At 41.4% G+C, this 48,099-nt stretch carries 44 protein-coding genes, 4 tRNA genes and 1 other RNA gene; 24 read left to right on the forward strand and 25 right to left on the reverse strand.

Annotated features, from left to right (window positions below; genetic code table 11):
• The coding region (locus ACEO2X_RS05950; RefSeq protein WP_180006011.1) for a transposase at window positions 1-116 on the forward strand (116 nt) is incomplete at its 5' end.
• A gap of 67 nt (window positions 117-183) precedes the next feature.
• On the opposite strand, the gene ACEO2X_RS05955 is transcribed toward ACEO2X_RS05950, so the two are convergent.
• The gene (locus ACEO2X_RS05955) at window positions 184-1,443 is read right to left on the reverse strand and encodes a GGDEF domain-containing protein (RefSeq protein ID WP_096902183.1); all 1,260 of its coding nucleotides are present in this window, start codon (window positions 1,441-1,443) and stop codon (window positions 184-186) included.
• A 197-nt stretch (window positions 1,444-1,640) separates the two neighbouring features.
• Between ACEO2X_RS05955 and pyrC the strand changes: the two genes are divergently transcribed.
• The 8 genes from pyrC (at window position 1,641) to ACEO2X_RS05995 (ending at window position 6,046) form a co-directional block, all read left to right on the forward strand.
• Window positions 1,641-2,675, forward strand: coding sequence for a dihydroorotase (gene pyrC / locus ACEO2X_RS05960; protein WP_004972678.1), 1,035 nt, complete (start codon window positions 1,641-1,643; stop codon window positions 2,673-2,675).
• Complete coding sequence (gene rnt / locus ACEO2X_RS05965; protein ID WP_096902181.1) at window positions 2,660-3,322, forward strand: ribonuclease T; 663 nt, start codon at window positions 2,660-2,662, stop codon at window positions 3,320-3,322. The genes pyrC and rnt overlap by 16 nt, the downstream gene beginning before the upstream one ends.
• 215 nt (window positions 3,323-3,537) lie before the next feature.
• Window positions 3,538-3,696: a hypothetical protein gene (locus ACEO2X_RS05970; RefSeq protein ID WP_004972674.1), complete on the forward strand. Its 159-nt coding sequence runs from the start codon at window positions 3,538-3,540 to the stop codon at window positions 3,694-3,696.
• A gap of 149 nt (window positions 3,697-3,845) precedes the next feature.
• Window positions 3,846-3,921: transfer RNA gene (locus tag ACEO2X_RS05975), tRNA-Glu, on the forward strand.
• Between the two features lie 110 nt (window positions 3,922-4,031).
• Entirely contained in the window at window positions 4,032-5,450 is a 1,419-nt protein-coding gene (locus ACEO2X_RS05980; protein WP_371971224.1) for an amino acid permease, read from the forward strand.
• Between the two features lie 288 nt (window positions 5,451-5,738).
• A tRNA-Glu gene (locus tag ACEO2X_RS05985) sits at window positions 5,739-5,814 on the forward strand.
• A gap of 25 nt (window positions 5,815-5,839) precedes the next feature.
• A tRNA-Glu gene (locus ACEO2X_RS05990) sits at window positions 5,840-5,915 on the forward strand.
• A gap of 55 nt (window positions 5,916-5,970) precedes the next feature.
• A tRNA-Glu gene (locus ACEO2X_RS05995) sits at window positions 5,971-6,046 on the forward strand.
• Window positions 6,047-6,202: 156 nt separating this feature from the next.
• Here the strand turns inward: ACEO2X_RS05995 and ACEO2X_RS06000 are convergent.
• From ACEO2X_RS06000 to ACEO2X_RS06025, 6 genes are all read right to left on the reverse strand, one after another.
• A complete protein-coding gene (locus tag ACEO2X_RS06000; protein WP_004972669.1) occupies window positions 6,203-7,447 on the reverse strand; it encodes an NADH:flavin oxidoreductase/NADH oxidase family protein in 1,245 nt (414 codons plus the stop codon).
• A 142-nt stretch (window positions 7,448-7,589) separates the two neighbouring features.
• Window positions 7,590-9,188 carry an ABC transporter ATP-binding protein gene (locus tag ACEO2X_RS06005; protein ID WP_371971247.1) on the reverse strand — a complete coding sequence of 533 codons (1,599 nt, stop codon included), beginning with the start codon at window positions 9,186-9,188 and terminating at the stop codon, window positions 7,590-7,592.
• A complete protein-coding gene (locus tag ACEO2X_RS06010; RefSeq protein WP_178319206.1) occupies window positions 9,166-10,176 on the reverse strand; it encodes an ABC transporter permease in 1,011 nt (336 codons plus the stop codon). Before ACEO2X_RS06010 ends, ACEO2X_RS06005 begins: the two co-directional genes overlap by 23 nt.
• Window positions 10,176-11,246 (reverse strand): microcin C ABC transporter permease YejB, encoded by a 1,071-nt coding sequence (locus tag ACEO2X_RS06015; protein ID WP_371971226.1) that lies wholly within the window; start codon window positions 11,244-11,246, stop codon window positions 10,176-10,178. The genes ACEO2X_RS06010 and ACEO2X_RS06015 overlap by 1 nt, the downstream gene beginning before the upstream one ends.
• 64 nt (window positions 11,247-11,310) lie before the next feature.
• On the reverse strand, window positions 11,311-13,158 hold the full coding sequence (locus ACEO2X_RS06020) for an extracellular solute-binding protein (RefSeq protein ID WP_004972660.1): 1,848 nt from the start codon (window positions 13,156-13,158) through the stop codon (window positions 11,311-11,313).
• 66 nt (window positions 13,159-13,224) lie between these two features.
• Window positions 13,225-16,494: a LysM peptidoglycan-binding domain-containing protein gene (locus ACEO2X_RS06025; protein ID WP_371971228.1), complete on the reverse strand. Its 3,270-nt coding sequence runs from the start codon at window positions 16,492-16,494 to the stop codon at window positions 13,225-13,227.
• A 212-nt stretch (window positions 16,495-16,706) separates the two neighbouring features.
• On the opposite strand from ACEO2X_RS06025, the gene dnaQ reads away from it, so the two are divergent.
• The 3 genes from dnaQ to nudC all read left to right on the forward strand — a co-directional run bounded on the left by dnaQ (window position 16,707) and on the right by nudC (window position 20,796).
• Window positions 16,707-18,251 carry a DNA polymerase III subunit epsilon gene (dnaQ, locus tag ACEO2X_RS06030; protein ID WP_371971229.1) on the forward strand — a complete coding sequence of 515 codons (1,545 nt, stop codon included), beginning with the start codon at window positions 16,707-16,709 and terminating at the stop codon, window positions 18,249-18,251.
• A gap of 128 nt (window positions 18,252-18,379) precedes the next feature.
• A complete protein-coding gene (locus ACEO2X_RS06035; protein ID WP_096902171.1) occupies window positions 18,380-20,023 on the forward strand; it encodes a chemotaxis protein in 1,644 nt (547 codons plus the stop codon).
• Window positions 20,023-20,796 (forward strand): NAD(+) diphosphatase, encoded by a 774-nt coding sequence (gene nudC, locus ACEO2X_RS06040; protein ID WP_096902169.1) that lies wholly within the window; start codon window positions 20,023-20,025, stop codon window positions 20,794-20,796. The genes ACEO2X_RS06035 and nudC overlap by 1 nt, the downstream gene beginning before the upstream one ends.
• Window positions 20,797-20,890: 94 nt before the next feature.
• Here the strand turns inward: nudC and ACEO2X_RS06045 are convergent, their stop codons facing one another.
• From ACEO2X_RS06045 to ACEO2X_RS06055, 3 genes are all read right to left on the reverse strand, one after another.
• Window positions 20,891-21,778, reverse strand: coding sequence for an alpha/beta hydrolase (locus ACEO2X_RS06045; RefSeq protein ID WP_180112749.1), 888 nt, complete (start codon window positions 21,776-21,778; stop codon window positions 20,891-20,893).
• Entirely contained in the window at window positions 21,768-22,445 is a 678-nt protein-coding gene (locus tag ACEO2X_RS06050; protein WP_136143977.1) for a BON domain-containing protein, read from the reverse strand. The genes ACEO2X_RS06045 and ACEO2X_RS06050 overlap by 11 nt, the downstream gene beginning before the upstream one ends.
• Before the next feature lie 110 nt (window positions 22,446-22,555).
• A complete protein-coding gene (locus ACEO2X_RS06055; protein WP_004972647.1) occupies window positions 22,556-22,984 on the reverse strand; it encodes a YraN family protein in 429 nt (142 codons plus the stop codon).
• 203 nt (window positions 22,985-23,187) lie between these two features.
• Between ACEO2X_RS06055 and rsmI the strand changes: the two genes are divergently transcribed.
• Window positions 23,188-24,030, forward strand: a complete 843-nt coding sequence (rsmI, locus tag ACEO2X_RS06060) for a 16S rRNA (cytidine(1402)-2'-O)-methyltransferase (RefSeq protein ID WP_131261744.1) — start codon at window positions 23,188-23,190, stop codon at window positions 24,028-24,030.
• Window positions 24,031-24,221: 191 nt separating this feature from the next.
• Here rsmI and ACEO2X_RS06065 read toward each other — a convergent pair whose 3' ends face one another.
• The 3 genes from ACEO2X_RS06065 to ubiH all read right to left on the reverse strand — a co-directional run bounded on the left by ACEO2X_RS06065 (window position 24,222) and on the right by ubiH (window position 27,102).
• A complete protein-coding gene (locus tag ACEO2X_RS06065) occupies window positions 24,222-24,470 on the reverse strand; it encodes a hypothetical protein (RefSeq protein ID WP_004972644.1) in 249 nt (82 codons plus the stop codon).
• A 176-nt stretch (window positions 24,471-24,646) separates the two neighbouring features.
• Window positions 24,647-25,897, reverse strand: a complete 1,251-nt coding sequence (locus ACEO2X_RS06070; protein WP_154320491.1) for an FAD-dependent monooxygenase — start codon at window positions 25,895-25,897, stop codon at window positions 24,647-24,649.
• Entirely contained in the window at window positions 25,894-27,102 is a 1,209-nt protein-coding gene (gene ubiH, locus ACEO2X_RS06075; protein ID WP_179989404.1) for a 2-octaprenyl-6-methoxyphenyl hydroxylase, read from the reverse strand. Before ubiH ends, ACEO2X_RS06070 begins: the two co-directional genes overlap by 4 nt.
• A 372-nt stretch (window positions 27,103-27,474) precedes the next feature.
• Between ubiH and ACEO2X_RS06080 the strand changes: the two genes are divergently transcribed.
• Together ACEO2X_RS06080 and ACEO2X_RS06085 are read left to right on the forward strand one after the other, a co-directional pair.
• Window positions 27,475-27,720 (forward strand): type II toxin-antitoxin system RelB/DinJ family antitoxin, encoded by a 246-nt coding sequence (locus ACEO2X_RS06080; RefSeq protein ID WP_167846138.1) that lies wholly within the window; start codon window positions 27,475-27,477, stop codon window positions 27,718-27,720.
• Complete coding sequence (locus tag ACEO2X_RS06085) at window positions 27,710-28,003, forward strand: type II toxin-antitoxin system RelE/ParE family toxin (RefSeq protein WP_004970510.1); 294 nt, start codon at window positions 27,710-27,712, stop codon at window positions 28,001-28,003. The genes ACEO2X_RS06080 and ACEO2X_RS06085 overlap by 11 nt, the downstream gene beginning before the upstream one ends.
• 79 nt (window positions 28,004-28,082) lie before the next feature.
• Here ACEO2X_RS06085 and pepP read toward each other — a convergent pair whose 3' ends face one another.
• Both pepP and ACEO2X_RS06095 read right to left on the reverse strand, forming a co-directional pair.
• Window positions 28,083-29,417: a Xaa-Pro aminopeptidase gene (gene pepP / locus ACEO2X_RS06090; RefSeq protein WP_154320488.1), complete on the reverse strand. Its 1,335-nt coding sequence runs from the start codon at window positions 29,415-29,417 to the stop codon at window positions 28,083-28,085.
• Window positions 29,418-29,510: 93 nt separating this feature from the next.
• Complete coding sequence (locus ACEO2X_RS06095) at window positions 29,511-30,149, reverse strand: UPF0149 family protein (RefSeq protein WP_004970514.1); 639 nt, start codon at window positions 30,147-30,149, stop codon at window positions 29,511-29,513.
• 64 nt (window positions 30,150-30,213) lie between these two features.
• On the opposite strand from ACEO2X_RS06095, the gene ACEO2X_RS06100 reads away from it, so the two are divergent.
• From ACEO2X_RS06100 to ssrS, 3 genes are all read left to right on the forward strand, one after another.
• The gene (locus tag ACEO2X_RS06100; protein WP_154320487.1) at window positions 30,214-30,765 is read left to right on the forward strand and encodes a hypothetical protein; all 552 of its coding nucleotides are present in this window, start codon (window positions 30,214-30,216) and stop codon (window positions 30,763-30,765) included.
• Between the two features lies 1 nt (window position 30,766).
• The gene (locus tag ACEO2X_RS06105; protein WP_004970518.1) at window positions 30,767-31,051 is read left to right on the forward strand and encodes a cell division protein ZapA; all 285 of its coding nucleotides are present in this window, start codon (window positions 30,767-30,769) and stop codon (window positions 31,049-31,051) included.
• Window positions 31,052-31,161: 110 nt separating this feature from the next.
• Window positions 31,162-31,344: non-coding RNA, 6S RNA (gene ssrS, locus ACEO2X_RS06110), on the forward strand.
• A gap of 47 nt (window positions 31,345-31,391) precedes the next feature.
• Here the strand turns inward: ssrS and ACEO2X_RS06115 are convergent.
• The 6 genes from ACEO2X_RS06115 to ACEO2X_RS06140 all read right to left on the reverse strand — a co-directional run bounded on the left by ACEO2X_RS06115 (window position 31,392) and on the right by ACEO2X_RS06140 (window position 35,528).
• Entirely contained in the window at window positions 31,392-31,793 is a 402-nt protein-coding gene (locus ACEO2X_RS06115; protein ID WP_004970519.1) for a type II toxin-antitoxin system HigA family antitoxin, read from the reverse strand.
• A gap of 1 nt (window position 31,794) precedes the next feature.
• On the reverse strand, window positions 31,795-32,085 hold the full coding sequence (locus tag ACEO2X_RS06120; RefSeq protein WP_019836372.1) for a type II toxin-antitoxin system HigB family toxin: 291 nt from the start codon (window positions 32,083-32,085) through the stop codon (window positions 31,795-31,797).
• A gap of 71 nt (window positions 32,086-32,156) precedes the next feature.
• Entirely contained in the window at window positions 32,157-32,651 is a 495-nt protein-coding gene (locus ACEO2X_RS06125; protein WP_004970523.1) for a flavin reductase, read from the reverse strand.
• A gap of 122 nt (window positions 32,652-32,773) precedes the next feature.
• Window positions 32,774-33,802, reverse strand: coding sequence for a methionine synthase (locus ACEO2X_RS06130; protein ID WP_179988915.1), 1,029 nt, complete (start codon window positions 33,800-33,802; stop codon window positions 32,774-32,776).
• A 26-nt stretch (window positions 33,803-33,828) separates the two neighbouring features.
• Window positions 33,829-34,830 (reverse strand): putative oxygenase MesX, encoded by a 1,002-nt coding sequence (locus tag ACEO2X_RS06135; RefSeq protein WP_371971231.1) that lies wholly within the window; start codon window positions 34,828-34,830, stop codon window positions 33,829-33,831.
• A 503-nt stretch (window positions 34,831-35,333) separates the two neighbouring features.
• Entirely contained in the window at window positions 35,334-35,528 is a 195-nt protein-coding gene (locus ACEO2X_RS06140; RefSeq protein ID WP_004970528.1) for a heavy-metal-associated domain-containing protein, read from the reverse strand.
• Between the two features lie 149 nt (window positions 35,529-35,677).
• Here ACEO2X_RS06140 and ACEO2X_RS06145 point away from each other — a divergent pair, with 149 nt between their 5' ends.
• From ACEO2X_RS06145 to ACEO2X_RS06170, 6 genes are all read left to right on the forward strand, one after another.
• Entirely contained in the window at window positions 35,678-38,149 is a 2,472-nt protein-coding gene (locus tag ACEO2X_RS06145; RefSeq protein ID WP_371971233.1) for a heavy metal translocating P-type ATPase, read from the forward strand.
• Window positions 38,150-38,208: 59 nt separating this feature from the next.
• The gene (cueR, locus tag ACEO2X_RS06150) at window positions 38,209-38,601 is read left to right on the forward strand and encodes a Cu(I)-responsive transcriptional regulator (protein WP_004970532.1); all 393 of its coding nucleotides are present in this window, start codon (window positions 38,209-38,211) and stop codon (window positions 38,599-38,601) included.
• 858 nt (window positions 38,602-39,459) lie between these two features.
• Window positions 39,460-40,161, forward strand: a complete 702-nt coding sequence (locus tag ACEO2X_RS06155) for a VIT family protein (RefSeq protein ID WP_371971236.1) — start codon at window positions 39,460-39,462, stop codon at window positions 40,159-40,161.
• Window positions 40,162-40,401: 240 nt separating this feature from the next.
• Window positions 40,402-42,123 carry a phosphoethanolamine transferase gene (locus tag ACEO2X_RS06160; protein ID WP_371971238.1) on the forward strand — a complete coding sequence of 574 codons (1,722 nt, stop codon included), beginning with the start codon at window positions 40,402-40,404 and terminating at the stop codon, window positions 42,121-42,123.
• Entirely contained in the window at window positions 42,116-42,793 is a 678-nt protein-coding gene (locus ACEO2X_RS06165; protein ID WP_371971240.1) for a response regulator transcription factor, read from the forward strand. Before ACEO2X_RS06160 ends, ACEO2X_RS06165 begins: the two co-directional genes overlap by 8 nt.
• A complete protein-coding gene (locus tag ACEO2X_RS06170; protein WP_104852308.1) occupies window positions 42,793-44,103 on the forward strand; it encodes an ATP-binding protein in 1,311 nt (436 codons plus the stop codon). The genes ACEO2X_RS06165 and ACEO2X_RS06170 overlap by 1 nt, the downstream gene beginning before the upstream one ends.
• A gap of 9 nt (window positions 44,104-44,112) precedes the next feature.
• On the opposite strand, the gene ACEO2X_RS06175 is transcribed toward ACEO2X_RS06170, so the two are convergent.
• From ACEO2X_RS06175 to ACEO2X_RS06190, 4 genes are all read right to left on the reverse strand, one after another.
• Window positions 44,113-44,796, reverse strand: coding sequence for a phosphatase PAP2 family protein (locus tag ACEO2X_RS06175; RefSeq protein WP_179994041.1), 684 nt, complete (start codon window positions 44,794-44,796; stop codon window positions 44,113-44,115).
• Window positions 44,797-44,855: 59 nt separating this feature from the next.
• Window positions 44,856-45,233 carry a diacylglycerol kinase gene (locus ACEO2X_RS06180; RefSeq protein ID WP_179988910.1) on the reverse strand — a complete coding sequence of 126 codons (378 nt, stop codon included), beginning with the start codon at window positions 45,231-45,233 and terminating at the stop codon, window positions 44,856-44,858.
• 179 nt (window positions 45,234-45,412) lie between these two features.
• Window positions 45,413-46,543 carry a TIGR00341 family protein gene (locus tag ACEO2X_RS06185; protein ID WP_371971243.1) on the reverse strand — a complete coding sequence of 377 codons (1,131 nt, stop codon included), beginning with the start codon at window positions 46,541-46,543 and terminating at the stop codon, window positions 45,413-45,415.
• Between the two features lie 42 nt (window positions 46,544-46,585).
• Window positions 46,586-47,944, reverse strand: coding sequence for a diguanylate cyclase (locus ACEO2X_RS06190; protein WP_371971245.1), 1,359 nt, complete (start codon window positions 47,942-47,944; stop codon window positions 46,586-46,588).
• Window positions 47,945-48,099 lie beyond the last annotated feature (155 nt).

Raw genomic sequence — 48,099 nt, forward strand, 5'->3', positions numbered from 1 at the left:
ACTTGAGAGGGAATTATACAAAACCTGTTTTATGGTCAAGATCATATTTTGCAGGGTCTTGTGGTGGTGCGCCTTTGGAAATAATCAAACAATATATTCAGAATCAACAAGGTTGAAATTTGTGAAACTCACCTCCACCCTGACTGACGGGTGGAGTCCTCTTTCACTTGGAGATAGAAAAATTTACAGCACTTCTTCCACCTGCAAAGTGTGGTAATAAATTTGATTACGTCCCAACTGTTTCGCACGGTACAAGGCTTGGTCTGCACGTTGTAAGAAATCGCTTTTAAAAATGTCCGCCTCACCTTTATAGACGGTAAAGCCCAAACTGATGGTGACATTACTGTCAACCAAAGATTGACTATGTGGAATCGCTAAACGCTCAACCGCTTTAAAAATATTGGAAGCCACAGCATACGCACCATGCGCATCGGTTTCTGGCAATAACACCACAAATTCTTCACCACCATAACGCGCAACAAAATCCATGTGACGAATTGAGTCTTTAATGGATTTGGCAATCGCTGAAATGACTTCATCTCCCTTTTGATGCCCATAATGATCGTTATATTTTTTAAAAAAATCGACATCGATAAAGAGTAAAGACAATGGCACTTCATCATGCCGTGCCTGTTCGAAATAGCTGTCCAGCATTTCATCAAAAGTACGTCTGTTGGATACTTTAGTCAGCGCGTCATGCTGACTTAAATGCAACAATTCTTCAGCATGAATACGGTTAATTTTTTCACTAAGTCGGGCTTGGTGCATGACCAAAAAAATCATCCGCTCACGGGTACACAGCATTTTACTGATTAAAAAACCCACTACCGTACTGCCAACCAACACCCGCCCCATCACCATCACATCAATTGGAATATACAAGGTTAATAGCATAATCATGGCAACCACAGCCGCCATTAACCCAGTCAGCAGCATGTGAAACGGCTTCACCCCCGTCAGTACAAAACCCATAATATAAATCATGCTGATGATCATCATGGCTTGGTGTCTAAACACTTCGGTATGCACCGTCATGGTCAGCCAGGTCATCGACACAATGGCCCAAAAAATCATAGCCATGGCGGCATAGGCATAATACGGGCGCAAAATTTTATAATGGGCAAAAAAGAACAGGGTCAGTAAGCAAAACGCGCCATTGACCAAGCCTAGTAAAGAGTGGATAAAATCGTGTTTAAAAAAATTACGATCAATAATCCAATAATCCCCAGTAATCATCAGCACGGTGATAATAAAGTAGATGAGTACGCCCGACCAAAAATATTGGTTAATGTTGTGCCGAGCTTGTTCAAGATGCTGTTGCCAAAACTCAACTTCCAGTTGTTTCGGAAAAACCTGCCCCGCACGTTTACGTTGACGTTTAATCAACTCTTCATTTTTTTCTTTGTCGTACTGTAGCTTGGCTAACTTATATTTGTATTCCATGGATGCTTTAAATTCCATTTAATCACGATTGTTGCACAGCAAAACTGTAACAACCTGAATATAATTTTTTTAGTGGTTTAAAAATAACACAATGTCGAAACAATTAATTCAGGCATTTCTATTTTTTATGGCTTTCGACGTTACCATTTTAACATTTATAGATTATCATCTGTTTTATTTTTCAGACTGGCAGCGCCTTGAATACGATTACTCTTATCCAGCCAGATGACTGGCATGCTCATTTACGTGATGGTTTAGCACTACAACGTACTGTTCCCGATCTTGCCAAGCAATTTTCACGCGCAATTTGTATGCCTAACCTTGTTCCACCAGTAAAAACGGTAGAAGAAGCGGAAGCGTATCGTGAACGCATCATGGCACACGTCCCTGAAGGTGTAAATTTTGATCCGCGTATGGTGTTGTATTTTACCGATCAAACCTCTCCCGAAGAAGTCAAGAAAATTAAAGCCTCTGCGCATGTGAATGCCATTAAACTTTACCCTGCTGGCGCGACCACCAATTCAGACAATGGGGTGAGCGACATTCGTAAAGTATATGCGGTGATTGAGCAACTTGAAGAACAACAAGTGCCATTATTACTGCACGGCGAAGTCACGCACAATCATGTCGATATTTTTGACCGTGAAAAACGTTTCTTAGATGAAGTGCTTTCACCATTATTACAACAATTTCCAAACTTAAAATTGGTGCTTGAACACATTACGACCTCTGAAGCAGCGCAATTTGTTTTAGAACAAGGCCGTAATGTCGCAGCAACCATTACCCCACAACATTTATTATTTAACCGTAATGATATGTTAGTAGGTGGCGTAAAACCGCATTTCTATTGTTTGCCTATTTTAAAGCGTCAAACCCATCAACAAACCTTATTAGAAGTCGCAACTAGCGGAAATCCTAAATTTTTCTTAGGGACAGATAGCGCACCGCACTCAAAAAATGCCAAAGAAAATGCATGTGGCTGTGCAGGCTGCTATAGTGCGCCTACGGCAATTGAGCTTTATGCACAAGCTTTTGATCAAGTTGGACGTATTGACCGCTTAGAAGGCTTTGCAAGCTTCTTTGGTGCAGATTTTTATGGTTTGCCGCGTAATACCAACACCATTACTTTGGTGAAAGAAGAGCAAATCATTCCAACCAGTTTAGACTACTTGGATGGTGAACAAATTATTCCGTTATATGCGGGTAAAACCATTCAATGGAGAAAAGTGTGACAGATACAACTTTGCCCGTGATGGGGCAACGTTTTCGTGGTTTTTTGCCTGTGGTGGTCGATGTGGAAACCGCAGGCTTTAATGCCCAAACCGATGCTTTGTTGGAAATTGCTGCCATTCCAATTATTTATGATGCGGATGGCAAATTTGTACCAGGTGAAGCGTATCATGCGCATATCAACCCGTTTGAAGGGGCAAATTTAGACCGTCGTTCGTTGGACTTTATTGGGATTGATCCTTTCAACCCTATGCGTATGGCTATGGCTGAAGATGAAAAAACCGCATTAAAACGGATTTTCAAATCAGTCAATGAAGTGCGTCGCCAACAGAATTGTACCCATGCCATTTTGGTCGGTCACAATGCGCATTTCGATTTAGGCTTTGTACAAGCAGCCATTGCCCGCACAGGCACGAAAAACCAAAACCCATTCCACAGCTTTTCAGTGTTTGATACAGTGACTTTAAGTGCGGTGATGTTTGGTCAAACGGTGCTGGCAAAATCATGCATTCAGGCAGGTATTGAGTTTGATGGCAAAGAAGCTCATTCAGCTTTATACGATACGCAAAAAACTGCAGAGCTGTTTTGTTTTATTCTAAATAAACTTGCGCCGCACATGGTAGAGAACTTACTCAACACAGATCAATAATACGATTTGTACTCGAACATTGAGATGTTTACAGGATGACAGACTGCGTTTGTCGTCCTGTTTTCTTTTTAGTGTTGTGGTTTTGATTCGTGCTTTTCAACCACAAGACTGAGCATCAAAATGATTTTTACTGCGAATCAGCTTTTATGCATGCAGTCTTTTGAGCTGGCTTTGGTTATAATGGCAATATTCCAATTTGTGTTATTGATTCTGCCATGTTGAAAAAAATTGTCTTGGTTTTGGTCATTCTCGCGCCTTCTGCGTTGTATCTTTATATTGTGAATCGTGAGCCTGCTCAACCTAAACCAAGCACTCAACCCGCAGCCACACAAACAACAACCACTGAAAAGCAATATCAAACCCCTGATCATTAAAATGATGCACCGTATTCAAATTTACATGCACTGATTTATTTTTAAAGATGTATTATTTTTTAAGCAAATAACAAATAGTGCGGCAGTTTTTTTAGATTCAGGTTTGACACTGTCGCTAAAAATTCATAATATACGCATCACCTCGCAACGTCCCTATCGTCTAGAGGCCTAGGACATCGCCCTTTCACGGCGGTAACCGGGGTTCGAATCCCCGTAGGGACGCCATTTATCGTGCTATACGATCATTTCTAATCCAAATTTATTATTTCAAGATTGCAGATTTGTAGTTTTTCTCTACAATACTTCGCTTCATTTCATTTTTTCTCCTATCACTTATGCCGTCATCGAATCATCAAAATGATGCTGTGCATCAAGGCAATACTATGCCTTTAAAACGTGCGATGAGCACTCGACATTTGGTTATGATTTCACTGGGCGGTGCTATTGGCACAGGTCTATTTTTAGGCTCAGGTGAAGTCATTGCACAAACAGGCCCCGTTGGCGCCATCATCGCTTATATTTTTGGTGGTTTAATTGCCTATATGGTGATGCTGTGTTTGGGCGAGCTTGCCGTACACATGCCTGTTTCAGGTTCATTTGGGGCATACGCCAAACAATATATTGGACCTGGCACGGGCTATACCATCACTTGGTTATATTGGCTCACGTGGTCGGTCACTTTAGGCACAGAATTTACCGCCGCTGCGTTGCTAATGCAGGAATGGTTCCCGCATATTTCCATGTGGATTTGGACACTGATTTTTGGTGGCGTTGTATTTGGTTTGAATATGATTTCCACGCGCTTGTTTGCAGAATCTGAGTTTTGGCTATCTTTGGTCAAAGTCGTGACTGTCATTGCCTTTATCGTTTTGGGTTTAATGGCAATTTTAGGTGCTGTGTCTTATCAAGGTTATACCTCTGCACCTTTATTTAGCAATTTAACCGCACAAGGTTGGTTTCCTGAAGGGCTATTCCCTATTTTTGCCACCATGTTAATTGTTAATTTCGCCTTTTCAGGTACAGAGTTGATTGGTGTTGCCGCAGGTGAAACCAAAGACCCTGCCAAAAACGTGCCTAAAGCAATCAATACCGCAATTTTCCGTCTGTTGATTTTCTTTGTAGGTACCATTGTGGTGATTAGTGCCTTGCTACCACATCAGGCTGCAGGTTTGGCTGCAGAAGGTGTAAGCAGCAGTCCTTTTGTAACGGTGTTTAATCAGATTGGTATTCCTTATGCGGAAGATATTATTCGTTTTGTGATTATCACAGCGTTACTCTCTGCAGCGAACTCAGGTTTATTTGCAGCTTCACGAATGATGTGGTCGCTCTCACACCAAAAGCAATTACCACAGATTTTTTCTAAGGTGAATGCGCGTGGTATTCCTTATATTGCAGTCATGGTCACCATGCTCGGTGCAATGCCAGGTTTATTGTCTGAACAATTTGCGCCTGAAACCATCTTTAAAAACCTCTTGGGTGTGGCTGCATTTACCATGGTCGTGGTCTGGATGAGCATTTGTTTAAGCCAGTTTAACTTCCGTCGCCAATGGTATAAACAAGGTAAAACCGTGCAGGACTTAGGTTTTGCTGCACCGCTATTTCCAATAGTGCCTATTTTAGGTTTTGTGTTCTGTTTTATTACTTGCTTAAGTATGGTGTTTGACCCTGAAATGCTGGCAGGTTTTATTGGCTGTATGATTTTTATTGTGTTGTGCTATCTCTGTTATTACATGATTTATCACAAAAAATCATAATGCTTTTTTAGCGATGATGTAAAATAATAGGGGCGATCTTCGGATTGCCTTGTTTTTTGAGTTGTGTTGATTAGCAATGAATACTGCAAAATACAAAGAAAATCATGCTGCTCTAATAAATGTGTCCATTTAAAAATAACTTGAAAAGCATGATTTTTACCGCTTCAAACGTATCACGACAGCAGAATAGTTTTAATTTTATTCAGTTGAACATTTTTTTCAGAATTATTGCAGAAAAGCGTTTGACACCCCCCCTTATACGCCCTATTATACGCCCACCTCTGAAACGTCCCTATCGTCTAGAGGCCTAGGACATCGCCCTTTCACGGCGGTAACCGGGGTTCGAATCCCCGTAGGGACGCCAATTTCAGAAGTAGATATTTTTTTAAGTCCCTATCGTCTAGAGGCCTAGGACATCGCCCTTTCACGGCGGTAACCGGGGTTCGAATCCCCGTAGGGACGCCATATTCTCAACAACTGCATTGGTTGTTACATGGTTTAAAAATATAAACTTCTATTTGTCCCTATCGTCTAGAGGCCTAGGACATCGCCCTTTCACGGCGGTAACCGGGGTTCGAATCCCCGTAGGGACGCCATATTCAAGATGTTTACATCTCCACAAAAAGCCCAATCAATATGACTTGGGCTTTTTGCTATCTAACGCATTAGTTTTATATTTCAATCTGTGCGGACTGATTCAAAAACCATAGTTTAAGCTTTGAATCCGTCCACTGAGGTTTGAAAAATACGAATCAAGCTGATTTACGTGAGTTGACCTGTCCTTTAATCACCGCAGTTAAATTGCCTTTTAAATATTTGAAAAAGACTTTTAAAGGCGAGAGTTTCGGGTTTGGACGCTTGCCTTGTGCAATTGCTTTGAACTGCGCGGCATACCAAATAATTTCCATAATTGCCATTTTATCAATCATCGGGATACCAGTTTTAATTTTATCGACCCCGTAACGTACATCTTGACCCGCCAACAAACGGTTGGCTAAATCGGTTTCTACCGCAAATGGTCGGGCGATCCCAATAAAGTCACATGCACCACTGTCCAAAGCAGCATTCATGGCAACTACCGTTCTAAAACCACCTGTCACCATTAAGTGGCATTTCACCTGACTGCGAATCAATTCCGCAAAAGATAAAAAATAGGCTTCACGGGCAATGGTACTTGGTTTACGTTTATCAGCTTTAGAGCCTGCCATCGCGGGTGCTTCATAAGTACCACCTGAAATTTCAATCATATCTATACCTGCTTCATCCATGGCTTTAAACACGCTAATCACTTCTTCTTCAGTGATGCCGCCACGTTGAAAATCTGCAGAGTTTAGTTTGACTGATACAATAAAATTGTCTGAGGTCGCTGCACGTACCGCTTGATAAATTTGCATCAAAAAGCGCATACGGTTTTCAATATTGCCGCCCCATTGGTCTTGGCGTTTATTGGTCAGTGGCGATAAAAACTGGCTGATCAAATAGCCATGCGCACCATGCAGTTGAATCCCTTCAAAGCCCGCTTGCTCACAAATCTGTGCAGCTTTGGCAAAACGCTGAATAATATCGAGGATTTCATCTTCATGTAGTTCACGTGGTGTACCAAAACTCAAAGCTAAACTTGGACTAAAAGGCACAGCCGAAGGTGCAACCGTTTCTTTATTCAAACCTTTCGGACATTGCCGCCCAGGATGTGACAACTGTACCAATTGCACCATGCCATAACGTTTACCAACTTCTGCCCACTGTTTGAGCTTTTCTATATCTCGGTCTGATTCAATTCCCACAACACCCGGTTCATTTTTGGCACGTAAATCGACCATTACGTTGCCAGTGATGGCACAGCCCAAACCACCTTTTGCCCATGCTTCATATAGACCTAAATGCAGGCTATTCGGCTGCCCTGCCGTGTTGGCAAGCGCCTCACTCATCGCGCCTTTAATGATGCGATTTTTAAACATGGTATTACGAATCTGAATTGTTTCGGCAAGATGGCTCATACACTGTTCCGTATTGTGTTTTATTGGTCTTTTTTACTCTAAAGATTTTTCGGAACAGGTCAATGCCATTTTGACAAATCTTATTGTCAAAATGGTAAAACAAGTCAGCCAGCCGAAATAGCTGTTTAAAAATATTGAAGGTTTAATACTCACTGGCAGCAATCAATTGACGGGTATATTCTGTTTGCGGATGGCTAAATAACTGTACAGTATCTTGAAATTCCATGACTTTCGCTTGATGCAGCACCAACACTTTTTGACACAGTGCTTTCACCACTTGCAAATCGTGGCTAATAAACAAATAGCTCATCTGTTCTTGCTGCTGCAAACGGCGTAACAGCTGCACGACAGCACGTTGCGTGGTACGGTCTAAGGCAGAAGTCGGCTCATCCATAATTAACAGTTTAGGACGCAGCACCAACGCGCGTGCTAATGCAATCCGTTGACGTTGCCCACCCGACAATTCATGCGGATAGCGTTGTTTAAAACTCACAGGCAATTCCACTTTGCTTAAAGCTTCATCAATGCGCTGGATGATTTCAGGCTTGGACAATTGTTGCAATGCCAAACCCTCACCAATGGTTTGCTCCACATTTAAACGTGGATTTAAGCTGCTAAACGGGTCTTGAAATACAATTTGAAACTGCTGACGTAAGGGACGCAATTGGCGTTCATTCAGTTGATTCAGATCTTGCCCAAGTAGTTCAATTTTTCCCTCACTTTCAATCAATCGTGCAATTGCAAGTGCCAATGAACTTTTACCCGAACCACTTTCACCGACAATACCAATAGATTGACCTTGCGGAAGTTGCAAGCTTAACGGCTCAACCGCAACCACATAATCTTTAACCCGATTCAGCAAGCCTTGTTTAATCGGGAATTTCACAGCAACCTGCTCCAACTCCAAAATGGTCGGCAACTCATCAACCTGCAAAGCTTCACCAAAATCATGATTCAACAAGTTTTGAGTATAGGCTTGCTGCGGTCTATTAAAAATATCTGCCACACTGCCCTGTTCTTCGACCCGCCCCTGATTCATTACAATTACCCGATCTGCATAGTGTTTGACTAAATTCAAATCGTGGCTGATCAAAATCATGGCCATATTACGACGCACTTGCAGGCTTTTTAATAAATCCAAAATCTGCGCCTGCAAAGTCACATCTAAAGCCGTAGTTGGTTCATCAGCAATTAAAATGTCGGGATCGAGTGCCAACGCCATTGCGATCATCACTCGCTGACGTTGCCCCCCAGATAATTCATGTGGATAACGCTTTAGTTTTTCTTCAGGCTGTGGAATGCCGACATCTGCAAGTAATTGCAGCACCCGGGCACGCGTTTTTTCTTTGCTCCAACCTTGGAGTAATAAACTTTCACCAATAATTTTTTCCACTCGATGCAACGGATTTAAAGCCGTCATTGGTTCCTGAAAAATCATGGCAATTTTTTGACCACGAACTTGTCGCAATTGTTGCGGTTTAAGGCGAAGTAAATCTTGTTCTGCAAAGACTGCCTGACCTTGCACCTGTAAATGTTCGGGCAATAAACCCAGCAATGCCAAACTACTAATAGATTTTCCAGAACCACTTTCACCAACCAAAGCAATGGTTTCGCCTGCATGCAGCTCAAAGTTTAAATCGTGCAATAAAACCTGTTGCTGCTGAATACGCAGATGACTGACTGTTAGCAATACTGCAGGCTGTGACGCATTTGAAGGTTTAACGTCTTGGATCGAATGCATCACGGGTCGCTTCTCCAATATAAATCAACAAGGACAGCACAATCGCTAAGGTAAAAAAGCCTGACAACGCTAACCACGGTGCATTTAAATTATTTTTGCCTTGTAACAGCAACTCACCTAAAGATGCTGCATCGGGCGGTAAGCCATAACCTAAAAAATCCAGTGCAGTTAAAGCTGTAATATTGGCGGTTAGCATAAATGGCAACTGCGACAAACTCGAACTCATGGCATTGGGTAAAATATGCCGAAACATAATGGTACGATCGGTTACGCCTAAACTTCGCGCTGCACGGACATAGTCAAAATTTCGGGCGCGTAAAAATTCTGCTCGAACCAAGCCGACCAGTGTCGTCCAGCCAAATAACAGCATAATCACAAATAGCCAATACACACTTGGGGTAAACATGCTGACCAAAATCATCACCATGAACAGCATCGGTAAACCGCCCCACACCTCTAAAACGCGCTGACCAATTAAATCGACCCAGCCGCCATAGTAGCCCTGAATTGCCCCGACCAAAATGCCCAAAGCTGCCGATGCAAAAGTCAATGCAAAGCCAAATAACAGCGATACACGCAAGCCATATAAAATTCGCGCCAACACATCGCGCCCTTGGTCATCTGTACCTAGCCAATTTTGTGCAGTTGGTGCAGAAGGTACAGGAACGGCCAAATCTAAATTCGGGGTCTGGTAAGAAAACTCAATGAGCGGCCAAACTGCCCATCCTCGGTCTGCAATCAGTTGTTGCACCACTGGGTCTTTATAATCTGCTTCGGTTTCAAATACACCGCCAAAGGTCGTTTCAGGATAAGCCTTGAACACTGGCAGATATAAAGATTGCTCATATTTGACCAATAACGGTTTATCATTGGCAATCAGTTCTGCCGCCAAAGACAACACAAAAATAATGATAAAGACAATGAAACAACCAAAACCCAATTTATTCTGTTTAAAACGCTGCACACGCGCCTGCATGATCGGTGACATTATTTTGCCCCTCGCGATTCAAAACTAATACGTGGGTCAATCACCTGATATAACACATCGCTGATTAAGCGTAGAATTAAGCCCAATAAGGTAAAAATAAACAAAGTACCAAAAATTACAGGATAATCACGCTGTACAATCGCCTCAAAACCAAGCAGGCCTAATCCATCTAAATTAAAAATAATTTCGATGAATAAATTCCCAACAAAGAAAATACTCACCAACGCTTCGGGTAAACCTGCAATCACAATCAGCATGGCATTACGAAACACATGCCCATATAACACACGCGATTCAGTAAGACCTTTAGAACGTGCCGCCAACACATATTGTTTGTTTAATTCTTCCATAAATGAATATTTGGTCAGATAGGTCAGCCCTGCAAAACCACCAATCACCATCGCCAATAAAGGCAAAGTCATGTGCCAAAAATAATCGGTGATTTTTCCCCACAGACTCAATTGAGCAAAGTTTTCAGACACCAAACCCTGTAAAGGAAACCACTGAAAATATGAACCGCCTGCAAAAAATACAATCAGTAAAATAGCAAAGGCAAACGCAGGAATGGCATAACCGACTGCCAACAAAATAGAAGTGGCTTTATCAAACAACAAGCCATGCTGACGGGCTTTTTTAATGCCTAAAGGAATAGAAATTAAATAAATCAGCAAGGTGCTCCATAAACCTAAAGATAGCGATACAGGTAATTTTTCCCATAACAATTGGGTCACAGGTTTATCTTTAAAAAAGCTGGTGCCAAAATCGAACTGCACATAGCTGGTGAGCATTTGCCAAAAGCGTTCATGTGCAGGTTTATCGAATCCATATTGCGCTTCGATTTTTGCGACCATTTCATCACTTAAACCTTTAGCACCTTGATAATTGCTGCTATTGGAGGTTGCAGCAGTTTCACCGCCTGTCGCCCCCATGCCCTGAAAGGCTTCGGCTTGCTGAATCGCCTGTTCGACTGGACCGCCCGGTGCAATTTGAATCACCACAAAGTTAATCAATAAAATGAAAAACAAGGTTGGAATAATCAGGAGCAATCTTTTGAGTATGTATGTGCCCATGTACTTACCTTTTGGCAATGTTCTGGTTTATCGCAAACACTGTCATGCTTGAGTTTTAAAATCGTTATTGTTGACGTAAATAATGTGCAACTTTCTTGGCTTGGGCAGCATCACTCCACCAATAATCAATTCCTGCCGATAGTTTAGGTTTGATGGCGGGCTGACGATACATATTCCAATAGGCATACCAGTTTTCACCTTTGCCATAGGTTGGAATTTGATAATACCCCGCACGCAATAAACGATCCAAAACTTTGGTACGCACAATCAATTGTTCACGATTAGGCGCACGAATCAACTGTTGTACCACTTCATCAATTACTGGGTTTTTAATGCCTGCGTAATTATAGTTTCCTGGTTGATCTGCGGCAGCACTACTCCAAAGCTGTGCTTGCTCATTGCCTGGACTTAAAGATTGCGGCATGACACTGGTGGTCATATCAAAATCGGCACGGCGCATGCGTTCAATATATTGCGGCACATCGACATGCCGAATATTTACCGTAACGCCCAGACGTTTCATATTGCGCACAAAAGGCACTAATGTGCGTTGCAAACCATCCTGATGAATTAAAAATTCAATTTGAATGGCTTTGCCTTTGGCATCGACCAATTTACCTTGCTGAAAACGATAACCCGCTTTCAAAAGCAATTCACGGGCTTTAAGCAAGCCGTTACGGTTAAAGCCACTGGCATCAGTCACAGGATACTGCCAATTTTGCAATACGCCTTGGCGTTGAATAGGATGCAGCTTGGCCAAATAGGGTTTTAAAACAGACAATTCTGCGGCTGAAGGTGTGCCTTTGGCTTCTAATTCACTGTTAGAAAAATAACTTTGCAAACGGCGATATTGCCCATAAAACAAGGCTTTGTTTTGCCATTCAAAATCATAAGCGTAGGTTAAAGCCTGCCTAAAACGAATATCCTGAAACGCATGTCTGCGGGTATTAAAAACAAAACTTTGGGTCGGAATTGGGTTTTGGTGCTGAAATTTATGCTTGACCACCATGCCCGCATTCACAGCAGGAAAACGATATTCAGTGACCCATTTTCGTGCGGTATATTCTTCATGCAACGTGTATTGCCCCGACTTAAACCCTTCGAAGGCAATATCCAGATTGCGATAATAAACATACTTCAGGCGGTCAAAATTATAGCGCCCTTTATTTACGGGTAAATCTTTGCCCCAATAATTTGGATTACGCTTATAAGTAATGCTGCGCCCTGCATCAATCCGCTCAATAAGATACGGCCCTGAACCTAAAATCGGTTCTAGTGTGATGCGGGTAAAGTCACGCTTTTGCCAGTCTTTTTTAGAATAGATTGGCATTTGCGACAAAATCAGCGGCATTTCTGCATTGTTAGTGGATTTAAAACTGACTTTAACCTGATGCTTAGACAAGACCGTGGTTTTATCTAAATCGGATAAATACATTTGCAAACCTGGATTAGACTTGGTCTGAAAAGCATCAAAACTGAATTTCACATCATCTGCTGTAACTGGGCTGCCATCACTAAATTTAGCTTTAGGATTTAAATGAAAAATGACAAATGCAGTTTGCTTGGGGTCATAGCTGACTTTTTCTGCCAATAAGGGATACATCACCCCCGGCTCATCTAAAGAACTGCTCATGAGTGAATCGAATATAAAACTCACCCCATCGGTTGAGCTGCCCTTGCCATTCATGTCATTTAAATTATCAAAAGTGCCATTACTGGCACGAATTAAATCGCCACCTTTGGGCGCTTGCGGGTTGGCATAAGGCATAGCCGAGCGCCCCACATACTGAGGCTGGCTATGTACGGCAATATAGGGCGTGGTTTGTAACGCAGCCCATCCAAACTGCGGCAAGACCACACAACCTAAAATACAGCCCAGATATTGGTGTGTCTTTTTTATGGCAAATGACATGCACACAGCTCCTTGTGCAGTATTCCTGAGGATGCCGTCAAAACATGACATCCTCAGGATTAAACTTTACAGATTCGGGACTTTAATCACATCGCCAATACGCAATTGAGTATTTGGCTGCATATCATTTAAATCTGCCAATGCTTTGGTGTCGATGCCATAACGACTGGATAAGCCAATCAGCGTATCCCCACGTTTCACTTTATATTCAGTTACGGTTTTGGGAACTTGAATATTTTGTCCAATGCGTAAACCTGAACGTGGCGTTAAGTTATTTAAACTCGCCAATTCTGCAACCGACACACCCACACGGCTGGCAATCGAATTTAAAGACTCACCACTTTTAACGGTATAAGTTTCGGTGGCTTTACTACTGCTGCTTTTCGCAGCACTTACGACCTCTGTTTTTACTTCATTTTTTGCAGCGCTGGCATCGACTTTTAAGCGTTGTCCAATGCGGACATTGGCAGTACGTGAAAGATCATTCAGCTCTGCCAAATAATTCAATTGCAATTTATATTGGCGCGCAATACTGCTTAAAGTTTCCCCTGCTTTGACCACGTGAATATCATTGGTGGTTTCAGCCACCGCTTCAACTTGGGCTTTTTTCTCAGGAACATCCCCCGTGAGTTTAAGAATTTGTCCTGCTCTTAAACCACTGTTACGGCTTAGATTGTTTAAGTCTGCAATATAGTCTTGGCTGAGATTATATTTTGTCGAAATCGCCGATAAGGTATCGCCACGTTGTACCGTATAACGCTCAGGCACATTGACACCTGCAGGCACTTTGAGGATTTGACCAATGCGCACACCGCTTTGCGTGCTTATATTATTTAAACTGGCGAGCTCTGCCAAAGAAATTTTGGCTTGGTTGGCAATGCTCGATAAAGTATCACCACGCTGTACTTGGTAGTTTTCAGTCGGATAGTTTGGCTCTGCTGCTTTTGTTTCTGACTTACTGGCTTCAGCTTTGCTCGCTTCCGTTTTTTGTGCAGTCACTTCATTTACAGGCACATTAATGCGTTGCCCAACCAATAAGCTACTGTTCGCGTTTAAACCTGGAGTTAAATCAGCCAATTCCTGATTTGACAAGGCATAACGGTCTGCAATCAGTTTTAAGTATTCGCCACGCTTCACTACGTAAGTTTTGGTTGCGATTTTTGCAGCCTGTTCTGCGGCTTTTTTGTCGGCTTCTGCTTTGGCTTTAGATGCAGCCGTTTCTTTTAAACTTAGACGCTGCCCTACAAATAAGCCACTGGTGGTGCTTAAGTTATTAAAATCTGCCAATTGTTTTACAGTTAAACCAAACTGACTGGCGACACCTGTTAAGGTATCATTGGCTTGCACCACGTATTGCTCAGGCATGGTTTTTGGCTTAGCAGGCTCTGCCTGTACTTGTGGCTTGGCGTCGTATAAATAAATACTGGTGCCCACATACAAAGTTGCATCTGGAGCAATTTGGTTCCACTTGGCAATATCACGCCAGTTCAAGCCATTTTTCATAGCAATACTGGCCAAGGTGTCCCCCGCTAACACGGTGTACGTGGTACGTTTGCCTTTTGGTGGTACGACCACCACTTCAGACTCCGTACGCACATAATTCTTACCTTGGTTACGCTTTGCTTCTTCTGAATCTAGGCGCGTATTTTCTGCCACACTTTTCGGGTAAGCAAAACCTTTGGTTAATTCTTTACCTTGCTGCTCTGCAACAGACAGACTGGTCTGAATAGCGGTCAGCTTAATTTTGCCATCGTATGGATCAACAATTTCAGTGCCTTGAGGCGCAATTTGTTTTAACTCAGCCACAAGTTGTTCTTGTTCTGCTTTAGAAGCCACAGGCTGCAACACTTCTTCTACAGTTTTATTGCTACCTTCTGCCTGCACTGCTGCAAGAATTTGCTCACGCTCAGTATTGGAAATTGGTGGTTCAATCCGCACAGGCTGAATATTGGCAGCAGGTGTAACAGCAACAGGAATACGCGGCGCACTTGGAATATCGCTACCCGCAGCAAATGCTGCCAAAGCGTCCGAACCTTGTGGGGTACGTGACAAACGTGTAGGCGTAGTCGTTGCTGGTTTTGAAACACTGGCTGTAGTCGATGCCGTGCTTGGTGTAGTGGTAGTTGTGACTGCCGTAGAGGCAGCAGGCTTGCCTGTAGTCGTTCTGGTTGTTGTACTAGTCGTTAACGCAGGTGGCTCAGATTTAGATGGTGTAATGGTCACACCAGAAGATGAAAACGATGGTGTGTTGCTGCTATTGCTTGCCCATAAACCGCCACCACCTTGTAGTTTTTTCAATCGTGCATCGACTGTTGGGCTTAAATCTGCAGGAATCAAAATACGCATTGGACTTTGGGTGTCAATCCGATCCCCACGATGTCCAGGGTTAAGCGAATACAGTTCGGCACGGCTGAGACCGGTAATATTGGCCACATCATTTAAATTCACCGCGCCCACATTAATTTCACGGAAGTGTGGACGGTTGGCAATTGGGGGTAAAGACACGCCATAAGCATGCGGGCTTTTAATAATTTGTGCTACCGCCAAGAAACGCGGCACATAGTTCATGGTTTCTTGCGGCAGTTTTAAAGACCAATAATCGGTTGGTAAACCTGCAGCTTTATTGCGGTTAATGGCTTGTTGAATACGACCCGGGCCTGCGTTATAAGCCGCCAATGCCAATTCCCAAGAACCAAACTGATTATACAAACTGCCCAAAAACTCATAGGCAGCACGAGTCGACTCCACGACATCTCGGCGACCGTCGTACATCGAAGTTTGTTTTAAGCCGTAAATACGCCCTGTACTTGGAATGAACTGCCATAAACCTGCGGCAGCTGCGCTACTGGTTGCTGCAGGGTCATAGGAACTTTCAATCACAGGTAACAACGCCAATTCAGTTGGCATACCACGACGTTCAGCTTCTTTAACCGTGTGATACAAATAACGTGACGCACGCGCACTTAAACGATCCAAATACGGTTGACGTGAAATAAACCAGCCTCGCTGCGCTTCAATACGTGGGTTCCAATGGTTTAAATCCATTTTGAAACCAACGGTCATACGCTTCCAGACATCACCGTGTTTTAAAATTAATAAACGGTCACCTTCTACCGCGCGCATATCGGTTGCAGAGAGTAAATCTTCCAGACCATCTAAAGTACTGGCATCTAAATAACCCGAACCGACCTGACTTGAAGTGAGTGGCTTGCTCGCACCCTGCGTCGAGCTACAGCCCGTCATCAAGCCAAGGGCAGCCAATGCTGAACCTAAAACTGTAATTTTTAAAAATGAAGGTAAAGTCGGCTGCCACATGCGCGTGGTTGGTTTATACATAAAAAAATCCAAACAACTCGTATATAAATTATTTTTTAGACTTGCCATTGTAGTAGAGCTAGACAACGACACAAGGCATTAATTTAGCGCGTTTCGTCTATAAATGTTACAAGAAATTAAAAAATAGACAGGATTTACACGTCTAAACCGAATTTGCGATATACAATAGCTTTTCATTTTGATTTATTTTGCACAACCTGCGGATCTGATTTATGTCTCAAACAATCACTTTATATGTTGATGGTGCTTGTCGTGGTAATCCTGGCTTGGGTGGCTGGGGTGCGTATATTGTTACTGAACAAGAAGAACATAAATTATATGGTGGCGAAGCTCAAACCACCAATAACCGTATGGAATTGACTGCAGCGATTGAAGGCATTTTATTTTGCCCAATGGATGCCAAGCTGATTATTTGGACTGACTCCAATTACGTCAAACAAGGCATTACCGAGTGGATTCACGGTTGGAAAAAGAAAAACTGGAAAGATGTCAAAAACCCTGACCTTTGGCAAAAATTAGATGCGGTCTGTCAAGGTCGTGAAATTGAATGGCACTGGATTAAAGGTCACGCAGGACATGCAGGTAATGAAATGGCAGATCAACTCGCCAATGTGGGTGCAGATCAAGTCAGCAAAATGTTAAAAACCGCAGACTCAAACCCAACCCTCAATGCAACCTTAATCACATCGGCAGTAGACATAGCAGAACATGATAAAAAAAAAGCGGAATCTGACTGGTTGCTCGATGACCCGTTTGGTTTTGACTTGATCGAAGAAGATGTAGAAATTGAAACAAGTACGCTGCATCGTCCTGTAGAAATCGACGTACACAACAATCATCAGGTCAAGGTCGATCTTGAAATAATGCAGACGCCAACCACACGCCTAGCCACAGAAACAGAAACAGAAACAGAAACAGAAACAGAAACAGAAACAGAAACAGAAACAGAAACAGAAACAACAATTGAAACTGCAATCAATGCCGTTGAAGCCGATACAGCAGCAGTAAATGATCTTTCCAATCATCCACACATTGTGATTACCCCTGCCACGCTAAGCTTACATGGTCCACGCCAATTGATTCTAGATACTGAAACCACAGGTTTTTACTATCAAGATGGTGACCGAATTATTGAAGTCGGTGCGCTGGAAATGATTAACCGTAAACTCACGGGCAGTTCCATCCACATTTATATTCAGCCTGAAAAACTGGTCGGTGAATCAGAAAACATTCACGGTATTTCAGATGAGTTCTTAAAAGACAAACCCAAGTTTGCCGAAATTGCCGATGTGCTGTATCAATATCTTAAAGGTGCAGAAATTATTGCGCATAACGCCACCTTCGATATGAACTTCTTAGATATGGAGTTCAGTCGTGCGGGGTTGGGCAATTTGTCCGAAGTATGCGAAGTGACCGACTCACTGCTCATGGCAAAAAGTAAGCATCCTGGGCAAAAAAACTCACTCGATGCGCTCGTCAGACGCTATGAAATTCCTGCGCGTGACCGTACGTTCCACGGCGCATTACTAGATGCTGAAATTCTAGCCGATGTTTACTTGGCAATGACTGGCGGACAAGTCGCCTTTGATATGGATGCTCTGTCTGCAAGCGAAGAACAGCAACGTCAAAGTGATCGTTTAAGCATTGATATTGATCTTGCTGTGATTCTGCCATCAGAAGAAGAATTGGCTGCACATGAGAATTGGGTCAAACAATTTGAAGAAAAACACGGTAAACCTTGCTTTTTTGCCAAATAAAATCTACGAGTTTTGTAATTTTATGTATTTAAAGATTTGCCAGTTCAGTTATAGTTAAAGCAAATAGGACTTTGTGTATTTTGCAAAGAACCAACAAACAGATAAAACACTAGGAAAGGTGCAGATCCATGTCTTACCAAACCTCTATACATTTTGATCCAACTGCCTTACTGATAATAAAAAATGAGGTTGATAATTCTATCAAACTGGTTGAATCCGCAGTAAGCACCTTAGCAGAAGATCAAACTTTGCCTTTTGGGATTGATGATGCACTGAATCAGTTTGAACAGTGTGCTCAGGTTTTAGCCTTAATTGATATGGAAAGCTTGGCAAAAATTGCGCAATACTCAGCAGAGCTGATGCGTAAAATTATGGGGAATCCAAGCAATATCAACACGCTGGAAGTCATTGCACTTAGCGAAGGCACCACCATGCTCAAGCGTTATATTGAGTTTATTTGCCTACGTGAAGTTAAAATTCCACAATTCCTACTCGACACTTTAAACCGTTTAGAATTGGCATTGGGTAAACCATTGACTCAGGAAGGTCAGCATATTGAAACTTTATTGGACTGCATCACTCCAAGTTTCCAATTGCCGCAAGTGCCTTCTTTAGAAAAGTCGGCTTATGTGCATCGCTTATATAAACTGTCATTACATAAGCTGCTCAAGCAAGAAGAATCTGCCATGGATCTTCAAGCGATTAAACTGGTAGGAACGTATTTGGCAGGTTTGGCAGAACAACATCCGAGTCAGCAATATTGGGGCTTAGTACACGTTGCCTTTAACCATATTGATAACTTGTTGTTGAATGAGCCACGTTTGCGTACTTTTATTAGTATTGAGCACAATATGCGTCAATACTTTGCTACGCCAGAAAGCTTTACCGCCAGCTTGTCTGATCTTGCGAATGTGTTGAGCCTGTGTATTAGTCAAGAAGATGAAATTTCTCAACATATTCGCAGTCAAATGAATATTGGTGAAGACTTACTCACCGACATGCAGCTCCAAGTATTCAGCCGTCATTTATATGGTCCAGATTTTGACACCATGCATACCATTAGCGATTTGGTCACCACAGAAATGACACAAATTCGCAATGATATTGAATACAACTATCAAAACATGAGTCCTGAAAAAACGCTGGAATTACAAGGCAAATTAACAGAGTTAGCAAACTTGTTTAAAGTCTTGAACTTAAATGAAGCGCATTTGGACTTACAACGCCAAGCTGAATCATTAAGCCGTCCTGAATTACTCAAAGATGAAAACTTTGCCCAGCAATTAATGAACGTGATTTTATCGGCCATGAACTCAATCGGTGTGCTTGAACGTCACCACACCTCTAGCCGTTTGCAGTTACGTGTAAATAACATGAACATTTCGCTAGATCGTTTAGATGAAGCACACGAAGCCTTGCTGACTGAAACCAAGTTACTGATTGACTTAATCACGCAAACACTGACACAGCACCTACAAACTCAAAGTGTTGCAGATTTAGAGCATACTTCAGCGCAAATTCGTGAAGTTGCAGGGGCAATGTTGTTCTTGAATGCTGAAAGTGGTCAAAAAGCACTGAAAGTATCTGCAGATTTTGTGCATGCACAAGTCGAAGCAGGACAAAACTTAACTGCTGAACAAGTCAACAATATCTTAGATACGCTTGCCAGTGCAGACATGCTGATTGACAATTTAAAGAACAAACAACCTGTTCTACAAAGCATGTTTAAGGTAGCATTGGACAGTAGTGAAAAATTGAAAACTGTAGCCTAATGACTGAACTCTCACTTGCATATATTTTTCAGCAACAACAACTTTTGGTCGATGAAAACTTCCAATTACCACGTGTGGAAAAGTTGGCAAGTGATTTAAGTTTTAGCTCGGGTGATCAAGTGATTGCCCGAGATCTGCTTGAAGATGAATCCATTCCTGAAGGCTTTCAACTGGTGCCTATCCGACAACTTTTACAAGTCTGGAACACCCAACAGTTTGAACAAGCCAGCCGTGCTATTCAGTTACTCGAATGGCGTCGCAACCACAAATTCTGCAGCCATTGCGGTCATAAAACCGAAGTCCATGCGACTCAATATGCCATGGTCTGCCCAGCTTGTGGCTATCACCAATATCCGCGCGTAAATCCATGTGTCATTACCGTGATTACTCGTGGTGAAGATGAAGTCTTATTGGCGCGTAATGCACGCAATAAACTGCCCATTTACGGTTTAATCGCAGGCTTTGTTGAAGTGGGTGAAACACTCGAAGAAGCAGTACGTCGTGAAACTTTTGAAGAAGTTGGCGTACAACTTAAAAATATTCAGTATCTTGCCAGCCAGCCGTGGCCTTTTCCAAGTAACTTAATGATCGCCTTTAAAGCTGAATATGCAGGCGGTGAAATTCAGTTACAGGAAGAAGAAATTCGTGATGCACAGTTCTTTAAGTTTGATCAACTGCCTGATATTCCATTTAAAGGCAGTATCGCCCATGCCATGATTATGCATGTGACCCAAGGCACGCCTGTGGCAGATGACACCAAAGCTTGGCTATAAGTCTAATTCGCAATCTTGCATTTAAAAAACCGTTGCACCCCATAAGCTGCAACGGTTTTTTTAATTACCATTTTCCACAGAAGATCAATCAACATCACGCATCTTTAAGTGCCTGATCTAAAGCACGCATAATTTGGCGTTTGGTCGCAAAGAAACGACTAAACAAACTCGACACCGATGCCATAACACTGACATGCCCTGTTTTTGGAATGACAATAATTTCACTATGATTGCCATATTTCTTTAATACGTGGTCGAAGTCTGTGGCATTACTTGCCCCCACAATTTGATCTTTTTCTGCCACCAATAAATAGTGTTTGACTGAATTCGGCTCCACAAAATAATACGGCATCACATCCTGATACGGCACCTCTTGATCAAAGGCATCGGCACATAGCGGATCATCCTTATAATCAAAATGATAAGGCCCTGCCAAACCAATAATCGCACGAATGTGATCTTTACAGCTTAAAGCATAGGGCTGGGGATGGTACAACAAGGACATCACATTAAATGCCCCAGCCGAATGTCCCATCAATACCACCTGTGCCGTAGAAATACCCAGTTTGTGTTGCTGCTGAGTCAAGTAATTCAGTGCAAGAGTTAAATCATCAATATAGGTGGGAAAAATATGCTGTGGCGCGAGTTGATAGTTCATCACCGCAACATCAAAGCCTTCTTTTGCAAAAGCTTCGCCCACAAAACGATAATCCTGCTTATCGCCACGTGACCATGCCCCACCATGCACAAACACCATGAGTGGACACTGCGGGCGTGGTGTTATGGTGCGGTACAAATCCAAACGATGCCGTGCGCGTAAACCATAAGCAATATTGCTTTGAACGGTATAACCCTGACGTGGCGTTAAACGGTTCAGCGCATAGCTGCCCAAATCATACAGGCGAAATTCTTCATAAATACGTTTCGCCTGTTCTAAAGTTTTATTCAGTTGTTTAAACCAGTGTTCCACATTATTGAACATGTGTCGGTTCAACCTGATCTGGGTCAATCGCGACTGGCGTTTGTGTTTCTGGAGCAACCATTGGGCTGACAAAGTTCGCATTGTTGCTCGGTTGTAGCTCAATATTATCAATCAGGGTAATAATTTTAGTGACATTGCCCACTTGTTGTAGCACTTGGTTTAAATCCTGCAATTCTGCATTGTTTAAACGTCCCATCACATACAACACACCATCTTCGGTATGAACACGCACTTTGCTGTCTGACACCACAGGTGCTTTCATAATCAAACCACGGGTATTTGCAGTAACCGTGGTGTCCTGCATAATGGTGCTATAGCTGATTTGATTACCCACTGTAATATAATTGTGGATGGTTTTTACATCACTCATGGCACGCACATTGTCTTCTGCCAACTGTTTTAAATGCGCGTCAGGCACTTGCCCTGTCAACAACACATTGCCATGAAAACTTTCTATATTGACACGTGATTGTTTAAAACGTGAATCCAGTTTATATAAATTAATTTTTGCAGTACGTTCAATAGAGTTATCTATAAACACTTGCCCAAGTGAGCGTGCACCACTTTCTGTACCCACTGGCGCAGTGCCTGTGCCACTTGAAATAAAACTTGCACAACCCGATAAACTTGCTACACACAGCAAGGTCACTGCAATACGCTTGAACACTCAGCAAGACTCCTATTATTTTCTTTCAATTCTGGCTTGTGCTGTGCATTTCATCCTTAGATTTGCACGATCAACAATACACCGACTGATGCTTTTGCTTTAAATTTCACTCAAAGATTAATCAAGTCTGCATCAAAAGTAAAAGCATTTTCAATCCATTGCAAATCATACGGGAATTTGGAAAAGTCTTGCTGTACTGTTTTTGCAAATTGCTGAGAAAAATCAAAGCAAATCACATCAAAACGACAATAATATTCTGAATAGTGTGGATATTCTGTTAAAAACTGCATGGCGGTTTTCATAATTTTACGCTGCTTAGATGCAGACACCACTTCGTAGGCTTTGCCATAGCCAGTTTGCGAACGCGCTTTAACTTCTACAAAAATCAGTTGTTCTGCTTGAATAAAAATACCATCTATTTCACCAAAAACACTGTGATAATTCTGCTCCAGCATACGCCAACCGTGTTGATGTAAATATTGCCAAGCCGTCTGCTCTGCCCATGTGCCGATACTTTGCTGCAGTGTTTTTTGATTCATGCTATATCCAATTTTTTATTTTGTTATGGTGCGCAATCGTAGTATTCGCTGAAGTGCGATGACGCGAGTTTCACACGTCAGACTGCAATTCAGGTAGAATAAGCGCTTGGTCTGTAACTTGTATCAAACGCAAGCCAATACTGCTGTTGTTTCGTGTTCCATCATTTTTATTTTAGTTTGCTATTTCCCACGGAGAAAACTCAATGAGTGCCCAGTTATTTGTTGTTGCTACCCCAATTGGTCACTTAGATGATATGAGCTACCGTGCAATTGATGTGCTCAAATCGGTCAGCCTAATTGCCGCTGAAGATACCCGCACCTCTGCACAATTAATGAAACATTTTAATATTTCAACTCCGCTTACAGCCTGCCATGAACACAACGAAAGCAACAAGATTGATATTTTAGTCCAAAAATTACTCAATGGCGAAGACATAGCGCTCATTAGCGATGCAGGTACACCACTGATTAGCGACCCAGGTTTTAAACTGGTTCGTGCAGCACAAGCCAATGGTATTCGTGTGATTCCTGTGCCGGGTGCATGTGCAGCCATTGCAGCGCTCAGTGCGGTTGGCTTACCAAGTGATCGCTTTAGTTTTCAGGGATTTCTCGCTTCTAAACAGTCACAGCGATTACAACAACTTGAAAAGCTAAAAGATGAAACCCAAACCCTGATTTTTTATGAAGCACCACATCGAATTTTAGATTCAGTCAAAGATATGGCTGCCGTGTTTGGTGCAGATCGCCCTGTTGGCTTTGCCCGTGAAATCACCAAAACCTTTGAAACCATTAAAAAAATGACTTTAGGTGAATTGGCTGAATTTATCGCAGCAGATCATCATCAACAAAAAGGTGAAATTGTATTGGTGGTGGGGGGAGCGAGCGAAGAAAAAGACATGGAACAAGAAAAATTAGATCAATTATTGCAGCGTTTGTTGCAAGATTTATCGGTAAAAGCAGCATCACAATTGGCGGCTGATCTAACAGGGATTAAAAAGAAAATTGCCTATCAACGTGCGTTGGAATTAAGCCAAGCAGCTGAATAAGCCGATTGAGCAATAACAGTGATGACGATCATCGCGCATAAAAAAAGCATCACCCTTTATACAAGGTGATGCTTTTTTATCTTGAAGTGATAAACATTAGAGCAGCCTGCATAGTAAGCATCCCGCCCTAACTCACTCAACAGTTCAATGAATAAATTCAATCAACAAGTTCAGCAAGCACGTTCAACAGATTAGTCGCGCGCAGACTCATCTGGTGGCACTTCGGTAATTTTTCCGCCACGCGCCAAGAATGCAGCCACTTCATCTTCCAATGCCTGACGCTGTTTTAGTTTGGCAGTTACAGTGAGAGTTTCTGCTTCTGCAAGATCACCATCTACAGCACCTTCTTCTGATTCTGCTGCACCTTTTTCAGCCGCTTTCGCTTCATCTTCGTCTACAGTTGAATCTTCTACATCATCGTAATCGTTCATGTCCGTCATCTTAATCTCCCCACAAATGACTTCAATTTAGTCCAAGTGAAAACTGGTTATGAATTACGATGAAATTTAGCAATCTCTTGGCCTTTCGCATAGAGTCTAGATTAAAAAAAACGTATCTTTTTTAACCAAATTCGTAATCAGGTATGTATGACCGTACAAAAAACGACTGTTTTGCTTTAAACCGCGTAGCGTGTGTCTTTAAGCAGGCTTAATCCACTGGCTTGTGACATAAAGGCATCTTTTAACGCAGGCAGCTGCTCCACCTGTTTTAAACCAAAGTTACGTGCCCACACCACAGGGAATAAAGTGGTGGTTTCCATCCAGCCAATCGCAGACATACTATGCATCATGGCATCATTTTGTCCTTTACGACGATGCTCGTAACGCTTTAAAGTTTGCTCATGCGCCCAAACACCACGTTTGAAATCATGCAACAACACATCGCACAGTACGGCTGCATCCAGACAACCAATATTCACGCCCTGCCCTGCAAGCGGATGAATTACATGCGCGGCATCACCAATAAGTGCCAAACCATCTTGCACATAACGCTGCGCTGCACGTGCTTTCAGTGGGAAAATAGCACGTGGGGTTGCCTCTAAGACTTCCCCAAGCATGTGATGACTTTCACGAGTCAAAAGTTGGGTAAAGTCGTCATCATTCAGTTTGGCATATTCTTCGGCATAGTCATCAGGCAAAGTCCAAACAATCGACTGCCAATGCCCTTCCTGCTCGGCGTGTAAACTTGCCATCGGTAAATAGGCCAAAGGACCAGTTTCTAAGAAAATTTGACGTGCAACATGCTGATGCGGCTGCGCAGTACGAATTGCACAGGTTAGACCTGCCTGACGATAATCCAACACATCAAAATCAATAAAGGCTTGTTCGCGCACAAAGGAGTTAGCACCATCTGCGCCAATGACTAGCTTAGTCTGTAATTGTGTACCATCGGCCAAATAAATGTGCCAAACGCCAACACCACGCTCTAAACGGGTCACTTTGACTTGCGTTCGATAATCTTGCACTTGTTGCAACATTTGCTGCTGAATCGCTAGATTTAAAATGCTTGGCTCGACCATTGAACCCAGAGCCTGCTCAATAGCGGGTGTACGTTCGTTACTTGCCCCAAAGTTAATTTCGCCATAGCCATTTTTATTCCAAACCTGCATGCCGCTATACGGCATATGTCGCGCCAGTTTAGACCAGACATTGACTGTTTTTAACAGGTGGATGGTGGCCTGACTTAAAGCCAATACACGCGGATTGGCAACTGCAAGGGTTTTCTCTGCATCTAAAATAGGTGCGGCATCTAAAACTGTAGCCTGCACACCCCCTTGTGCCAATAAAAGTGCAGTTAAGCCTCCCACCAAGCCGCCACCAATAATGACGACATCTAACACTTGCGTTTGTTGATTTGCTGTGATCATGCTTTTAACCCCATGGCATAATTGGCGACCAAAGGTTTAATGCCTGGAATGGTATCAAACGCGACTAAGCCTGTATTACGCATAAATTTCAGGATTGGGTTTTGATTGCTAAATCCACGTACCACGCTGTCACAGAATTTAATGACTCGCTGTTGATCTTTCAAACGCGATTGTTCATAGTCACGCAGCATTGCAGCATCGCCTAAATCTGCTGACTGTGCCGCCTGTTCGGTGAGATAACGCAATAATACGTAAGCATCTCGCATACACAAGTTAAAGCCCTGCCCTGCGACTGGGTGAATGGTATGCGCTGCATTACCCATCAGTACAACGCGACCAACCGCCTGTTTTTCTGCCAGAACTTGTGACAATGGAAAACTAAAACGACGTCCTGTTTTTTCAAACTTCCCTGCACGATCACCATAGGCTTGTTGCAAGGCATTTAAAAAGTGTTGATCATTTTCATCGCCAATCCATTCATGTTCTGTACCTTTTGGCACAGGCCACACCACAGAACGGCGATATTCACCTGGCAGGGGCAGCAACGCCAAAGGCCCTAAATGACTAAAACGCTCAAAACCCACATGCGCATGCGGCTTGGAGGTTTGCACTGTGGTCACAATCGCTACTTGGTCATAATCATGTTCCGATGCACCAATGCCCAAGGCTTTACGGCAGAAAGAATCACGACCATCGGCAGCAATCAGTAGTTTGGCAGCAAGCTGTAATTGTTCCTGACCACGTACCGCTTCAATATAGGCAAAATCTGCATCTTGTTTAAGACTGGTGACCTGCACACCATCAATCAATTCAATCAAAGGTTGTTTACGTACTTCGGTCAACAACACTCGACCTAACCATGCATTTTCAATCACCTGACCAAAGCTTTCGACTTTTTCTTGTTCGGCCAATAAACGTGCCTTGCCAAAACTACCTTGTTCGGTAATTTGAACTTCTAAAATAGGCGTAGCATGTTCTTGCAAGGCATCCCATAAACCTAGCTCTTGGTAAATTTGTACGCTGCGACGCGACAAGGCACTGTTACGTGCATCAAAACTGGAATGATACGGCGCAAGGCTGGCATCGTCATAATTGGGGTATTGAATCGCTTCTAGCAACTTCACTGCAATGTTTGACTTAGCCAACATCAAGGCTAAGCTTAGCCCGACCATACCACCGCCTACAATGATCACTTCTTGTTGCATGCCTTGATCCTTTTTATGAGGTATTCGACTTCAAAAGATTCAATCGAAATACGTATAATCTGTAATGGATTTTATCTTACCGCAAAGTCATTTATTTTTATAATGAATTAGTGTTGAAGCTATGGAAGATGATTAGACTTCTTGCAAATGTCCGATTCAAACTATAATTATTAATCCCCCATCTTCTTGCTCCGAGCCATGCATGACACAAGAGAAGATATATTCCATACTTAGTACTATTGATGGCTGATGATCAATTTTGAAATAAGCTCAATGATAAAAATGATCTCACATAATGATTATTATACAAACTATCTTTGTAATGCATATTGCATTACAATATTTCCATACATTCAATAACTGAGAAAAGTGATGGCTACTGTTAATTTCAGGGTCGATGAAGCCCTTAAAGAAAAATCTTATTCTATTCTTAAAGAACAAGGTATTTCACCTACCGATTTCTTCACCAATATTCTTGAATATGTGGCAACGACTGGAAAACTTCCTGTACAAAAAGTATTGCTTTCAGAAGAAGATGCAGAACTATTGGCACTCGTCCGTAAACGCATGAATGATCCTAAAGAGATGTTCGAGGAAGTCACATTAGATGACTTATAATCTTTTACGTCATAAGGACTTCACTGCAGAATGGGAAAAGCTTCCGAGTGCTATCCGCGACCAATTCAAGAAAAAATTAGCCAAAGTCATTGAGCAGCCACATATTCCAAAGAACATGCTTAAAGGTGATCTTGCTGGCTGCTATAAAATCAAATTATTAAAAGCGGGTGTCCGACTTATTTATCAGGTCAAAGATGATCAGGTCGTTATTTTGCTCATTACCGTTGGAAAGCGTGCTGATAACATTGTTTATGATGAAGCAAAAAAGCGGATCAAAGACTAAAAATTATTTACATACTCAAAATTTACACGCGCTTTCTAATAAAAAAGCTGATCACTTGACCAGCTTTGATTAGACCCAATTAAGCAGATTTAGCTTTTGCCATCAATGCTTCAATCTCTTCTACGGTTTTCACCACTTTTGAAGTCAGATTCAATGGCCCGTTCGCAGTCGCAACAATATCATCTTCAATACGGATACCTATACCACGCCATTTAGCATCTACCGTTTCATCATCGGGTGCAATGTATAGACCCGGTTCAACGGTCACCACCATACCTTCTTCATAAACACGCCAGTCTTCACCGTGTTTATAGCTGCCGACATCATGCACATCCATGCCCAACCAATGCCCTGTACCGTGCATATAAAACTGGCGATAACTTTCCGAAGCAATAATTTCTTCTAAATTGCCCTGCATAATGCCTAGATCAAGCAAACCTTGCACCAAAATACGCACCGCAACATGGTGTGGTTCTTTATAGGAGTTACCAATTTGTACAGCTTCAATTGCTGCAATTTGCGCATCCAATACAATGTTATACAGTGCTTTTTGTTCTGGACTGAATTGACCATTCACGGGAAAAGTACGGGTAATATCTGAGGCATAGCACTGATATTCACAGGCTGCATCAATCAGGACTAAATCGCCATCTTTAAGCACTTTGTCATTTTCGACATAATGCAAAATGCAGGCATTTTCACCACCACCGACAATACTGTTATAGGCAGGTACGCAGCCATTTTTACCAAAAATATAATTCAGTTCAGCTTCTAGCTCATATTCCATCATGCCTGCTTTTACTGTTTGCATGGCACGAGTATGTGCTTCTGCACTAATATTTGAAGCAATTTGCATCAGTTCCAATTCAGACTCAGTTTTATGCAAACGCATTTCATCCAGCAAACGATCTAACTGAACAATTTTGGCAGGTGCAGTATTGCCTTGACGATGTTGTGCATCAGCTTGTTGGTTCCATGCCGCAACACGTACATCAAATTCAGTCTGATGCCCCAAGCGATAGTACAACGTGTCTTTATTGACAATTTTGGCGATGATTTCTGCATCTAATTGCGCAATTGCAAAAGACTCATCTGCCTCAAACAGCTCAATTGCACCTTCTAAACCTGCGCGATAACCATTCCAGATTTCCATTTCACGGTTACGTTCACGGCAGAACAACGTGTAGGTATAACCTTCATCAATTGATTCATAGGTTTCAATCACCGCAACTGCTTCAGGTTCAGCAAAACCTGTTAAATAGAAAAAACTGCTGTCGGCACGATATTTATAATCTGCATCACGATTACGCATTGCCACAGGACTGGTTGCAATAATTGCGACACTATTGGGCCCCATCAGTTCTGCAAGTTGATCACGACGTTCTTTAAATTCGACTTGAGTCAGTTTTTTCATAAATACGGTCTACATATATAAAATGATGAAAATATGATTGTTGTAATGACTTAAAGCACCTTACACCGACATACTTAGGCACACAACGCCCGATTAACTCGGACGGTGTGGCGTAAACATTTCAACAACAGCACTTGCGTTTTGTGTGGTTTGTGCAGTTTGTTGACGCGACTTAGCATGTAAGTTTTGCAATAAAGAGCTTTCTTCTACTGGTACTTTTTTACGCCCAACAGATAAACTCACAGGAATCAAACGTACAAATTCATACAATTCCTGATAGCTTTCTTCGCCTTCTTCGTCATTGTCTGAATCTTCAAATTCAACCGCAGCAACATCTTGTAAATGCTCAATCAGTTCGATTTCATCTGAACGAATATGCCCAGAAGCCAAACCAAAACCAAGCACAACGCCTGCACACCAATCTGCCAAAGCTTGCACACGTTCTTGTAAAAGATGTTCATCATCTGGCAACAACGGCAAATAATCCAACTCATCTTCAGACAAGGCATGTGCGACATCTTCTGATTCATCGGTTAAAAGTGAGAGTGCGGCTGGCTCTAATTCTGGCACATTTAAAGTTTCTAAAATCTGCTGCCATTCGGTTTCGGTTGGTGCATTTGTCACACAAACTATACCTGTCAGCAAGCCATGTAACTCACTTGGGCTTGAAATTTCTTCAATGTTAGAAAAATTGCGGAACCATTCCGACCAACCTGAAATATCGTCTTGCATTCGTTTATCCAATCTCTATACTTCGTATATATTACCTTTGTTTGCAATACTGTGCGACCACGATATGTTAGAAGAATTACAGCGTCTACAAGCGTATATTGGTGTTTTAAAAACACGAATTAATCATTATGAAAGTGAAAATGCCGCCCTCAGCACAGCCAAGCAAACTGCTGAGGAACAGCATCATGCTCAAATTGTTCAAAGAAACGGCATCATTACTGCCAAGCAAGATGAAATTGAGAATCTGACTGAGCAATTAAGCAGCACGCAAGCGCAATTACAGCAGTTAAATCAAGATGCGACAGCACTGGCAGACCGTTACAGTCGTTTGGAAAAAAGCTGTACTGATTTGAAAAACCGCTTTCAGGAAATTTTGGCTGAGCGCAATGAATTACGCATTTTAAAAGAAAAAATGCTGAATGATCAGCGTTTAAATCAGCACGAAATTCAGACACTCAAACAAGAACGTGAAAGATTGTTACAAAAAAATGAGCATGCAAAAGCCAAAGTGGAAGCCATTATTCAGCGTCTTGCAATTTTAGGTACAGCTCAAGATCATCATGCGCAAGAAATTCAACAACTTGCCCACCCTGCCGAAGTGAGTGAGGAAGGTTAATATGTCAGTTCAAATTCCAATTGATTTACGTGTTTTAGGACATAGTTTCCGTTTAGCCACAACTGAAGAAAAAAGAGAAGATTTAGAGCGTGCGGCACAATTATTGAATGAACGCTATGATGAGTTTCGTCGTAAAGCGCCCAATATGGAACCGAGCAAACTGATTATTGTGGTGGCTTTAGAGTTGATGCAAGAGGTTCTTTCTATGAATAAATCTTTGCAGCATTATGAGCATTGTGAGCGTTTACTCAGCACCATTTTGCAAGAAGTTGAAGCCCTTACTTAAGTGGTGTTTTTTTGACTTAAGTTTGCATAAAGGCTATGCAAACAAGCTCTATCTTTATAGTTAATTCGTGAACATGAGTTGCCAAGCAACTGAGATGGGTTATACTAATTCTAACTCTGAGGTGTTCGCCAGCGAGTCTATATCCCTGCCGATACTTTAATCTTAGGATTGTGTTCTGCATATTTAGAGCGTATGCCCATCTCGTATGGGAAACCCAGCAAGTATGCGTCGCGTCCGCCTTGAACTTTTTCGGGTTCAGGGTAACGACATGCAGCGGCATCTTCGGAGCTATTTATTTTTAAATATCTAAAAATAAAATGTCTAAAAAATATAAAATCGTTTAGAAAAATGTATCAGCAGAAACCTTAAACCGCTCAGACAGCGCTTTAATATGACGAATATTCAACTGGCGTTTGCCGCTTAAAATCTCCGAAATCACAGATTGAGTTGCAACCTCTGCCAAGTCAGATTGACCTAATCCATGTTGCGCCATCAAAAAAGCTAAAGCAGCACGACCATCTCCATGAGGAATAGGCAGGTGTTCATTTTCATAAACAGAAACCAAGTCACCGAGTTGATGAATCAGCCCCATTAAAGGATGCGTTTCATCATCACCAACAATATCTAAAAGCTCATCTAAAGCCTCGACAAGTGCATGAAAATCTTTTTCATTTTCTGGTTTACTCAGCAAAGGAGCAACGTAGTGCCAGTGATCTACAGCCTGTTTAATCATTGCGTTCATACTAATCCTCCTTCCAATGACCTTTGTCATATTCTTTATGGGATAACACATGACGAATATACACACGCTTTGCCTGATACATCACAACAGCAATAAGTCGAATCTTATTCCCACCAATATCGAATACATGAAACTTTCCAACTTTATCAACTGCTGGAAATAACTGCTTCATTTCGGCAAAGTCTTTCGGATCATTTGCCTTAATAATTCGATACCAACCATCGAGTGCTGTTTCAGCCTGTGGCCACTTGTGCATTGCCTCTATAATTCTAGCGTGGGTGATCACATGCATAATATTTTATCGCATTTTGCTATAAATCAAGTATAAACTGATTATCGCATATTGCAATATTTTATAGCGAATTAAACAAACTCAGTTTCACCAACTTGATGATAGTGACGATTAAAATAAACCAACGCCTGATCTTGTTGATTTTTTTGAATAGCAACAATTGGGCAAATAAAAATAGTATGCGTCCCCACTTCTTGAATTTGTGAAATTTCACAATCAAAACTGACCAATGCATTTTTTAATATAGGAGCACCTGTTTCCAAAGCTGCCCATTCAGCCTGCTTAAAACGCTCATCGGAACTCAATTTTGATGAGGCAAATGCATTAGAAAGATGTTCTTGTTCTGCATTTAGCACATTCACACACAGCACTTTATTCTCTAAAAAACTGAGATGAGAACGCGATGATTTGTTCATACACACCAATAATGTTGGCGGTGTATCTGTCACGCTACATACCGCAGATGCAGTAAAACCATGACGTCCTGCATCTCCCATTGTCGTCACTACATTGACTGCACTTGATAAGAAAGACATTGCATTTTTGAAGTCTGTTGCTTTAACCATCACCGTATTCCAACACTCAACTTTTTTAGAAAGTTCAAAGGATGCTTTTTGCCTGAAAAAGCATCCCTGATTCACTTAACTTAAATTCACTTGGCTTGAATTCACTTCGCCTGATCGAACGCTTAACTAGATAATTCTTGGCGAATAATCTTCGTACCAGCAGCCAAAGCCTGTAACTTGCCTCGTGCAACCTGACGACTCAATGGTGCCATTCCACAGTTAGTCGATGGGTACAACTTGTTAGCATCGACAAATTGCAATGCTTTGCGCAATGTATCTGCAACTTCATCGGCTGTTTCAATCGTATTCGTTGCGACATCAATCGCACCCACCATCACCTTTTTACCACGGATAAGTTCAAGCAAATCCATCGGAACACGTGAGTTGTGACATTCCAGTGAGATAATATCCAAATTAGACTGCTGTAGTTTTGGGAAAACTGCTTCGTATTGACGCCATTCTGAGCCGAGTGTTTTTTTCCAATCGGTATTGGCTTTAATGCCATAGCCATAGCAAATATGCACGGCTGTTTCACATTTCAAACCTTCTAACGCGCGCTCTAATGTTGCCACGCCCCAGTCATTCACCTCATCAAAAAACACATTAAACGCAGGTTCATCAAACTGGATGATATCCACGCCTGCTGCTTCAAGTTCACGCGCTTCCTGATTCAGGATTTTGGCAAATTCCCACGCCAGTTTTTCACGGCTCTTGTAGTGCGCATCGTATAAAGTATCAATCATGGTCATAGGACCAGGCAGCGCCCATTTGATGGGTTGATCTGTCAGTGAACGCAGGAATTTGGCATCTTCAACAAAGACTGGTTTTTGCCTAGAAACTGCACCCACCACAGAAGGGACACTGGCATCATAACGATCACGAATTTTGACTGTTTCACGTTTTTCAAAATCGACACCTTCAAGGTGTTCAATAAAGGTGGTGACAAAATGCTGACGGGTTTGCTCCCCATCACTCACAATATCAATCTCTGCTTGCTGTTGTTCATGCAGTGATAGACGTAGCGCATCTTGTTTTGCGTCCAGTAATTCTTGCCCTGTTAATTTCCAAGCTGACCAAAGCTTTTCAGGTTCTGCGAGCCACGAAGGTTTAGGTAAACTGCCAGCCGTTGAGGTCGGTAATAAAATAGCCATTTTGAATCTTCTATCTGTATTTTAAGTTAAGCAACACGTTCTTGATTGGCAGCATGTAGCGGCACGAACTTGGCAGCCCATTGTTCAAGAATATCTTGATAAGGCTTGATAAAGTTTTCTTCAGTCCATTTGCCCTGCTTGACTGCCAACTGACCTCGCTCAACACGGTCATATACAACTTGGGTTAATGAATAATCCTGATAATTCAAACTTGGCTGATAGACCTCGCCTGCAGGTGAGTTGGTGTTATAAATTTCAGGACGATAAATTTTCTGGAAACTTTCCATAGTACTGATGGCACTGATCAACTCAAAATCTGTGTAATCATGCAGTAAATCGCCAGAAAAATAGAACGCAAGCGGTGCATTGCTATTTTCAGGTTTGAAGTAACGCACGGTTAAACCCATTTTTTCAAAATAGTCATCGGTTCTTGAATATTCATCATTTTTATATTCTGTACCTAAGACAGGATGCACATTGGTCGTACGATAATAAGTTTTTGTGGTTGATACGCTCAGGCAAATCACAGGTTGTTTTTGAAACTCAGCTTGGAACACTGCTGAACTGACCAAATGCTGATAAAGCTTGCCATGTAAATCACCAAAACTTTCAGGCTTTTCATTTACTTTGCAGCCTAATGCTGGCAAGACCACACTAAAATCATAATCACGAACATACGATGAAAAACTGTTGCCAATCATGCCTTCAATACGTTCATTTGTTTGATGATCTGTGATCGTACTTTTTAGCATTTCAATGAATGGAAAAGTTTTGCCATTTCCTTCAATATCAATTTCTGCAGAAATAATGTCGATTTCAAGCGAATAACGATCACCTTTTGGGTTATCGCAAGATGCCAGCGAGTTAAAACGATTATTGATCATCGCTAAAGTTCTGCGTAAATTTTCCTGACGTCTTTCACCACGCGCCAAATTTGCAAAATTGGTGGTTAAACGCGTGTTGTTAGCAGGTTCATAGTTTTCGTCAAAACGAATACGTTTAATTGAACAGGTGAATGGCTTTGTCATGATGATCTACTACCCAAATTTAAAAAGTTAAAATTTCTGAATGAGGGTATTTATACTGGAACGACAAAGTGAATAAAAATGATTTAACCTCAGTCCAAAGTGAATTTTATTCACCTTAATTTAAAATATGCAGCAAAACATCTAAAAATGATGGTTTTTCTGTTATCCCTTAAATTTAAAAATTAAAATAAATATTTCAATAACAACAAGTTAAAACCAAAAAATATTTTTATTCCGATAAATATTGAAGAGTATATTTTAGAGGACAGCACATAGTTCATTCAGTAGATTTCAGCCCTGAATGAATGAAACTCAGCTTGAAGTTAGAAAATCTCAGCTTCTGATTGGCTTGGTTTAGCATCTTCGTGATCAAAATGTATTCAGTTGGTCACATCAAAAAACAACGAGAAAAAATCGGCAGGCAAAAAAATAGGTCAATTCGTCAGTTGACCAATTGACCTTACGATAAGCTCACACATTGGAGCTTCTTAGATGATGCAGTTTTATTGAACTTGTGCAGGAAAATCATCTTCTGCCAATGCAGCCGTAATTTGATCTACAGTTGCAGTGCTTTCCACGGTCACAATTTTAGTCGCTAAATCGACTTCAACTTTTGCAGCAGGATCAACATCTTGAATGGTTGCCGTGACACCACGTGCACAACCGCCACAAGTCATATTTTCAATCAATAGTTTCATTGCGAACTCCACACTTCTGCCTTTGTTGAACTGTAGTTTAAAGCTTACCATGCTGGCAAGGTCAAGTCTATTTTGGGCTAAAATTTACTTGACCTTACCATCGTGTCAATCTATATGCTAAACACATCCTCCAAATTATAGAGACGACCATGGACGCAAAACACCCAAATGCCTCTCCCTATCAGGAAACTTTGTCTATAGAAGGCATGACCTGTGCCTCATGTGTCGGGCGTGTCGAAAAAGCCTTAAAAAAAGTCGATGGTGTAGAAAAAGCTGAAGTGAATCTTGCAACAGAAAAAGCACTGATTCACGCATCGCAACCTTTAGACCGTGCACTGCTCATTAAGGCAGTGCAACGTGCAGGTTTTGATGTAGCTGCCATTCAACCAATAGAACTGTCTATTGATGGCATGACCTGTGCCTCGTGTGTAGCACGTGTCGAAAAAGCCTTAAAGAAAGTGTCTGGTGTAGAACAAGCCAATGTCAATTTGGCGACTGAACGCGCATGGATTCAACCGAATGCCACAGTTTCTAGCCAAGACCTGATTCGAGCGATTCAAAAAGCAGGTTATGACGCCAAACTGCTGCAACACGACTCTAACGAACAACACGATAAAAAGAATCTGGAACAGCAACAACTGAAACGTGATTTAGTAATTTCACTGATTTTAGCCTTGCCTGTGTTTATTCTGGAAATGGGATCACACATGATTCCTGCCTTTCACATGTGGGTGATGCACAATATTGGGCAACAACAAAGTTGGTTGATTCAATTTGCTTTAACCACATTGGTGCTGCTGTTACCAGGACGTCGTTTTTATCAAAAAGGGATTCCAGCGCTGTTACATTTTGCGCCTGATATGAACTCTTTGGTGGCGGTAGGAACTTTGGCTGCATACAGTTTTTCATTGGTGGCAACGTTTATGCCGCAGCTTTTACCCGAAGGCACAGTGCATGTTTATTATGAAGCTGCGGCAGTGATTGTCAGTTTGATTTTGCTGGGTCGTTATTTTGAAGCCAAAGCCAAAGGTCGCACCTCGCAAGCCATTCAGCATTTAATTGGCATGCAAGCTAAAACTGCACGTATTCATCGGGATGGTCAAATCATTGAAGTGCCAGTGGCGGAAGTCAGCTCCAATACCATTGTCGAAATCCGCCCAGGTGAGCGCATTCCTGTAGATGGTGAAGTGATCGAAGGTCATAGTTATATAGATGAGTCAATGATTACAGGTGAGCCTGTTCCTGTAGCCAAACAAATAGGCAATCAAGTCGTAGGTGGCACCATCAACCAAAATGGCACACTAAATATTCGTGCCACTGCCATTGGTGAAGCTTCGGTGTTGGCGCAAATTATTCGCATGGTCGAGCAGGCGCAAGGGTCTAAATTACCCATTCAAGCCTTGGTGGATAAAGTAACCATGTGGTTTGTACCTGCCGTGATGTTATTGGCTGCACTTACTTTTATTGTGTGGTTTATTTTTGGCCCAGAACCTGCCCTGACCTTTGGTTTGGTCAATGCAGTCGCTGTTCTAATTATTGCCTGCCCATGTGCGATGGGTTTAGCCACACCGACTTCAATTATGGTGGGAACAGGTCGTGGCGCTGAAATGGGCGTGCTGTTTCGTAAAGGCGAAGCTTTGCAGCTTTTGCAAGATGTTAAAGTGGTCGCGGTGGATAAAACAGGAACGCTCACCGAAGGCAAACCGACATTAACCGATTTTCATGTGCAATCGGGTTTTGATGCAGATCAGGTCTTTGTACTTTTAGCATCGGTAGAAGCGAAATCTGAGCATCCCATTGCATTGGCGATTGTGCAAGCTGCAACAGAAAAGCAAGTCAGTTTACTGCCTGTTACCGAATTTGACAGCATCACAGGTTCAGGTATTGAAGCACTGGTGAATGGTCAACGTATTCAGATTGGTGCAGACCGTTATATGCAACAAATTGGGCTAGATGTTAGCGCTTTTAATGCAGAAGCTGCACGTTTAGGACAAGAAGGCAAAACACCCATTTATATGGCGATTGATCAACAACTGGCAGCCATTGTTGCCGTTGCAGACCCAATTAAAGACACGACTTTTGCTGCTATTGCAGCGTTGCATCAACTGGGTTTAAAAGTGGCGATGATTACGGGAGATAACCGACATACGGCTCAGGCAATTGCTGCACGTTTACAGATTGATCATGTGGTGGCCGAGGTTTTACCTGAAGGCAAGGTCGATGTTGTACGTGAATTACAACAGCAATTTGGACGTGTGGCTTTTGTGGGTGATGGTATTAATGATGCCCCTGCTTTGGCACAAGCCGATGTTGGAATTGCGATTGGCACAGGCACAGATGTTGCGATTGAAGCAGCCGAAGTGGTGTTGATGTCGGGCAATTTACAAGGTGTGCCCAATGCAATTGCTTTGAGTAAAGCCACCATCCGCAATATTCGTCAAAATCTATTTTGGGCATTTATTTATAATATTGCCTTGATTCCAATTGCTGCAGGCGTGCTATACCCGTTTGCAGGTATTTTGCTCTCGCCTATTTTTGCTGCGGGCGCGATGGCATTATCTTCAGTGTTTGTATTGGGTAATGCGCTCCGTTTAAAATATTTCCAAGCAGCACAGATTTAAATGCAACATACAAAAGGGTTTAGAAGATTGCTCTACGCCCTTTTTATGAGAGAAGTCACATGAATATTGGTCAAGCCTCTAAGCTATCGGGTATTTCCAGCAAAATGATTCGTTATTATGAGCAAATTGGTTTACTGGATACCGCCAAACGCTCTGCTTCGGGTTATCGGATTTATTCTGAGCAAGATTTAAAAACTTTGTCTTTTATTAAGCATGCACGGGATTTGGGGTTTTCTTCTGAGCAAATGAAAGAATTGCTAGGTTTATGGAAAAATGCTGACCGACAAAGTGCAGAAGTGAAGCAACTCACGCTTAAACATATTGAAACCTTAAAACAGAAGATTACGCAATTACAGGAAATGGCGAACTGGTTGCAAAGCTCTGCAGATCATTGCTCTGGCGATGAACAGGCAGATTGTGTGATTTTGAAAGATATTGAATTGGGGAAGTGATTTGGAATTAAGCTTCCCCCATTCAAACAAGACCTGACAGTTATCCACTTGTTAGAAACCATTGTTGTATCTGTCAGCTTAAATTTAACTTAGGAAATCTACATCCCTATCTTTTTAATACATAGCATAAAAAAACTCACACTTTGGGGAAGTGTGGGGGGGAAACTTGGAATATCTGTTACTTTATGGGAGCGTATTATATATAAACACAATTTGAATTGATAGATATTCTAAACAATTTACGAGATAAATTTAACACTTTTTAAGAATCTCTCCAATAAACTGCACAACAATCAAGTTTTAGCACTATTCATTACGCATATTTTAGCGCGGTAATTCATACCCTTTTTCATTAATTAAACGAACCGCAGCATCACAGACTTCTGCATCATAAATTGTACCGTGTCCACGTATGACTTCTGCAAGTGCGACATCTACCCCTAATGCGAGGAGAAATAAATGACTTTAAGTCAAATACGTCTAGCGATACTAAGTCACGAGATAATTTAGGCATACTTTACCCTGCACCCAACCGATGAATGGTTTTTAGACTGACTTCGCTCACTACAGGTACCACAATATTCTGAAAAGACATCACGATATTTCCTATTTACTTGCAAGCCTGATTGAATCAATCTCTTTTATCATCTTACAAGCTATTGATCATTTTTTAAGGCATTTAAAGGTTGAAATTTAAGGAAATTTTATAAAAAACTCCAAGCTCAAACTCAAAAACCACATTACGACTTCATCTATTTTGTGAAATACCTCTCATTTTTAAACGATAAATTTTTTAGAATGATTTATGCTATATCACACATCAATAAACGAAAATTGAATAACAAGAGAGTTTGATCTATGCCACATTCTTACCACCTCGAAAAACACTATATTGAACGGTCTGGATGGTTACGTGCTGCAGTATTGGGTGCGAACGATGGGATCATTTCTGTGACCAGTTTGGTCGTGGGGATGGCAGCCAGTGGTGCATCTTCTCAAACATTGTTAATTACCTGTATTGCAGGCTTAATTTCGGGCGCTGCTTCTATGGCAGCAGGTGAATATATTTCGGTGAAATCTCAACAAGACATTGAACAAAATGACCTTGCGATGGAAGCACGTGAATTAAAACTCAACCCAGAGCATGAGCTAAAAGAGCTCACCAATATTTATATGATTCGCGGTTTAGATGCCAAATTGGCAGAACAAGTGGCCATACAATTGACTGCTCACAATGCTTTAGATGCCCATGCCCGTGATGAAATTGGTATTTTAGAACACACCGCAGCGCGACCCTTTACCGCAGCATTTTCTTCGGCATTGGCATTTACTATAGGTTCATTATTCCCGTTGGTGTCTATTTTACTCTTACCTGAACATCTATTAGACAAAGGCGTGATGTTGGTCGGTGTAATCAGTCTAGGGGTTATGGGTGCGCTTGCCAGCTATGTCGGTGGCGCAAGTATGTGGAAAGGTGCATTGCGTGTCATGATCTGGGGTATTGTCGCCATGGTATTCAGTGCGTGGATTGGTTCAATGTTCCATGTCGCTATGGCTTAAAATCTAGAAAACTCAGTATAAAAATCTGCCCTATCTTTGGATAAAAATATGTTCAGAGATAGGGCAAGCTTCAGAAATAACATGAATGAACAGCTTATCCATGCAAAGTTTATATCTCTAAAACTTCTATCTTCAAAGTTAATCAAATAAAACTACAACAGATTCAGCCCACAATTTTAAGTCAGTTTTAAGTTTCAAATTTTAAACTAAAGCATCTTAAAGTCTTTTGAATCATTGACAATGTCTAAGCAGCCCGAATCACCACTTGCTCCATCTATCTTTGCCCGACTACGCTTTTGGCAAAAACCGATTTCTTTATTCTATTTCAATCTACTGCTTGCCCTATGGTTAGGCTTGGTATTGAACTATGGATTTTATGAGAAAATTCAACAATTCACACCTTATCAGGGCATTAAAGCCATAGGCTTATTGATTGCAACTGTGATCGTCATCGTATCGGCGTATCATCTGTTGCTGCAATGGCTAAACTGGCGTTGGAATGCCAAAATATTAGCCAGTATTTTGATTGTAGTCGGTGGATTCAGCGCTTATTTTGTTAATAGCTTGGGCGTAGTGATTACCGCAGACCAAATTCAAAATATGCTGCAAACCGATGTACGTGAAGTACGTGATCTTTTGTCTGTACGCTTAGTGGTTTGGAGTGTGCTGTTTGTACTATTGCCATTGGTCTTGGTGTGGTCTGTTAAAATTCAGCCGACTCATTTTGCCCGTCAATTACTGCAAAAGACTTTAGGCAGTGTAGTTTCGATTGTGCTGATTTTGGGTTTATTGTTCTGTTTTTATGTGGATTATGCTGCAATCTTCCGCGAGCATCGTGATTTAAAAGGCATGCTTTCTCCACAAAATGCGATTGCCTCTAGTCTATCGTATTATAAAAAGAAAGCACCCAAACAGAATTTGCCGCTGCTGCGCTATGGTGAAGATGCACATTTAATTCAACGTGCGCAAACAGGCACAGCACCCAAAATTATGCTGTTGGTGGTTGGTGAAACTGCACGTGCTGAAAGCTTCTCGCTGAATGGCTACGCAAAAAATACCAACCCTGAACTCTCTAAGCTGCCTGTGATTAATTTCACTCAAGTCAGCTCTTGTGGTACAGCCACGGCTGTTTCTGTGCCGTGCATGTTCTCGGGGATGCCACGCCAAAATTATGATGAACAACTGGCAAGTCACCGTGAAGGATTACTGGATATTGCTCAGCGTGCAGGTTATCAAGTCACTTGGATTGATAACAATTCAGGCTGTAAAGGTGCCTGTGATCGGGTGCAGCAATATCAAATTCCTGCAGCGCTAAAACAAAAATGGTGTGATGCCAGCGGTGAATGTTTAGATGAAATTTTAGTGGACAGTTTGCAGGCTTATCTTGCTCAGCTTGACCCGAAAGACAGACGTTCACATTTAATTATCTTGCACCAAATGGGCAGTCATGGACCTGCTTATTTCAAACGCTCAACCGTAGCTTATCAACCCTTCCAACCGACGTGTAACAGCAATGCGATTCAGGGTTGCAGTGCCGATGCCTTACGCAATACCTATGACAACTCGATTGTGTATACCGACCATGTTTTAAGTCAGTTGATTCAAACTTTAGAGCAACAAAAACACTATCAAACTGGTTTTTGGTATTTATCTGATCATGGAGAATCGACAGGCGAACATGGTTTATATTTACACGGCGCACCGTATTCTATGGCACCCACTCAACAAACTCATGTACCGATGCTGATGTGGTTTTCAGAAACTTGGCAACAACAAAATGCTGCGCAAGTGAATTGCTTAAAAGCACAACGCCAAACAGCATTGAGTCAGGACAATCTTTTCCCAAGTTTATTGAGCTTACTAGATGTAAAAAGCCAAGTGATTGATCCGAAAAATGATATGCTGAATCAATGTTCTGCCCCATCTACCACTCAACCGCAGCACGAGTCATCACATGCCTAAAATATTAATCATTGAAGATGATTTTATGATTGCCGAATCGACCCAAACCTTGCTCAAGTTACAGCAATTTGATGTTACTTGGGTGAACAACGGGATTGATGGCTTAAAGCAATTAGAGCAGCAAGATATCCAGTTGGTGTTGCTGGACTTAGGCTTACCCATGATGGGCGGCATGCAGGTATTAAAAAACATTCGCCAGTTACATCCACAATTGCCCGTGCTGATTATTTCTGCGCGTGATCAATTGCAACAACGGGTGGATGGTTTAAATCAGGGTGCAGATGATTATTTAATTAAACCCTATGAATTTGATGAATTACTGGCGCGAATTTATGCCCTGCTCAGACGTAGCGGCGCACAAAATCCTGTAAACGATACCGCACATATTTTAAGTTATGGCGATTTAGTCTTAGATACCGAACAACATTTGGCAAAATTCAAAGGTGAATATATCGAATTGTCGAATCGTGAATGGGCAATTTTAATGGCTTTGGTCAGCCACCCTAATAAAATTTTCTCTAAAAGTAATTTAGAAGATAAATTATATGATTTTGACAGTGAAGTCAGCAGCAACACCATTGAAGTCTATATTCACCATTTACGCGCCAAACTTGGCAAGGACTTTATTCGTACCATTCGTGGTTTGGGCTACCGTTTAGGGCAAATTTAATGCAATCCTACTCTTTGCAAAAACGTCTGATTGTTTATGTTTCTATCTTTAGTGTCATGTTGGGCTGCGTTTTGGTATTTGCAGCGTATCGAATTGCCCTAGAAGAAATGAATGAAATTTTAGATGCACAAATGCAAAGTTTGGCAGAACGCATTGCAGCGAACCATCCTGAACCTACACAGAGCCAAATCGATTTAAATCAGAGATATAGCGAAGAAGACTTATTTGTCGATATTTGGTCATATGACGATGCTACAACACAATTACACCCTCAAGATGTGTTGCTACAACCCGTAGAAAAACCAGGGTTTTATAATCATCAAACCGAAGTTGGACTGTGGCATACCTATATTTTGCCGCAAGAAACCCTACAGATTCAAATTAGCCAGCAAAACTCTGTGCGCCAATATTTAGCTTTAGAATTAGCGGCAAATATGTTTATTCCCTATGCAATATTTTTACCCTTTGCCCTTTTGGCTTTGGGTTGGCTGATTCGTCATAATTTTCAACCACTAAATAACTTTAAAAGCGAATTGGCACGTCGTAAAGCGCAGGATCTCAGCCCGATTCACATGTTGGATTATCCTGTCGAGCTTGCACCCACGATTCAGGAAATGAATCAGTTATTTACGCGAATTTCTGCCGCACAGCAGGAACAGCGCCAGTTCGTTGCCGATGCTGCACATGAATTACGTACCCCACTCACTGCACTCAATTTACAAGTACAAATTTTATTGCAGCAATTTCCACATAGTGATGCCCTCAATAATTTAAGCCAAGGGGTTTTGCGTTTACAGCATTTAGTCAATCAGTTATTAAGCTTAGCCAAGCAAGATGCCTCAGATAGTCTAATTGAAAACGATCAAACCCTATCTTTAAATCAAATGACCATTGCCTGTGTGGAACAGCTCATTCAATTGGCATTGCAAAAAGATATTGATTTAGGTGTCGAACAACGCCAAGAGTTAAATATTCATGGACAAAGTTCTGCTTTACATTCCATTATTTATAATTTAATTGATAATGCGATTAAATATACCCCCAAACAAGGCGTGATTAATGTGACTATTTTTCAGCAAGAACAACATGCAATTTTGCAAATTGAAGACAGTGGTGCAGGCATTGACCCCGCACTATTCAATCAAATTCGACAGCGTTTTTACCGTATTCATAACCATGCGGAAATTGGTAGTGGTTTAGGTTTATCTATTGTAGATAAAGCCACCCAACGCTTAGGTGCAAGTTTAGAGTTTTCTAAAAGTGCCAGTTTAGGTGGTTTATGTGTGCAGGTTAAATTTCCGATGCGTTAAGATCGGGTTTTAAGTTAGATTTTGAGTGTGCAATTTATGCGCCAAGAATGCATAGGCAACCACATTCAAACACCAAGTAATCCAGCCTGTCCAAAGATTATGACTAAAAAAATGTGCCCCGCGCATCATTTGCGCCCAGCCCATCCCCATGCCTAAAATACATGCTGCAATTAAGAAAAAATAAGCACGTTTAGGTTGAGCAACCCGATAAACAAAATATCCTACCAATAAAGCAAAACCACTTGAGGCATGCCCACCAGGAAAACAATGCCCTGCCGTTGCACTTAAATCCCACCAAACGCCATGCGCTGTGGCAATGCTCATATCCCACGGGCAAGCATGTGCCGACTGCGATTTAAGTATTGCAATCACACTGGTTGAAATCACCGCCATCCAAAAGAAATAGCCAAACTCCCAACGACGAGCACGTAATTTTTGAAATCTGAAAGACAGCAACCAAGCCAGCAAATAGCTCAGATATACTGCAATCAGGATATATTTGACATACCGATGATTTAATACAGCCAATGCCCAGTCTTGTCGAAGTGGAAATTCTGCATGAGCATCCACAAAGGGTTGAATGAGGTATAAATCTAGCCTGCCTGCAACGCTAAAGAAATTGAGCAATATCAGCAAACTCAGAAGGAGTAAAATTGCTTGAAGAAGTAAAAATTTTGAATGCTGATGCCGCATGAGGAATACTCAACTCACTATCTATTTTAAAGTCTGTTTTATGCTTGTTTTTTAAGGAATTAAGCAGAAATCAGGCATGCACCCCAAGTCAATGCGATAATTGCCAAAGCAACAAATTGCGCTGCACTGCCCATATCTTTGGCATTTTTAGACAAGGGATGTTGCTCAATTGAAACACGATCGACCACAGCTTCAATGGCTGAATTAATCAGTTCGACAATGATGGCAAGTAAACACACCACTATCATGATCACTTGTTCGACACGACTAACAGGCATGAAAAAACTGAGTGGAATCAGCAGTGAATTAATCAGAATGATTTGCCGAAATGCCGCTTCATTTTGAAAGGCGGCTTTAAACCCTGCCAAAGAATAGCTTGTGGCATTCAAAATCCTTTGTAAACCAGAAGTGCCTTTGTAAGGAGAGCGTGGAAGCATAGTGAATCTGATTTGAAATAAATCCGATGTTAAGTCACTTAGCTTAAAATTGGCTTAAATATAACCTTTTGAGACTATTAAATTAAATCTGTGTAATATGTAACATTATGAATGCCTATTGAATAATAAGACTCCATCTAAAGTAAGCTGTAAATACCATCAATTTCTTATTGTTGAATCTAAAGTTGTATCAATTGCTCGGCTTCAACTTGCTTAATATCAAAATCAGGACTTTCTTTGGCTTGAATAATTTGCACAGGAATAAAGCGCACTTGAACCACACTTGGTTTTCCACGTGGGTCTTGTGCTAATTTTTGATTCAATGCAGAAATCTGTTGAGGTTTTGGCGCTATATCTCCACGCAAGACTACGCGAATTAAAGTCATCTCTTTACGCCGATCAAACTGCACCGTATCAATCAAATTATTATGTTGATTAAATTGACTTTCAATCAAGCTTTCTACCTGATGTTCATACATCTGTTTATTTAACATCATCATAAAGTTAAAGCTTAAATAGATACCCAGCGCAAAAAGTACTAAAAGACTCACGATATTTCTTTTAATAAATTCAATTACTGTGCTATTTACTTCTTCATCTGAACCGCGTCTAAAACCTGCTGCCCATAACACCAGTGAAGAACTAATTTGAATAGCAACAATATTGGTCAGTGCCAACAGCAGAGCATTTGCTGCATGTTTCCATTCCAGATGCGCAATTAATATGCCACTTGCAACCAGCGGCGGTACCAAAGCAGTCGCAACTGCAACGCCAACAACAGCCACAGACAGACGTGGTGAAACGGCTGCAAATGCCCCTGCTGCACCACCCGCAAGTGCAATCATTAAATCCATAATGGTAGGCTGAGTTCTAGACAGAATTTCATGGGTGATAGGTAAGTTAATATTGATAAGACCTAAAATGATGCCAATACTGACAATCATCGACACACCTAAAACTAAGGTTTTAAATGCTGTTTTAAAAAACAACCATCGATTATCAATAAATGCTAAAGCCATACCTGAAATAGGGCCTAGCATCATCGCAACCAGCATTGCACCAATCACCACTGCGGCTGAATTTGACAATAAACCATAGCCCGCAATAATCGCTGCCAAAGCATTCATTATAAAAAAGGTTTTGCTTGGTAAGGCATCCGCTTGAATGTTCAACCGTACTTGTTTATGATCAATTTTTTTAGAATTTTCGCGCTCCGCCTGTTTGTATTTCAGCTTTTCTTTCAAAAGTTCATATTTTTCTTGTTCAGGACTGTCTTCAACCACTATCGTTGGATCTTGATCTTTTTCCAAAGCATACCTCCGTGTCAGCTAAAGAAGAATCTTTATAAATCCTCATACGGCCGTAGACTTTGTGCAATTACGCCCATCATGTTTAGCTTCATACAATTTATTATCTGCAAGTTTCAGTACATCAGAAACATCTTCTGCATCTCGAGGCCAAAAAGCGATGCCAACAGAGATGGTGATTTGACCCATCTGATTAATCGTAGTTTCCTGCATGGTTTTTCTAAGCCGCTCTGCAGCTTTATACACCACATTTGCATCTGCAGTCGTCATTAAAACTAGAAATTCTTCACCGCCACTACGACAGCAAACATCCTGTTCCCTAAAATTAGTTAGCATTATTTGCGCGAGCGTTTTAAGTACCACATCACCTTGATCATGCCCATACTGATCATTAATTTGCTTAAAAAAATCTATATCAATGGCTAATACTGCAAATTCGGTACGAGTCTCTAGCAGTTCATTTAAAAATAATTGCATACCACGACGGTTATATAAACCTGTTAATGGGTCCGTATTGACACGATGTTTTAACTCCGCAATCCGATCACTAAAGGTTTCCGAACTCATTAATAATGAGGTTCTAAACTTTAAAACCTCGAAATACCACGGATCAACTTCCTTAATTTTATTTTCAATGTCCGCATGATTGAGCATACTTGCCATACGTGCCAAGCGGTTCAAAGGTGAAGAAATAAAGCTTGAGATATACCAAATCAATAAAAAAATAAAAAAGTAAAAAATGAAGATTCCAATCGATACTTTAAAAATCAGCGTATTAGCTTGTGCAAGTAAATCATCTGTGGGCTGCTGAGAAACTACAATCCAATTTACACTTGGAATATGTGCAAAACCCGCCAAATTATCTATACCTAAACTATTCTTTAAACGAATTGATCCCTTTGTATTCTTATTAATATAATCCAAACCTGTATTATTGATAATTTTTTCACCAATTCGCTTTTTATCTGGATGAAAAATAATACGATTATGTTGATCAATCACATACATATAACTTTTTTTATAATCATACTGAGTATTGAGCATGGTATTAATCAAGTTCTGCTCCTGTAAATAAATCGTACCACTGATTAAGCCTAAATATTGATGTGTTTTATTATAAATAGGTTGTGACATCATGACGATTAAATTATTACTTATAGACCAATAGGGAGATGAAATATAAGTTTTCTTTTTTTCAATAGATCCATCAATACCAATGGTACTATAAGCCTGATTAAAATTAAGTTTTAATGTATTAGGTGCATAAGCTAAAATATGTTTATTCTGCTCTACCAATAAAACACTATTAAAATTATTCGATTGATTTTTTAAGCGTTGTACTTCTTCTTTTCTAACTTGTGTATTATAAAATTTTTTTTCTAATAAACGTGCACTATAATCCAACTGTTCCTTAAAATGTATTCAAACATACTCAAGGACTAATTCGCACTCTGTTAATGTCTTGTTGCCAAGCGTGTAACTAGAGCCTGAGTCGGTCAGTTCCGACTTGTAGCGGTCAGTCCGTTCTTGCAATATACGCTTTACAGTTTTGTAAGGCG

This window comes from Acinetobacter sp. AL9 (genome assembly GCF_041464035.1).
In the GTDB taxonomy this organism is placed as follows: domain Bacteria; phylum Pseudomonadota; class Gammaproteobacteria; order Pseudomonadales; family Moraxellaceae; genus Acinetobacter; species Acinetobacter towneri.

Bases quoted from the DNA above. Each gene is read 5' to 3' on its own strand.
- ACEO2X_RS06025 (WP_371971228.1), bottom strand. From the start codon at position 16,494: ATGTATAAACCAACCACGCGCATGTGGCAGCCGACTTTACCTTCATTT.
- cueR (WP_004970532.1), top strand. From the start codon at position 38,209: ATGAATATTGGTCAAGCCTCTAAGCTATCGGGTATTTCCAGCAAAATG.
- rnt (WP_096902181.1), top strand. From the start codon at position 2,660: ATGGAGAAAAGTGTGACAGATACAACTTTGCCCGTGATGGGGCAACGT.
- ACEO2X_RS06070 (WP_154320491.1), bottom strand. From the start codon at position 25,897: ATGATCACAGCAAATCAACAAACGCAAGTGTTAGATGTCGTCATTATT.
- ubiH (WP_179989404.1), bottom strand. From the start codon at position 27,102: ATGCAACAAGAAGTGATCATTGTAGGCGGTGGTATGGTCGGGCTAAGC.
- ACEO2X_RS06165 (WP_371971240.1), top strand. From the start codon at position 42,116: ATGCCTAAAATATTAATCATTGAAGATGATTTTATGATTGCCGAATCG.
- ACEO2X_RS06135 (WP_371971231.1), bottom strand. From the start codon at position 34,830: ATGACAAAGCCATTCACCTGTTCAATTAAACGTATTCGTTTTGACGAA.
- ACEO2X_RS06170 (WP_104852308.1), top strand. From the start codon at position 42,793: ATGCAATCCTACTCTTTGCAAAAACGTCTGATTGTTTATGTTTCTATC.
- ACEO2X_RS06095 (WP_004970514.1), bottom strand. From the start codon at position 30,149: ATGCAAGACGATATTTCAGGTTGGTCGGAATGGTTCCGCAATTTTTCT.
- rsmI (WP_131261744.1), top strand. From the start codon at position 23,188: ATGAGTGCCCAGTTATTTGTTGTTGCTACCCCAATTGGTCACTTAGAT.
- ACEO2X_RS06080 (WP_167846138.1), top strand. From the start codon at position 27,475: ATGGCTACTGTTAATTTCAGGGTCGATGAAGCCCTTAAAGAAAAATCT.
- ACEO2X_RS06115 (WP_004970519.1), bottom strand. From the start codon at position 31,793: ATGAACGCAATGATTAAACAGGCTGTAGATCACTGGCACTACGTTGCT.
- ACEO2X_RS06010 (WP_178319206.1), bottom strand. From the start codon at position 10,176: ATGTCACCGATCATGCAGGCGCGTGTGCAGCGTTTTAAACAGAATAAA.
- ACEO2X_RS06155 (WP_371971236.1), top strand. From the start codon at position 39,460: ATGCCACATTCTTACCACCTCGAAAAACACTATATTGAACGGTCTGGA.
- ACEO2X_RS06180 (WP_179988910.1), bottom strand. From the start codon at position 45,233: ATGCTTCCACGCTCTCCTTACAAAGGCACTTCTGGTTTACAAAGGATT.
- ACEO2X_RS05980 (WP_371971224.1), top strand. From the start codon at position 4,032: ATGCCGTCATCGAATCATCAAAATGATGCTGTGCATCAAGGCAATACT.
- ACEO2X_RS06020 (WP_004972660.1), bottom strand. From the start codon at position 13,158: ATGTCATTTGCCATAAAAAAGACACACCAATATCTGGGCTGTATTTTA.
- ACEO2X_RS06175 (WP_179994041.1), bottom strand. From the start codon at position 44,796: ATGCGGCATCAGCATTCAAAATTTTTACTTCTTCAAGCAATTTTACTC.
- ACEO2X_RS06140 (WP_004970528.1), bottom strand. From the start codon at position 35,528: ATGAAACTATTGATTGAAAATATGACTTGTGGCGGTTGTGCACGTGGT.
- ACEO2X_RS06120 (WP_019836372.1), bottom strand. From the start codon at position 32,085: ATGCATGTGATCACCCACGCTAGAATTATAGAGGCAATGCACAAGTGG.
- ACEO2X_RS06100 (WP_154320487.1), top strand. From the start codon at position 30,214: ATGTTAGAAGAATTACAGCGTCTACAAGCGTATATTGGTGTTTTAAAA.
- ACEO2X_RS06035 (WP_096902171.1), top strand. From the start codon at position 18,380: ATGTCTTACCAAACCTCTATACATTTTGATCCAACTGCCTTACTGATA.
- ACEO2X_RS06065 (WP_004972644.1), bottom strand. From the start codon at position 24,470: ATGACGGACATGAACGATTACGATGATGTAGAAGATTCAACTGTAGAC.
- ACEO2X_RS06015 (WP_371971226.1), bottom strand. From the start codon at position 11,246: ATGGGCACATACATACTCAAAAGATTGCTCCTGATTATTCCAACCTTG.
- ACEO2X_RS06085 (WP_004970510.1), top strand. From the start codon at position 27,710: ATGACTTATAATCTTTTACGTCATAAGGACTTCACTGCAGAATGGGAA.
- ACEO2X_RS06130 (WP_179988915.1), bottom strand. From the start codon at position 33,802: ATGGCTATTTTATTACCGACCTCAACGGCTGGCAGTTTACCTAAACCT.
- ACEO2X_RS06160 (WP_371971238.1), top strand. From the start codon at position 40,402: ATGTCTAAGCAGCCCGAATCACCACTTGCTCCATCTATCTTTGCCCGA.
- dnaQ (WP_371971229.1), top strand. From the start codon at position 16,707: ATGTCTCAAACAATCACTTTATATGTTGATGGTGCTTGTCGTGGTAAT.
- ACEO2X_RS05955 (WP_096902183.1), bottom strand. From the start codon at position 1,443: ATGGAATACAAATATAAGTTAGCCAAGCTACAGTACGACAAAGAAAAA.
- ACEO2X_RS06105 (WP_004970518.1), top strand. From the start codon at position 30,767: ATGTCAGTTCAAATTCCAATTGATTTACGTGTTTTAGGACATAGTTTC.
- ACEO2X_RS05970 (WP_004972674.1), top strand. From the start codon at position 3,538: ATGTTGAAAAAAATTGTCTTGGTTTTGGTCATTCTCGCGCCTTCTGCG.
- ACEO2X_RS06055 (WP_004972647.1), bottom strand. From the start codon at position 22,984: ATGAATCAAAAAACACTGCAGCAAAGTATCGGCACATGGGCAGAGCAG.
- nudC (WP_096902169.1), top strand. From the start codon at position 20,023: ATGACTGAACTCTCACTTGCATATATTTTTCAGCAACAACAACTTTTG.
- ACEO2X_RS06045 (WP_180112749.1), bottom strand. From the start codon at position 21,778: ATGTTCAATAATGTGGAACACTGGTTTAAACAACTGAATAAAACTTTA.
- ACEO2X_RS06005 (WP_371971247.1), bottom strand. From the start codon at position 9,188: ATGCATTCGATCCAAGACGTTAAACCTTCAAATGCGTCACAGCCTGCA.
- ACEO2X_RS06000 (WP_004972669.1), bottom strand. From the start codon at position 7,447: ATGAGCCATCTTGCCGAAACAATTCAGATTCGTAATACCATGTTTAAA.
- ACEO2X_RS06145 (WP_371971233.1), top strand. From the start codon at position 35,678: ATGGACGCAAAACACCCAAATGCCTCTCCCTATCAGGAAACTTTGTCT.
- ACEO2X_RS06125 (WP_004970523.1), bottom strand. From the start codon at position 32,651: ATGGTTAAAGCAACAGACTTCAAAAATGCAATGTCTTTCTTATCAAGT.
- pepP (WP_154320488.1), bottom strand. From the start codon at position 29,417: ATGAAAAAACTGACTCAAGTCGAATTTAAAGAACGTCGTGATCAACTT.